A 47,922-nucleotide genomic window follows, 5' to 3' on the forward strand; every position below is an offset into this window, starting at 1 on the left:
ATCGCATCGACCTCGCAGATCCTGATCTGACCCTGAATGAGACCTGGACCCTATATCCAGAGGGCAAGCCCCAGCACATGAACGTGTCTCTGCATGGGGTCACTTTGCCAGATGGGCGTATCGCAATGATGTGCGAAGCGGTCACCGATGCGCAGCGCACACCAACCACAATCCGCAGTGCCGAGGCGCTGCTGCACACGCCTGTTGCGATCTCTCTGTATAGAGACAGCGGAGAGGTGTTGTATCAGAATCCCGCAGCGCGGGAAATTTACGACTCCAAACAGCCGTTTTTTGCTCGTTTCACAGACAACGACCTCGCGACCGAACTCCAGAATTCTCTGTCAGTTGGGCAGGATTCCCGAAACGTTGCGCGTGTGAAAACCGAACGCGGGGAACGTTGGCATGAAATCATCGTTCAGAAGCGCATCGATGCGGTGGACGGTGGTGTTGTGCTGCTGGTCAGCGAAACCGACGTGTCGGTGATGAAAAAGGCAGAGGAGCGGGCCGAAGCGGCAGACCGCGCCAAAACCGAATTTCTGGCGGTGATGAGCCATGAAATCAGAACGCCTTTGAACGGAATTATTGGCACCGGAGATTTGCTCGCGGATACCGCGCTCGACCCGGAGCAAAACGCATTTGTGTCGACGATCAACAGCTGTGGGGAGTCGCTTCTGGCAATCATCAACGATATCTTGGATCTGTCCAAACTGCGGGCAGGGCAGATGACTGTGCACCCACATCCCTTTGCCTTGTCTGAGGTGTTTGAAAACGCAGGGGCATTGATGGCCGCGCGCGCCGCAGAGAAAGACCTGGATCTGACCGTGCGTGTGGACCCGTCTGCCCCCAAGACCATTGTGGGGGACGCCGGGCGGATCAATCAGGTGGTGCTCAACCTTGTCAGCAATGCGATAAAATTCACCGATGCGGGCTCTGTGCATGTTGACGTCAGCGTCGACACGAACCCAAAGCTGACCACACCGCGTTTGCAGTGCCGTGTTCAGGACACCGGCTGTGGCATCGCAGAAAAACATCTGGATCGTGTGTTTGATGAATTCGCGCAGGTCGACGACGCTTATAACCGTGGTCATGGTGGCACCGGGCTCGGTCTTGCGATCTGCGCAACGCTGATCGATCTTATGGGCGGCGATATCTCTGTAGACAGCGCATTGGGCACTGGGTCGACCTTCTCCTTCGACATCCCAATAGAGTTCAGCGATCAGGGTGATCTGACGCATCCTGCTGTGGACGCGCTTGTGGGACGCTCGGTGTTGGTTATTGATCCAAATGACATACGCCGCGCCATTTTGACGGAACTCTTGGAGAGTTGGGGCATGGCGTGTCATGTCGCGCCTGCCAACAAATGCCAAAACGATGCGCCGCAAAAGCAGTTTGATTTTGTAATCGCTGATGAGGCGCGCCTTGCCGAAGACTGTGTGCTTGAAGCATTGGGGCGGGCAAACAATGCGCTGGCGCTGGTTTCGGTACTGTTCAGTCAGCACAGTACTGGTCTCAACAACTGCGAAACCGTGACACGCCTTATGAAGCCGTTGCGGCCAACGCAACTGCAACAAGCTCTGCTTCAGGATCTGAACGGTGACACGATTGAACAACCGCAAGCGCCTGCGTCAGCCACCGCAGTCGCACCTCAGGCACAAACCGCAGAAGGCAGCGACGACACGGTGGATGTGCTGATCTGCGATGACAACATGACCAATCAGCGCCTGCTGCAAGCGATCGTAAAAAAGCACCACTATCGATATGCGATGGCCAGCAACGGTCTTGAGGCCATCGAGGCATATAAGCGCTTTAAACCAAAGGTTATTTTGATGGATATCTCCATGCCGGTCATGGATGGTGTTGAGGCGGCGCAACAAATCCGAACCTTGGAAGAGGGGCAGCCGCATAGATCCAAGATCATCGCGGTGACAGCGCACGTGAGTCTGGATGAAAGAGACCGCTTTCTCGCCAGCGGAATGGATGACTACTTGGCCAAACCCTATCGCCTGAAAGAGGTGGCAGGCCGTATCGCGATGTGTTTAAGCGACGCAGATCGCAGTCCGACCTGACGATTACGCACGCAGCTTTTCAGTTTAGGTCGTCAAGCAGGCGGCCATATTTTTGCGTCTGTTCCAGCACATCCTGCAGCGTGCGATAGCCCAATGCGCTCAACATGGGCAGCATTTTGCACAGCACTTGCGCAGTCGCGCGCGCATCGCCCAGCGCGGTGTGGCGCAAATGTTCCGGGATCACAACACCCAAGCGCGCGCAAAGCGCGTCCAGCGAATGCACTTCGGTGGGTCCATAAAGGATCGCAGACAGCAGCACCGTATCAACAATCGGCTGCTGCCAAGTCAGCCCCATCTCATTGCCATGCCGACGCACGAACGCCATATCAAACGGCGCATTATGGGCGACGATCACCGCGTCACGCACAAAATGATGAAACTCCGACACCACCTCTTTGGGGGGCGGGGCGCCTGCGACCATGGCGTCGGTGATGTGATGCACACGGGTAGATGTCGCGGGGATCGGGCGATCGGGGTTGATCAGCCGGTCAATCTGCTCGCCTTTGATAATCTGGTTGCGGCGCACCCGCACGGCCCCCAATTGCACCAACTCGTCTTTATGCGGCAAAAGCCCGGTGGTCTCGCAGTCAAAGACCACAAAAGAAATCTGCTCCAGCGGCAACTCAGAGAGATCGCTGGTGGGTTGTTCGCTCAACAGCTCAAAATCAAACGTCAGCGGGCGCGCCTCATCTGGTGCGATCTGCGCCTGAGCCTCATCAATCAGGATCATGTAGCTTTTGGCATCTGCAAGCGGTTTCAGGCGGGCGTCAAAGCTCACGCGGCCATCCGGGGACGCGGCGACAAACGAAACGTCCATGCCGGTTTTGACAAGCTTCTGATGCGCGGCGCGCAGTTTGGTCTCATCCAGATAATCAAAAATTAGAGCATTCAGGCGGGGCGGCGCGATCTGCGCCAGCGTGCCAGCCGCCTGCCCATCATAGAGCACAATGCGGTGCTCCGGTCCGACCAGCAGAATGGCAACGGGGATCTCTGTGAGCAAAGCGGTGAGCTGCGCACGTTCTGCGCTGAGCATCTGCGTCTCAGAGGCCACCAACTGCGCGGCGTCTGTTGTGGTGCTTTCCAGCTTGACGCTGAGCGCCTCTGCGGCAGGTGCAAGATCCCCCAGATAGCGGGCACTGTGCGTGTCAACCTCACTGGCCGCCCCTGCATGGGCGCGTGCGCGCAACGTGGTGGCGATGGCCTGAATAGGCTTGGCAACGTTTTCATCAAACAGCAGCCATATCCCCGCCACAAGCCCCAGAAATCCAAAGCCAGCAATCAGACCTGCGGTGATAAATCCACTTGCAAGCCCATCAGATTGCGCACTGCGAAAGCCGACCAGCAACGCGGCTGCAATGACGACAACACCGCCCACCGCAAGCAGGGCAAAGAACAGCAAGACACGCAGTCTCAGAGAAAGCCGTGCAAACATCAGGAACTCTCACACATTGCCTCAATCAGCGGATCGTCCTGCGCCGCTGTCACCCATTCTGCGCCATCCACGCTGCCATCACTGGCAAAAGACACCGCATCAATCAATGCAGCCCGGCGATTGCCTGCGCAATCCGTGGCCACATTCAGCCGGTTGAGCGGGGACCAGCGCCCATAGAAATAAACCTGCCCAAGCCGCAGATGGGGCTGCGCCGCGTTGGTCTGAATGGAGGCGGTATCAAGCGCCACAAAACGCTCTGTGATTGGCGCCGCATAGGTCCACGGGCGCCACAGCGCCGAGGTTTCAACGGCTTCCACCACCTCAAGCCCCTCTGGCAGGGTTGCTTTGGTGCGGCTGAACCAGCTGTATTCAGAGCTGATGCTCACTGCAATCATCGTTGCACCGGCCGCCACAGGTGTCAGCCATTTTGGCAGGCGCCCGCCGGTTGCGCGAATGATCACCATCATGATCCCAGCGCCCGCGACACCGGCAAATATCACGGCGAGTAGTTCAAGAAACATCGCTGGCCTCCTAAGCCTAGGTGCTGGCGCTGCGCCCATGGCTGAGCGCGCCTTGCAAAGATTTTATCACGACAAAAGCATCGCGCAGATGACTTCTGTCAAAGTCTGACAGGGAAGAGGGTGCGAGGAAATTATCCGGCGCAACGCCTGCATGGATTTGGCGCAGCTGATGGCTCAGCCGCTGCTCGGCAATCAGGTCATAGGCGCTCAAAAGATCCGCAATGCCCGAGGCAGAAAACCCAGCGTTTCCATCGCTGGCTGCCTGAAGCCGCGCGCGGGTGTTCACCGCTGTGATGCGCCCCTGCAAGGCCGCAATACGCGCCAGATCCACCACTGGCACGACGCCGTTGTGTTTCATATCAAGCTGATGTTTGTGCTCGCCCGACTTGATGGTCACGAGGCCCCGCAACAGCCCCAGCGGCGGGTGATGCTTCAGGGCATTTGCGGCCATATGCGCGACAAAGATAGAGTTCTGCGCTGCGGCCTTAAGTGTCTCGGCCTGCAACGCCTCAAAGCCCTGCCATGTCCCGGCGATGGGCCGCAGGTCAAACATCACGCTGGCCAGCATCTGCGCCTCAGGATTGGGCGTGTGGATCCAGCCCTGAAAATAGCTGCGCCATACGCTGATCGGCTGCCGCCAGCGATCCGCCGTGGCCATCATGTCCCCCGGACAATAGACATAGCCACAGGTGTTCAGCCCATCACAGACAAAACGCGCCAGCGCGGCAAAGTAGCCATCGCGCATCTCATCGGTCACGCTGTCATCCAGCATCAGGCAATTGTCTTGATCGCTCACCCCGGTCTGCTCCTGCCGCCCTTGTGAGCCACAGGCCAGCCACAGATAGGGCACAGGCGCGGGCCCTAGTTTTTCTTCTGCCAGTGTCAGCAGGCGGCGCGTGGCAATGTCGGCCACATCGGTGATCAGACGGGTGACAATATCATGGCGATGGCCAGACCCCACCAGCTGCGCCAGCAGTTTGGGGATGCGCGCCGTGACCAGTGCAATCTCCTCAGCGGAGGCCGCGCGGGTGATCTCGCGCACCATTTCCACGCTGGTGACCGCCTGAAACCGGGTCAGATCGGTCTGGGTCACGATCCCGACCAGCTTGCCGTTTTCCACCACCGGGATGTGGCCAAAGCCATACTCCGTCATCATATGCAGCACGTCAGAGCCTATTGCATTTGGCGGCAGGCTGCGCGGCGCGGCGGTCATGATCTCTTGCAATGCGGTGTCGGGGCTCAGGTCTTTGGACAGCACCCGATTGACCAGATCGCCGGTGGTCAGGATGCCCGCCAACGTGCCACCTTCCATCACACAGATCGAGGAAATCCCGGCCTCTGCCATGGTGCGCGCCGCTGTACGCACGGTGTCGCTTGCTGTCAGAGTGATCGGTGCGCGCGCCATAATGGTGGCAATATCGGTGTTGGCCAGATCATTGTCCGCCGCCGGGCGCCTTTCTGCGCGCGCACGATCAAAGAACCGCCGCACAGCGTCATGGGCTGCAATCAGGCTCTGCAGTTGGGCTTTTGGCAACAGCAGCAGGATGCCGTGTTCTTCGCATTGCGCCGTTGTGGCCGCCTTGCCATCGCGCAACAGGCCACGCTCACCAAAGGAGTTGCGCAGGCCCAGATGCGAGACAACCGCACCAAATTCATCAAAAATTTCAACCTGACCCGAATACACCAGATAGAGCGCTTCCAGCGTTTCCCCAAAGGTATAGATCACGTCCCCCGCTGACATGCTGTGCTCTGTCAGGGTTTCGCTCAATGCAGCGAGCGTCTCTGTGGGCAGGCTGTCATACGGATGGACAGACCTCAGGAAGCGCGCAATTTGTTCAACTGTGAGTGGCATGGGCAGACACTGGTCCGACAGCGAGAGATTGGCAAGCCGCCAAATGCGTGTTCGGGTCTTTTTGAAATGGTCGGTTTGCAAACGTCCCGCCCGGGGCCTGCCGGGCGGGACGGGAGGAGGGCGACGGCGGATTTAAGGGGAGTGGCCGCCGTCGCCTTTGGTCAGGACTTAGTGATCCTGAGCGGCACCTGCACCGCGTGGCACACGCACACTTTCAACCAATGCCTTGATTTCGGCAGGGGTCTCTTTGGTCATGTTTGCCACCACATAGGCCACCGCAAAGTTCACAGCCGCGCCGATTGCGCCAAAGCTTGTGGACTTCACGGTACCCAGCAGAGGATCTGCATCGGTGAAGGAGTTGGTGCCCGGAATGAACAGCCAGCCCTTGTGCAGGAAGATGTAGATCAGGGTCACGGTCAGACCTGCGAGCATCCCTGCCACTGCACCGGTGTTGTTGATCTTGGTGGAGAAGATCCCCATCATCAACGCCGGGAAGATCGAGGCCGCCGCCAGACCGAAGGCCAGAGCCACGGTTTGCGCTGCAAAGCCCGGAGGGTTGAGACCCAGCCATGTCGCCACTGCAATGGCCACAGCCATGGCAATACGCGCCGACAGAAGCTCGCCCTTTTCAGAGATGTTCGGGTTGATCGCGCCTTTGATCAGGTCGTGAGACACGGCCGAAGAGATCGCCAGCAGCAGACCCGCAGCTGTGGACAGCGCAGCCGCCAGACCACCCGCAGCAACCAGACCAATCACCCAGGATGGCAGGTTGGCAATCTCAGGGTTCGCCAGCACGAGAATGTCACGGTTAAACTTGGTCAGCTCGTTGCCTTCCCAGCCTTTTTCCGCAGCCATCGCCTGAAGATCAGCGTTCTTGTCGTTGTAGTACTGGATCTTGCCGTCGCCGTTTTTGTCTTCCCAATCCAGCAGACCGGTTTTCTGCCAGGTGGCCATCCAGTCATACTCTGGCTCGTTCTCGATCTGTTGAACGGTCACAGCTTCGCCAGAGATGCCGCCATTTGGCCACATCAGCTCGGAAATGTTCAGGCGTGCCATGGCACCAACTGCAGGGGCAGTCAGATACAGCAGCGCGATGAACACCAGCGTCCAGCCCGCAGACCAGCGCGCATCAGACACACGTGGCACGGTGAAAAAGCGCATGATCACGTGGGGCAGACCCGCAGTACCGATCATCAGGCTCAGGGTGAACAGCACCATGTTGAACGTATCGGCGTGGTGCGCTGTGTATTCCGCAAAGCCAAGCTCGGTGACAATCGCATCCAGTTTCGCCAGCAGAGGCTCACCAGAGGCTGCGTGCTCACCAAACAGACCCAGCGCCGGGATCGGCGTGCCGGTCAGCTGCAGCGAGATGAAGATCGCAGGAATGGTGTAGGCAGTGATCAGAACGCAATACTGCGCCACCTGCGTGTAAGTCACACCTTTCATGCCGCCAAACACGGCATAGGCAAACACCACACAGGCACCGATCAGCAGACCAGCGGTGTTGGAGACTTCCAGGAAGCGACCAAAGGCCACGCCCACACCGGTCATCTGACCAATCACATAAGTAGTGGAGGCCACAATCAGACAGACAACCGCAACAATACGCGCGGTCTGGCTGTAAAAGCGGTCGCCGATGAATTCCGATACGGTGAATTTGCCGAACTTACGCAGATATGGCGCAAGCAGCAGCGCCAGCAGCACGTAGCCACCGGTCCAACCCATCAGGAAGGAGGAGTTGTCATAGCCGGTAAAGGCGATGAGGCCCGCCATGGAGATAAACGAGGCCGCAGACATCCAGTCCGCCGCTGTCGCCATACCATTGGTGACCGGGTGAACGCCGCGCCCAGCGGCGTAAAATTCTGATGTGGACCCAGCGCGGGCCCAGATCGCGATGCCGATGTAAAGCGCGAAAGAGGCGCCCACAAACAGCAAGTTGATTGCAAATTGGCTCATTGTCCCTCTGGTCCCTTATTCTTCGTCAACGCCGTGTTCGGCGTCGAGTTTGTTCATCTTCCAGGCGTAGAAAAAAATCAGCGCCAGAAAGACCAGGATGGACCCTTGTTGGGCAAACCAGAAGCCCAAGTCAGTGCCGCCAACGGAAATGCCCGCCAGCGCCGGACGCAGCAGAATGCCGAACCCGAAAGAGACCAGCGCCCAGATAACCAGGCTGATCAGGATGATGCGCACATTGGCAGACCAATATGCAGCGTTTGATGAGTTTTCAGACATTAAATGCCTCCTCCCTCTTGTTTTGGTTGTCCTCCGTGCACCCCTGCCAGATGGCCGGGGTGCGGTTCCCTTTACGCGGGCGTTTGTGAAACGATCGCGTTTAGCTCTGTTGCGATGGCGTCAATCTCACCCATCGCATCCACAGACTTCAGCGCGCCTTTGGATTTGTAGTATTCAATCAATGGCGCGGTCTGGGCGTGATAAGCCGCCAGTCTCTGCGTTAGTGTTTCGGCATTGTCATCTGCGCGCACAGGCTGGCCCGCAGCGCGGGCCTGTTCTGCGCGATTGAGAATGCGTTCCACCAGAATTTTGTCATCCACCTGCAGCTCAATCGCCGCACTCAGCGTGACGCCGGTTTCCTTAAGCAGCGCGGCCAGCGCATCGGCTTGCGCCAATGTGCGGGGGAAGCCGTCAAAGATGAACCCTTTGGCCTCGGTGTTGGAGAGCTTCTCCTTGATCAGGCCGATCACAATGTCATCGGTGACCAGCTCGCCACGCTCCATAACCTCGGCAACCCGTTTGCCCAGTTCAGAGCCGCTCGCCTTGGCCTGACGCAGCATGTCGCCGGTGGAGAGCTGCACCAACCCGTGGTTCTTCACAAGCAGCTCCGCCTGTGTGCCTTTGCCAGCGCCGGGTGGGCCAAGCAGAATAACGTTGACCATGCGGGTGAGGGTTTCGGTCTGTGTTGTCATCTCCGATCACCCCTTGTTCATGCGGTTTTCGATGAGGTCGTCGACCACGCCGGGGTCTGCCAGCGTGGAGGTGTCCCCCAGCGCGCCGTAGTCGTTTTCGGCGATCTTGCGCAGGATGCGGCGCATGATTTTGCCCGAACGCGTCTTCGGCAGGCCCGGCGCCCATTGGATCAGATCAGGCGAAGCAATCGGGCCGATTTCCGTGCGCACCCAGTTGCGGAGTTCCTTGCGCAGTTCTTCAGAAGGCTCGCGGTCGTTCATCAGGGTGACGTAGCAGTAGATGCCCTGGCCCTTGATGTCATGTGGGTAGCCGACGACAGCGGCCTCAGCCACGGCGGCATGCGCCACCAGCGCGCTTTCGACTTCGGCGGTGCCCATGCGGTGGCCCGAGACGTTGATCACATCATCGACACGGCCAGTGATCCAATAGTCCCCATCCGCGTCGCGGCGGCAGCCGTCACCGGCAAAGTAATAGCCTTTGTAATCGGCGAAATAGGTTTTCTCAAAGCGTTCGTGATCGCCCCAGACCGTGCGCATCTGTGAGGGCCAGCTGTCGGCAATCGCCAGCACGCCTTCGACACCATTGCCCTCGATTTCCTCACCAGATTGCGGGTCAAGCACCACCGGCTTCACACCAAAGAATGGCTTCATCGCCGCCCCCGGTTTGGTGGCATGGGCGCCGGGCAGGGGAGTCATCATATGGCCGCCGGTCTCGGTCTGCCACCAGGTGTCGACAATCGGGCAATTGCCTTTGCCAACCACGTCATTGTACCAGGTCCAGGCCTCCGGGTTGATCGGCTCACCCACGGTGCCAAGGATGCGCAGGGAGGAGAGATCACATTTCTCCACATACTCATTGCCTTGTCCCATCAGCGCGCGCAGCGCGGTGGGCGCGGTGTAGAACTGGTTCACACGGTGCTTTTCGCAGACCTGCCAGAAGCGGGAGGCATCCGGGTAGGTTGGCACGCCCTCAAACATCAGCGTGGTCGCGCCATTGGCGAGCGGGCCATAAACGATATAGCTGTGGCCGGTGACCCAGCCCACATCCGCCGTACACCAGAAGATGTCGCCATCTTTGTAGTCAAAGGTGTATTCATGGGTCATAGCGGCATAAACGATGTAGCCGCCGGTGCTGTGCACCACGCCTTTGGGCTGGCCGGTGGAGCCGGATGTGTAAAGAATGAACAGCGGATCTTCGGCGCTCATCTCCGCAGGTTTGCAATAGTCGCCCACCTCCAGCGCCATTTCGTTGTAGTCGTAATCGCGCCCGTCAATCCATGTGGTCTGCTCGCCGGTGCGCTTCACCACCAGACATTTCACCGTGTCTTTGGTGTGCAGAAGCGCCGCATCGGTGTTGGATTTGAGCGCGGTCTTGCGCCCGCCACGCGGGGCGTAATCGGCGGTGATCACCACTTTGGCGTCACAGCCGTTGATGCGCGCCGCCAGCGCGTCGGGGCTGAAACCTGCAAAAACAATCGAGTGGATCGCGCCGATGCGGGCACAGGCCAACATGGCATAGGCGGCCTCGGGGATCATCGGCAGATAGATCACCACACGGTCGCCTTTGCGCACGCCCATGCTTTCCAGCACATTGGCCATGCGGCAGACGCGGCGGTGCAGATCGGCATAGGTGATCGACTGGGCCGGCTCTTTGGGATCATCCGGCTCAAAGATGATCGCGGCCTGATTGCCGCGGGTTTCCAGATGACGGTCAATACAGTTGGCGGCGACGTTGAGCGTGCCGTCCTCAAACCATTTGATGTCGATGTTGCCCGGCGCGAAAGAGGTGTTTTTCACCTTGCTATACGGCTTGATCCAGTCAATCCGCTGCCCATGCTCCCGCCAGAACCCCTCAGGGTCAGACATCGACGCCGCATACATCGCGTCATATTTCTCGGCGGTGATCGTGGCGTTCTCTGCAAGGTTCATAGGGACCGCAAAGACGGAATTAGAGTCAGTATCCAGTGACATGGAAGCTCCTCCCGAAAGCTATCGTATTTTCATCTCCTCTCTCAGAAACCTGTTCTGAGACCCGTACCTAAAAATACGGACAAATGAAAATTTGAAAACAAGGCTCTGCAATCATTGTAAAATATTGTAAATTATTTTCCCGAAGTGGGGGCATATTTGTAAAATAATTGGCATAACGGTCGCGGATTGCGCGCGCTTGGTTTTGCAAAAGTGGTGGAATTTCTGTGATGTAGCTCGCGTTTAGCGCTAACCGTTTGGCAGCACCTGACACCCTCTGCAGGGTGGCAAAACAAATGCCTACATGCGCGGCAGCCTGCGCAGATCAGCCAATCCCGTGGCTCAGGGCGCGGGCGCAGGCCAAAACAGCCGCGCGCGCTTTGGCCAAAGCGGGCCCTTCCAATCGATCGATGGGCCCTGAAACCGCAAGGGCGCCATAGAACTGCCCTGCCGCATCGATAATCGGCGCCGCGACCGAAGAAATCTGCATGTTGCGCTCCCCGCGAGAGACACAACTGCCGTCAGCGTCCAGACGTTTTTGCGCCGTCTTGTCGGCAAGGGTAAATGCGGCCAGAACATGCGCTGCGGCCCCATGTTGCATCGTCAGCCGTGCGCCTTCGTCCAGATGATGGCGCACCGGTTCCGGGGAATTTTCACGGTAAAGGCACAGCCGCTCATCCTGATCGAGCACGTAGAAAGAGGCCGTCTCCCCCGTGTCGCGCACAAGTTTGCGCAAGGCTGGGCGAATGGTTTCCCCCAACTCAAAGTTGCGCCGATAGAGAGCCCCCAAACGCCACAATGCCGGCCCCAGCCGAAAGCGGCGATCTGGCTCGCGTTTGAGATAACCAAAGCGTTCAAGGGAGGTGGCAAGGCGGCTGACATTGCTTTTGTGCAACCCTGTCTCATGGGCGATCTCGGTCAGCGTCAGGGCGCGCCGATCCTGACTGAACGCCTCCAGGATCGATAAGGCTTTTTCGACTGATTCAACGCGTGTTTGTGTCATGTGTTCCACTCTGCGCAACAAATGGGCCGCTGTGTTGCACATAATATTATGATCTGGCTAGGCAGCAAGCATCACCCGATCCGCAAAGCAGGAATGTGCCCATGATGCCGTCTGACACCAGCCCAATCCAGCCGCTCTCTGGTTTGCGGGTTCTGGACCTCACAAATGTGCTGGCGGGGCCGTTTTGCTGTCATCAACTGGCCCATATGGGCGCGGAGGTCATCAAAGTTGAGGCCGCAGGGCGGGGGGATCTGGCACGCCAGTTGGGCGCAGATCCATCCCTGAACGCCGCGCAAATGGGCGTGTCATTTCTGGCGCAGAACGCGGGCAAGAAATCCGTGACGGTCAATCTGAAACATCCCGAAGGCAGGGCCGCTTTGCTGAAGCTTGTGCAATCGGCTGACATTTTGGTGGAGAACTTTCGCCCCGGGGTCATGGATCGACTGGGGGTCGGCTATCAGGTGTTGAAACAGGCAAAGTCGACCCTGATTTACTGCGCCATTTCCGGGTTTGGCCAAGACGGCCCCTGGAGGCATCGCCCGGCATATGACCAGATCATACAGGGCGTGTCAGGTGTGATGTCGATCACAGGCGACACAGACAGCGCCCCGCTGCGTGCTGGCTTTCCCATCGCGGACACGGTTGGCGGGCTCACGGCGGCCTTTGCCATCGCGGCAGCCTGCAACGCGCGTCCGCGCGGCACCTTCATCGATGTGTCTATGCTGGAATCGGTGCTCGCCACCATGGGTTGGGTGGTGTCCAATTATCTGATCGCAGGTGTCACCCCCGCCGCCCACGGCAATGAAAACGTGACCTCCGCCCCTTCAGGCGCGTTTCAGGCACAGGATGGTCTGATCAATATTGCGGCCAACAAAGAGGAACAGTGGGTTTTGTTGACCGATCATCTGGGGCTGTCTGCGCTGCGCACCCGTGCAGATTTTGCAACGCGCGAGGATCGCAAGCAGAACCGTTTGGCCCTGAAGGCGGAGCTCGAGCGGGTGCTTGTCACGCGCCCGGCATCCGATTGGGCGGACGCGCTCAATGACATTGGTGTGCCTGCCGGCGCGGTGCTCTCGGTGCCGGACGTCCTGCACCAGCCCCAGATCGCGGCGCGCGGGTTTTTGCATCACTTTCCTGATGTGCCGGGGGTCGGGCGTGACATTCAAGTTGCAACAACCGGGATCAAACTGGACGGCCATGCGCCCACCGTCACCACGCCGCCCCCGCGTCTGGGGGCCGACAATGAGGCGATCTGGGCAGAGCTGGGGCTCGATCCGGCCAAACTGAAAGAGGAAGGTGCAATATGAGCGAGCGGGACACATCGGTTGCGGACTGGTGGCAAACCGACATCATCGACATGGCCCCCGGAGAGATCCGCCTGCGCGGATACCCGATTGAGGATCTGATCGGGGCGGTAGGGTTTTCTGATATGATCTGGCTGATGACCCGTGGCAGCTTGCCCACCGCAGCACAGGCCCGCCTGTTGGAAAGCGCTCTGGTCGCCGCAGTGGATCACGGCCCTCAAGCCCCCTCGATCGCCACCGCGCGTATGGCCGTGACCTGCGGGTTGGGATTGAATGGGGCGCTGGCCTCTGCTGTGAACCTGCTCGACGATGTGCATGGCGGTGCTGGCGAGCAGGCGGTCACCCTGTTTCACTGGATTGACGAGGCCGTTTCTTCGGGACAGCCGCTCGCGCAGGCCACCGAACAGATGATGCTGCGCTGGCAATCAGAGCATGGAAAATTCATTCCGGGGTTTGGGCATCGCTTTCACAAGCCCACCGACCCCCGCGCGCCGCGATTGCTGGCCTTGGTCGAAGAGGCGCGATCCGCAGGCACTGTTGCGGGAAATTTCGCACAAATTGCGCGCGCGCTTCAAACGGCGCTGAACACCCAAAAGGGCCATGTGGTGCCCATGAACATAGATGGCGCGACGGCGGTGATTTATGCCGAGCTTGGTTTTGCCCCAGCCTTGGCACGTGGTCTATTCTGCCTGTCACGCTCTGTTGGCGTGGTTGCGCACGCGTGGGAGCAAATGAGCCAAGGCGGGCGCAACAAAGGCCCGACACCGCCTGTCCACCGCTGGACCTATACAGGCCGCGACCCCATCGGCAGGCCGGCGCGCGCAGTTGCCACGCCTCAGAACAGCGAGAGAGATGCACACCATCGGGGGGCGCCACGATCGTGAAACGCGGCGCCTTAGCGGCAGTTTGGGGGGCTATGTTTCCCGTTTGGAGGAGGCATAGCGGCTTGAGGCGGTATAATAGTCCTCAAACCCAATGCGTGCGCGCAGCTCGTCAAACGCCATCAGCTCGGATCGCTGGTCTGTGCGCATCTGCTGCAAACAGCCCAGCATCGCCTGCATCGCCACCGCCATCAGCGAAAGAGGGTAGGCGGCGATGGAATAGCCGATGTCGTGCAAGACAGCATTGGGCAGATCCGGGGTTTCACCGCCCTCCACGATGTTGGCCATCTGCGGCAGAGGCACAGCGGCGCAAATCTCGCGCATCTCCGCCTCCGTCTTTGGCGCCTCCACAAACAGGATATCAGCGCCCAGCTTGGCAAATTCTTCGGCCCGGGCGAGCGCCTCGCGCAACCCGTGTTCGTGGCGCGAATCGGTGCGCGCGAGGATCAGGATATCGCCCCCTTCGGCACGCAACTCCTCACGGGCATCCACTGCCGCACGGATGCGGTCAAACGCTTCTGCACGGTCCACAACCGCCTTGCCCGGCGTGTGCCCGCAGCGTTTGGGCGCCAGTTGATCCTCAATCATCACCGCCGCACAGCCTGCGCGGCCAAAACCACGCACCGTGCGTTTGACATTCATCGCATTGCCATACCCGGTGTCGCCATCACCGATCAGCGGAATAGACACCGCATCGGAAATATTGCGCGCCTGATCGAGCACTTCGCCATAGCTCATAAGACCCAGATCGGGTGCACCAATCCGGGCGGCAGATGTGGCAAACCCGGACATGAAGGTCAGGTCATACCCTTCCTGAGCGATCAGTTTCGCCGACAGCGCATCAAAGCAGCAGGGCATGATGTGGCATGTGTCCTGCGCCAGCAGCGCACGCAGTTTTGCGGCTTGAGTCATGTCGAAATCACCATTTGAAAGGAATATAAAGCGCCAGATCCGGCACCAGATAGAGGATCGCCACACTCAGAAGCATAAGCGCCAGAAACGGCCAGACCCCGCGCGCAACTTCGCCCAGAGACACCTTCGCGACGGCCTGTATGACATAAAGGTTCAGCCCCACCGGTGGCGTGATCAGCGCACATTCCACCATGATCACCATGAAGATGCCAAACCAGATTGGATCAAACCCGAGCCCCATCGCCGCCGGCAACAGGACCGGCGTCATGATCAGGATCATCGACAGCGCTTCAAACACCAACCCCATGACGAGCAGCACCACACAGACCAGCAGGATGAATACCAAAGGTCCGTCGATATTGGCAGCGATGAAGGCAGATATGTCCTGAGGAATGCGGTAGAGCGCGATGGCTTTGCCAAACACTTTCGCCCCGGCCACGATCAGCAAAATCGCGGTGGTGGTGATTGCGCTTTCACGCACAGCTTCCCAGAAGGTGGCCCATGTCAGCGTGCGCAGCCAGAACACCGTGATCAGCAAGGCGGCGGCAAAGCCCACTGCGGCGGCTTCGGTTGGGGTGAAGGCACCCGAATAGAGCCCCAGCACAATCAACAGCGCCAGCGCAAATGACGGAAGCGCCCGGATTGAAGTCTCTATGCGCTGCGCCATGTCGGCTTTTTCGGCAGGCATGTAACTTGGCGAGAGGCGCGCATAGGCCATGGCAAAGATCACAAACAAACCCACCAGCAGCAACCCCGGCCCAATGCCTGCAAGGAAAAGCGCGATCACGGATTCTTCGGCGACAAAGCCAAAGACAATCATCGGGATCGACGGCGGGATCAGAATGCCAAGTGTACCACCTGCCGCCAACAACCCATAGACAAAGCGTTTGTCATAGCCCCGGCTCACCATTTCGGGGATCGCGACAGTGCCAATGGTGGCGGCTGTGGCCACGGAGGAGCCGGAAATTGCCGCAAACAACCCGCAGCTGAGGATCGTCGCCACCGCCAGCCCGCCGGGCCAGTGCCCAACCCATGCTTGCACCGCCGCAAACAGATCGCGCCCGACGCCCCCTTTGAGCAGCACATTGGACATCAGCAAAAACAATGGCACCGCCAGCAGGATGAACCCATCCAATGTCGAGAGCACCGCCTGCGGGGCCATCAAGGGCGAAAAGCCCCCAATCATCAGCATGCCCAGCCCAAGCCCACCAAGGGCGAAGGCCACAGGCACGCCAATCAAAAGCAGCGCAAAAAGACAGGCCAGAATAAGAAGGATGGTCATTCGTGGCTGGCCCCCAATGAGGAAAGCTGTGTGCGGGGCAGGGACATGAGCTCCACAATCGCCTGCGCGGTCAGCAGGCCAAAACCCACGGGCACCGACAGTTCCGCCACCCAGCTTGGCAGGTTCAAAAGGGAGCCAGTCGTGCGCCCGCGCACCCAGCTGTCATGGAAAATATCCCAGCTCCAATAGGCAACGATGGCGGAGAAAACGATCAGCACCAAAAGCGACAGTGCCACGCACAACCGTTGAACATGTGCGGGCAGCAATGCTGTGACCGCATTCACTGTGATGTGACGCCGCAGGCTCAACACCCAGCCAAGCGACAGAAGGCAGCCCCAGATCAGGCAAAGTTGGCTTAACTCTGCCGCCCAAATAGTTGGTTTTATGAAAAAATACCGCGCTATAACTTCATAGGTCAGCATTGCGCCCGTCGCGGCCATCAGGCACGCCCCAAACACGCCTGCACAGCGCGACAGTGTTGTGATAATCTGCATGTTCTTTGAAAGCGGGCAGGGCAAAAAGCCGCCGCCGCCCGCGCCCTTCTTCAGTCGCTGCCAGCAGCGTCAAGCACCGTTTTGCCAGCATCCCCCGCTGCAGCGAGATAGGCGTCATAGACCGGCTGCGCTACCGATTTCCACTGCGCCAACTCATCCTCTGTGAGTTCGACAATGGTCATGCCGTTGTCTTTGGCGGCGGCATAGGCTTCCGCTTCAATGGCGGACATCTCGTCGCGTACGCTGTCCTGCGCCACAACGGCGGCCTCGGTGATCTGGCCACGGATCTCCTCTGACAGGCCGTTCCACCAGTCGTTGTTCACCACCACCACAAACTCGATGTCCGCATGGTTGGTCACGGTGATTGTGTCCATCACTTCCCAGAGCTTGCGCGATTTCACGCCGGATACACCGGTCATGCCCACATCGACCGTGCCGCGCTGATAAGCCAGATACTGTTCAGAGCCGGAAATCAGCGTCGGCGCCCCACCAGAGGCGGTTACAAAATCCCCCAGCGTCTTGCCAAATACGCGGACCTTCTTGCCTTCCATATCAGCTGGCGTGCGGATGCCGCCGCCATTGGACAGCATGATCGCCCCACCATAGGCCTGCCAATAGAGCACCTGACCACCGGTTTTCTCAATCTCAGCTTCAATGGTTTCCCGCACAGTAGAGCCTTCCGCCACCGCTGCGCGAACCTTGTCTTCGCTGTTGAGCAGGAACGGCATGTAGAACACATCCACCACCGGCGCGTCCCCGACATAGCGCGTCAGCGAGGCAACCCCTGCCTCAATGGCGCCAGAGCCCACCGCCGCAGGCACCTCTTTGTCTTTGTAAAGCGTGGCACTGTCATAGATTTCCACATCAATCGCGCCATTGGTGCGGGCTTCGACTTCTTTTTCAAACAGAACGAGGTTCTGGCCCAAATGGCTTTTCAGCGGCAGCTGCAGCGAAATCCGCATCTTTTCCTGAGCCGCACCAACAGACGCAGACAAGGCGAGCCCGGCGGCTGCCCCCATAATGATCTTAAACATAATTTTCCTCCCAGTAAGGGCAGGGTCCTCCACCTGCCGCTTGAACTGGATGCAATCAGAGATAGAGCGTGGGCGCAAGCCCCCAAGGGTGCCTCCACGTCAGATCATCACCGGTGCCATCGCTCAAAAAAGGCCCGACACCCCGAAAATTCCGAATTTTTCGTTAACCAAGGGTGCTTTTCGATCTCCACAACTGATTTAATTTAAATTATCAACGTATTTGCAGCATTGTTTCGCTGTGGGAACGATTTCACGGACGACCTTTTCTCATGAAAAACTTGATCCTTAACGGAACCTTTGATTCCGGGGCGGCCCATTGGTCAGGCCGGGACATCGAGGCAAACCACACCGAAAATGCGTATCTGCACAATGGATCAAAGAACCGTGTTGCGGAAATTGATGGGCATCGTGGCCGTATCACCGTTATGAAACAAAGCTTTGAGGTGGATCGCCCGGTTGAGGCCCGCCTCACGCTTGATGCGGCGCTGCGCAATGCCGCCCTGCCAGATCGCGGTATTGATGGCTTCAAAATAGAGGTGCGGGATGATCAGGGGCAAGTGATCGCCGCGCTAACCGTGCTGCCAACATCAAACAGCTGGACCGAAGTCGCCCTGGATGTGCCGTTTCCTTCGGCAGGGACCTACACCCTGAGCTTCACAGAAATTGGCGACAACGACAGCCTCGGCGCGATCGTTGATAACATCAAGATGATGGTGTGTTTTGCCAATGGCACCCTTATCGAAACCTCAGAAGGCCCCAAACGGATCGAAACGCTTGTCGCCGGCGATTTGATCGTCACAGAACGTGGTCTGAAACCACTGCGCTGGGTGTTTGAGCGCGCGCTCAGCGCGGCGGATCTGCGCAAAGAGCCGAAACTGCGCCCCGTGGAAATCGCAGCCGGAGCCCTTGGCGGTGGCTTGCCAACCCAGCCGCTCAGAGTGTCCCGCCAGCATCGCATGGTGGCGCAGTCCAAACTGACCAAACGCATGTTTGGCACCTCAGAAATCCTGTTGCCCGCCATTCGCTTGACCACATTGCCGGGCATATCTGTCTGCGAAGAGGACACGGCGCTCTCCTACTTCCACTTATTGTTTGACGATCATGAAATCGTGCGCGCCAACGGGGCACCAAGCGAGAGTTTTCTTGTCACAGCCCGCTCCTTTGACGCATTGTCAGAGGCAGCCCAAGACGAGTTGCGGCTTCTGTTCCCTGACATGATTGAGACACGCGCGCAGTCCGAGGCGCCAGCGCGACCTGTCCCGGAACCGAAACGGCAAAAGCGGTTTATGGCACGCCTGACAGCCAATGGTCGCAAACTCCTCGAAGCGGCCTGATTTTATCCACCCGAAACGATAGCGTGCCCACCAGATGCCGGGCTTGCAGCTTTGAGCCTTCGCGCCCTCTGCACACGACGGACGTTTCACCTCTAAGATGATTCTTTTAGACGCGGAACTTCACCCTCAAAATCCCTTAGTCTCAGCAGTTTGACGTGAACGTCAAAAAAATTCACATGCGGCCAAAAAAAACATTACTATAAATCATACCTTTGCATCGTTTCCGCAAATCATTGCCCAAAACGTGGGCAAAATTTAAGTAACCCATTAAGTAAATCGACCTAGTGCGTGCCGCGTCTTAAAAGCAACCACAGGTTTCCCAAATGAAACGTTTCTTCAACAAGTTTTCGACGCGGATCGTCACGCTTGCGATGTTAGCGCTCGCACTGTCCGTTGTCCTAACAGTGTTGTTGCAAGTTCAAACGCGTAAAACGGTCGAAGAGCTCCGAAACGAAGAGCTTCACGCCATCACCGAAGTCGCCGTCAGCCTACTTGACGATCTCGACGCCGCTGTTAAATCCGGCAAATATGAGCCAGAACGCGCCCGTGCCTATGCCCGGGATCGTCTGCAATCCATGTCTTATGGGAAAGACGGTTACGTCTATGCCTTTGACACCAATCTGGTTATACAGGCACACCCCGCAAATCCGGAATGGGTGGGCACCAACAAAGGCGACTTGGCTGATATCTATGGCGTTAAAATTCTTCAGGAAATGAAGAATGTAGCGCTCAGAGATGGGCATGGCCTGACCACCTATCACTTCAACAAACCCGGCAGCGACGCACCGCAGGTCAAAGTGGGATATGCCTATCTTTTTGAGCCTTGGGGCTGGGTCATTGGCACCGGAGCCTATCAGGCGGATCTCGAAGAACGCCTGGCATTTATCCGCATGGAGGCGATCCTCATTTTGGGGGTGATCCTGCTGGTTATGGGCTGTGCGGCCCTCGTCATAACGCGCAGCCTGACCAAACCAATGGGCCAGCTTGGCACCCGCATGCTCAGCCTGTCTGAGGGCGACACCCAAAGTGACATCCCATTGGTCGCGGTGGAAAACGAATTGGGCGATATGGCCCGCACTCTGGATGTGTTTCGCAGCGCCCTGGAACGCCAGCGCGAACTGGAAGCTGAGCAGCGCATCAATGCGCAAAATCAGGCGGCGGTTGTTCACACCCTCACACAGCATCTCGCAGAGCTGTCGGCGGGCGATCTGACCGGTCAGATCACAACCACTTTCCCGGCGGACTATGGTCAACTTCGGAGTGACTACAACACCTCGCTCAACACGTTGGACACCACCGTATCCGAGGTGGCCGACAATGCGCATTCTATTGGCGCAAGCGCACTGGAGATCGATCAAAGCGTGCGTGATCTGTCCAAACGGACAGAGAGCCAGGCCGCCACATTGGAGGAAACCGCAGCCAGCCTGAACGAACTGACAGAATCCGTGCGCAGTGCTGCGCTCAGTGCGCGCAATGTGGAAACCACCATGCATCAGGCGCAGGAAGAAGCTCAGGCCAGCGGCGCAGTGGTTGAAAGCGCGGTGGAAACCATGCATGAGATTGAACGCAGCGCCAGCCATATCTCCCAAGTCACGAAACTGATTGACGATATTGCGTTCCAAACCAACCTGCTCGCCCTCAACGCGGGTGTGGAGGCCGCCCGTGCAGGCGATTCCGGGCGTGGCTTTGCGGTCGTGGCCTCGGAAGTGCGGGCGCTGGCGCAACGTTCCTCTGACGCGGCGATGGAGATCAAGGACTTGATCGGAGACTCATCCAAGCATGTAGAGCGTGGGGTACAGCTTGTCGGTGAAGCAGGGGGCGCGCTGCGCACCATTGTCGATCAGGTGAGCCATATTTCAGCGCTGGTTGCCAATATTGCGCACGGGGCGGAACAGCAGGCCGATGGTCTTGGCGAAATCAATGAAGGGGTTGCCCATCTCGATGAAGTAACACAGAAAAACGCAGCCATGGTCGAAGAGGCGTCAGCCGCCGTGCATATCCTGAGCGATGATGCGCAAAGTCTGACAACGCTGATTGATCGGTTTCAGACTTCCGGCGGCGCGGCGTCCACTTTCTCACAATACGGTCGGCGTCTGCCTGCCAGCGCCTAAAAATCACAGGGCGTCCAGTCTTGGGCGCTCTGGTCATCACGGGGAGCGAAAAGCCGCCCCGCGTGGCATCGCGACCAACTCCTGCAACTGCGCTGACATTCCAAATCGCAACATCAGAACTTTGAACGCGCTCTGAGCCTAAAGGCGCAAATCGACGAGTCGGCCTTCGCGCAGCTCATAGGTGTCTGGCGCCAGTGCCTCTCGAAAGGCGGGTGTGTGGCTGACCAGCAAGATCGCTTGTGGCAGCCCTTTCAAGATTTCCAACAGCCGCGCTTCGTTTTTGGTGTCGAGCGCATTGGTCGGCTCATCAAGCAGCAGGGCCTCAGGCTCCATCGCCAGAACGGTTGCCAAAGTCACCAAACGTTTCTCACCGCCAGAAAGCTTGTGGGTGATGCGATCCCGCAGATGCATCAGATCCAGATCGCTCAGCACACGATCCACTATCGCGAGCGCCTCAGCCTTGCTGCGCCCAAGATTGAGCGGCCCAAAGGCGATGTCTTCGGCAACGGTTGGGCAAAACAGCTGATCATCTGGGTCTTGAAACACCAGACCAATTCGGCGACGCACCTCGTGAAAATCGGCCTCCGATTGCCGCTCTTGGCCAAAAATCATGATCCGCCCGTCATCGGGTTTCTGCAAGCCAAGCGCAATGCGAAAGAGCGTCGATTTACCCGCCCCATTCGCGCCGGTGATCGAAATCCGCTCGCCCGGCTCCAGCCGCAGCGACGCCCCATCCAAAACCGGTGCATGACCGGGGTAGGCAAACCGTATGTCTTCCAGATGCAAGATGGTCATAGATGGTCCAGATACAGCAGCGCCACGCACAGCGCAGATAGGGTTGCGGCAAACACATAGTCACGCCGATGCAGAGAATACTCCTGTAGCAAAAAAAGCCGCCCAGAGAACCCCCGGCATTTCATGGCGCCCAGAATGCGCTCAGACCGTTCAATCGCCCGCACCAGCATCATTCCGACCAGATAGCCAAAACTGCGGTAGGTGTGCCAGTTCGTGCCGGGCCGAAACCCGCGGATCTTCATCGCGCCGCGCAGGCGCAGGTATTCTTCGCGCAGCACCTCGATGTAGCGGATGGTGAACATCAACAGATGCACCAGCACCTCCGGGCAGCGCAGCCGATGCAGCGCGTGACCAAGGCTCACCGGCTCCATGGTGCCCACCAGCACCATCAGCGCAAGGATCACCGCATTGGCCGTCAGCGCGATTTCAATCGCTTTCCACAGCCCCTGCCAGCTGGCCGGGAAGCCAAACACCGTGAACATCGCATCCCCAGGCATGGAAAACGGCATCAGCACCAGCATAAAAATGATGAACCCATCCATCATCACCATGCGTTTGAGCGTGCGCCGCTTGGGCAGGCGTGAGGCCACGAGCAAGCCAAGAGACACCGCAAAGGCCCCGATCAGCGCCGGAATGCTGTGTAAGGCGACGGTCGCAATCGCAAAAACACAGACCATCACAATGCGCATGCGCGGATCCAGCTCTCCGACCGGCCCATACAGCCGCCCGTCGCCTGCCTCCGCCAGCGTCTTGGCCTGTGGTTCCAGCGCGTGTGCCATCAGGCGGCCAGCTTTTTGCGGGCGGCCACGTAAAAGCCGATGCCAAACAGGCCGACAATATAGCCGATGCCGCCCAGAATGGTCTGTAAATCATTGTGCTCGCGATAGGCGGCGATTTCGCGCCGCAGGGGGCGCACCTCAGCGCGCACCGCCTCCGCGATCACCGCGCGCTCTTCAGCGCTGAGCGAGGCCAGCATGACTGCGCCCTCACCAACAGCCGGTACAGGCACGGCGGTTTCCACGACCTCTGCCGCAACGCCCATGATCTCTGCCACCTCTTTGGCGGGCATGGTCACTTCGGCGATGTGGCCCGCGCCCATATCCGCATAAAATGTATGCGCCACAGCGCTGGTGGGGGTGAAGAGGAAAAACCCGTCTTCATCGGTCACGGTGCGGCCCAGCTCGGCACCGTCTGGCCCGGTGACAACCACCTCTTGCGCCACCGCCATATCCCCGTTGGAAAATCCCAGCTCACCTTCAATGGCGTCGCCGGACGCAAACACACCTGCAATCACCTTATGCGCCGCAGCGGGCAGGGGCGCCAGCACAGTGCCAAGCGTCAACGCACAGATCAGGATCAACTGTTTCATGCGGTCCGGTCCTTCAAAAAGAGTTCGGGCTTCACCCGACGTGCCAGCAATACGGCAAACCCGGTCAGCAGCGCCTCAATGCATATCACCGGGATATGGGCAAAAAACACCAGTTTTGCCGCTGGTATGAATTCATCGCCTGACAACGCCAGTGATACGGCGACCAAAGCGGTGGTTGTGGCAATTGCAAACGCGCCACCAACAGCCCCCCAAATCGCGCCTTGCACGGGTGCGCCACGGCCAATCAAGCCGCCAAACAGCATCCACGCCAGAACCGCAGGCAGGGCAATATTCACGGTGTTGATGCCCAGCACCGTCAACCCGCCAAAACCAAAGAACACCGCCTGCAACAACAGCCCGACAAACAGGGCCGGGAAGGCGGCCCAGCCGAGCAAAAGCCCGGCCAGACCATTCAGTATCAAATGCACAGAGGACGGGCCAATCGGCACATGGATCAGCGAAGCGACAAAAAAGCTCGCCGAAAGCACCCCAGCTGTGGGGATGCGATCCAGATCCAGGGATTTCAATCCCATAGCGATGCCACCCACGGCAGCCACCGCGCCGCCGATCACCACAGGGTTGGAAAGGGCTCCGTCAACAATGTGCATAAAAGGCTTACTCCAGATCCCAGGCGCGGATCCAGATCACCGCGTCTTGGCTCAGCTCTTTGCCTTCATGTTCTGTCGCAGGGCCGGATCCCAGCGCAGCAAAACCCCAGTAGCCCGCTTTTGGCACACCAAAGGAGAAATAGCCGTTGTCATCAGAGATCGCGACAATCGCGCCACCTGGAAGAGGGGACACGGTGGCCGCTTTCGCGCCGGTGCCTTCCATCTCTGGCTCTGCTGCCATGTACTCGATTTCAATCTCTGCACCGGCCACAGGCTGGCCTTCGCTCAGAACACGACCGGTGAAGGTGGAGCCCGCAACAATGTTGTAAGGCTTGTTCAGCGGCAGAATTTCTGTCGCCAGACCCTGCGGCTGATCCCAATCAGTCGGCAGCTCGTTGCGGTTCAGATAGGTCTTGGTGATCTGCTGAATGTAGATGTCTTCGGACTCTTCATAATAAGGCGCAGGCACGGTCACGACCACATAGTCGCCAGAGCGCTTCACAGGCACAGTGCCGTTGAACGCCTTCGCGCTGTTGTCTGGGCCGTCAAAGGTGGTCTCTTCCAGAGTGCCCATCAGATCGGTTTTTTCACCGTTGTGAATCACAAAGAACTCTTCCGGCTTCTCCAGGGTCATCACATGACCGGCCTCATGGGGGTGCCAGAAGATCAGCTTCACAGGCACATCGCCCGGACGCTCAATCATTGTGTCTTCTGTATATTCCAAAAGAAAATGTGCCTGCGCCATCGCTGGGATGGTCAGGGCGGCTGTGGCCGCCAGCAGCAGTTTTTTCATAAATTTGGTCCCTATCACGTCGCGCCTACCCCGGCGCATTTCTTTGTATGACTTCAGGGCGCGCAGAACCGGTTGCGAAACACACAAGCGGACCCAGCGCGCACCCCGTCGCCGATGACGGCCGCCTCATACAAGGCGACCAGTCCGGCAGGTCTCCTGACTCGCGGGTCCAAACACGAACTGGCCTTCCCGGTTGCCCAGTGGCGCAATCAGCCGTGCTCGCCGCTTACAGTTGCGGGGGCAGTTGCAGACTTGGCCCAAAATACAGGCCGCACTGCATTCCCTTTTGCTTCCGGGGTATCCCGGAACCGAACATGCGGCGTTCTTGCCAGATACAATGAGATCCGGTCAATGCCAGATTGCGACGAACCTGCACACAATTACGAAAGATCGCACCCCTTTGACTGCTCCACCGTTTGATTGGTCACAAGCAAAATGGCCCGAATTGTCACAGCGAAGTGCAGTGCTGCGTCAATCATGGCTCTTGATACGGCACCGCCCATTCTTTCAATGTAGAGCCAGCGTTCCCCACAGTGGGGCGCCGCGGGATCTGATTTATGCCAGGGACGTTTCCAGATGCCACACCGTTGGGCAGATGCTTCAGAGGCCAATGAACCGGTGCTCACATTGTGGCCGCACCGCTCACTGCCACATCGTGGCTTTGCAGCCATTGTGCTGTTTGCGTTCACTGCAGGCACCATACCGCTCTACGGCTTGATTGGCACAGTCTTGTTCTGGGGCATTTTGCCCTTCATTCTGCTGATGGTTTGGGGCCTATGGTATGGCCTGCGCAAGTCCTACAAGGACGGCAATGTGTTTGAGGCGTTGTCCTTAGCCGCAGACACGCTTCATCTTTCACACAAACCCGCCAGCGGCACGGCCTCAGAATGGTCTTGCAATATTTATTGGGCGCGCACGCAGATGCACGTTCATGGCGGGCCGGTGCCGCACTACGTCACGCTCTCCGGCAATGGGCGCACCGTCGAGATTGGCAGCTTTCTGACAGAGGATGAGCGCAAAACGCTTTATGTCGAACTGAGCGATTTTCTCGCAGATCGCGCTGCGACGCAGTATTAAGGCAGAATCACATGCAGGATTTGGCGTTGCTGCGTGCGTTGCGTTTACTGTGCAGCTTTTTGCGGGGGTGCGAAATTGCACCTCCGCAATACAGTCGTGATACCGACGCAATACCGACACTGTTTTTTCAGGCTTTAAACTTGCGTTGAAACGTTAACGCACCTGCAAAAAGCTGTCGCGAGGATCGTCGAGGGGCAGGGGATGGCCTAGGCCATCCCGCCTTTGATCAAACCCTGCGCGATCTGTGCATAAGCCTGCGCCATATCGCTGCTTCCGGCGGCAATTGGCGTTCCGCCATCTCCGGCAAGGCGCGTGTCCAGATCAATCGGCAGGGCACCGAGCAGCGGAACGCCCAGCTTGTCTGCCTCTGCGGCCACGCCCCCATGCCCAAAGATATGGGACTCATGCCCACAGTTCGGACAGTGGAAAAGACTCATGTTTTCAATGAGTCCCAAGACAGGTGTCTTCAGCTGATCAAACATGCCAAGCGCCTTGCGTGCATCTAGCAGGGCCACATCTTGCGGTGTGCTCACCACAATCGCGCCGGTCAGCTCTGTTTTCTGACACAGGGTCAGCTGCACATCACCTGTACCGGGCGGCAGGTCCACAATCAAAACATCAAGTTCGCCCCATTGAACCTGTGTCAGCATTTGTTGCAACGCCCCCATAAGCATCGGCCCACGCCAGACAACCGGTTTGTCTTCCTCCAGCATAAAGCCGAGCGACATGATCGTAACACCATGAGATTGCAGCGGAATAATGGTTTTCCCATCCGGGCTTGCCGGGCGTTTGTTGACCCCCATCATGCGCGGTTGGCTGGGGCCATATATATCTGCATCCAGCAAACCCACCTTGCGTCCTTGCTTGGCCAGCGCGACAGCAAGGTTGGAGGATACAGTTGATTTCCCCACACCGCCTTTGCCAGATCCCACTGCTAAAATGCGCTGGACACCGGCCACTTTCATTGGCCCAGCCTGTGGTTTGGGATGGCCGCCAATCTTCAGACTGGGTGCGGCTTTCTTGGGGGCAGGGGCATTGTCATGGGCTGTCAATGCAACCTGTACATTTGCCACACCTGGCAACTGCGCAACGGACGCTTCCGCCGCCTTGCGCAACGGCTCCATCAGCCGTGCTATATCTGCATTGGGCGCCTCAAGAACAAAGCGCACCGTATCGCCATCAATTGTCAACGCGCGCAAGAAATCCCGCGAAATCAAATCGCCCCCATCAGGTAAGGCGATCTTGGACAACACCCCCTGCACATCTTCTTTGGTGACGGGCATGCTCAACTCCTATGCTGCAAGTGCAAAATGCGGACACTCTTCCGTGTCTCACCTAAGGATTCCTTAACATTTCTTCAAGGTTTACGGCATCTTGCCCAATTATTGTGCACCGTGCCGTTACGTAACGTACGATATTCCATAGATGCATAACTGGTTTGCGAAGGAAGCCATTGTGCGTCCGCAGCATGATCCCATATACCCCTCATCAAGCGAACGATAACACTCACACCAGCGAGTAACGATTATGGCATACGTAGCAAACAGCGCCGCAGTGGCAGCACCGAAGGCATCCGGCCTTTCTGGCATTTTTGCCTCCCTGGCAGAGCGCTTTCGTCAGTACCGCGTGTACCGCACAACATACAACGAGCTGAGCGCTCTTTCCAATCGCGAACTGAGCGATCTTGGCATGAGCCGCTCCATGATCCGCCGCCTGGCCATCGAAGCCAGCCGCGAAGCATAAGTTTCTTGGGAAGCCACTCCTCCCTCAGGCTTTCCAATTCTGCGACGATGCCTCTCCTCCTCCCTGGTATCGTCGCGGCGAACAACGGGCCCCTATGGCCCAAAGAGCTCAAGGCTCTCCTCTCCTCCTCCCTGGAGAGACTTGAATAAAGCGACGGCGCCTCTCCTCCTCCCTGGCGTCGTCGCAAAAAAATTTGGGCTGAACAAAAAGCCCAACGAAATCAAGGGCTCTCTCTCCTCCTCCCTGAGAGTTCTTGAGACTAGAGCGACGGCACCTCTCCTCCTCCCTGGTGTCGTCGCATCAGAATTCCGGGCTCCGAAAGCCCAACGAAATCAAGGGCTCTCTCTCCTCCTCCCTGAGAGCTCTTGTGACTAGAGCGGCAGCACCTCTCCTCCTCCCTGGTGCTGCCGCTGCAATAATTCGAGCCTCTGGCTCACCGATATCAAGGCGCTCTCTCCTCCTCCCTGAGCGTTTTGTGTGAAGCGCGGCGACATCTCTCCTCCTCCCTGATGTCGCCGCTGTCTTCTCCCTTCAAGGCACTGTCGCAAACCCAAACCGCTCCATAGGGCGGGCGTTTGCCGTTGTTTTGGAGGTGAGCCTAAAGGGGCCGAATTTTCGAAAAATGTTGTTTAGAGTGCATCAGGCATGAATTTCCTGAGACGTCTTCTCTGTGATTGCAGGCGCAGGCTTGCGAAAGCCTCGGCTTACTATGATTCAGGCCCGATGACAGGGGGCACGTGTAAGCACGATAATCCTATAATGAGTGTTATGTTATATATATTGAGGCGTGGAAACTGATATCAGATCCCAAGCTTACTGAAAGAATTGCTGAGGATGGTTTGGGTCCTCAAATATCTTTTACCAGTCTTAGTGCGTCATAAATGGCGGCATGTATGTTTCGGGCAGAAACGGCGTCGCCGATGCGAAACAACTGGAAATGCCCATCCGGATTACGCAACGCCTTTTGCGGCGCACCACCAATCAATGCATCATAGTCGACAGCGCCGAGATTCGTGCTGAATGGTTTTAAGTCAAAATAAAGATCGTCCATGGGCAATGTGCCATAGTTCACCACAACCTGGTCGTATTCTTTTGTATCGACATGGTCGCTGTAGTCAGTGCCGATCAACGCATTCAGTCGAATGCCAGCTTGTTCTACACCAAGCAGCCGTCGCGTGACTGTGAATGTGACGTCCTTGTCCTGTAGCGCGCGCATATATGGCACGAGGTTCATCGCCATGACTTCTGGAGCGAAAGTTCTGTCCGGCGTCATGATTTCTACTTTGCTGCCAGCTGCTGCTGCCAGCTCTGCGGCCTGCAAAGCTGCGTGATCGCCGCTTTCATCGTAAATCAAAACGGATTTGGCGGGCTTTATGTCTCCGGAAATCAGATCCCATGCGGTAATGATATGCTTTGCTTCAGTCCCAGTTTCAAAGAGTTCAGTATTTGGCAATCCGCCCGTCGACACAATGACAACGTCTGGATTAAGTTCAATGATATCATTGATTTCTGCCCATGTGTTGAACCTAAAAACCACGTCTTGTGCCGCGCATTGGGCCATGCGCCAGTCTATGATTGCCATCATCTCTCGCCGGCGCGGGGTCTGGGCGATGAGACGTATTTGACCGCCTGGGTCAGGCTGCAATTCAAACACAATGACTTCATGGCCACGCATGGCGGCGACACGTGCCGCCTCAAGTCCGGCTGGCCCCGCGCCAATGACAACAACGCGGCGTTTTTGTTTGGCAACAGCGATTTCATGCGGCATCGTAAGTTCCCGCCCGGTTGCCGCGTTATGAATGCAAAGCGCCTCACCTGCTTGATAGATGCGGTCCAGACAATAGGTGGCGCCCACACAGGGCCGGATATCGTGCTCGCGTCCCTCAGAAATCTTGCGGACGATATGTGGGTCGGCCATGTGGGCGCGCGTCATGCCAACCATATCCAGAAGTCCCGCCTGAACGGCGTGGCGCGCGGTCGCTACATCGGGAATCTTTGCGGCATGAAAGGTAGGCATGCCTGTCGCGGCTTTCACACGGCCTGCAAAATCAAGATGCGGGGCATTTGCCATCCCCTGAACCGGGATAATGTCGGTCATTGCAGGATCAGTATGGATGCGCCCTCGTATGACATTGAGGAAGTCCAGTTTGTTGGTCGCGGCCAATCGCCTGGAAATCTCTATCCCCTCCTCTTCGGTGATGCCGCCTTTCTGCGCCTCATCGGCGGTGTAGCGGAACCCGACTATGAAGTCCTCCCCAACACGCTTGCGGATCGCATCCAGCACATCCATCGGGAAGCGCAGGCGATTTTCCAGTGTATCAGCGCCGTAGGGCCCGCTCAGGTCGTTGGTGAGTGGCGACCAGAACTGGTCTAACAGATGGCCATAGACCTGCAATTCAATACCATCCATGCCCCCAGCTTGCATGCGTTCTGCTGCATCTGCGAAATCACCAATGATGCGTTCAATGTCCCAATCTTCGATCAGCTTAGGGAACGCCCGATGCGCCGGTTCACGATGTTTGGAAGACGACACAGACGGCAACCAATCTCCCTTATTCCAAGCGGTTCTGCGCCCCAAATGGGTCAGTTGAATCATAACGGCACAGCCATGTTCGTGGCAGCTATCAGTGAGGTCCCGTATCCAGGGAACCACCTCGTCTTTGTATGCCAAGATATTGTTGAAAACGGGCGGGCTGTCCTTTGACACTGCCGCGGATCCTGCGGTCATCGCCAAAGCGACCCCAGCTTTTGCACGCTCTTCATGGTAGGCGCGGTATCGCTCTTTTGGCATTCCGTCGACGGGATATGCCGGTTCGTGGCTGGTTGTCATGATCCGGTTTTTCAACGTCAAATGTTTGAGTTGATAAGGTTGAAGAAGAGGATCTTTGGACATTGTGGTTCCCGTCGTCTGGCAGAAGGCTATCTTGACACTTGTGTCGAGTTTACCCTCAACGGTTCTTGACACATCTGTCAAGAAGGATATTGGTAGGGAATGTCAAAATCAGCTCCCCCGAAGCAACGCGGCTCACGAGACTTATGGCTTGCAGGCGCAAATGAACTCCTTGTCACCCGGGGCATCGACGGTGTGAACATCATGGCGCTTTCCCGTCATCTAAATTTATCGCGGACGGGGTTTTATTGGTTCTTCAAAGATCTTGAGGAGCTTCACATCGCAATGGCTGAACATTGGGAAGTCACGAACACTTCGAGCATAATCGAGCGCTGTGAAATGCCCGCCGACAACCTTTGCGAAGCAATGTTCAATCTGATTGATTGCTGGCTGGACTCGGCACTTTTTGACGCTGATTTAGACATGGCTATACGCGACTGGGCACGTAAAAGTAAGGCGATCAAGCAACGATTAGATGCGGTGGACCACAACCGAATTGAAGCCGTTACTGCGGTTTTTCTACGCCACGGCTACACCCCGGAGCAGGCTCAGGTTCGCGGCGCGACAGTTATATGCACGCAGACTGGTTACTTCTCAATGGATATACAAGAAGACCCCGACGAACGTCTGAGGCGCGTGCAATACTATGTTGAACTCTTTGCAGGGGAAGCGCCTTCGCAAGAAGACATCGCAGCCTTTCATGACCGGCACAGAGACAAGTGATGTTGCGTCTGTTGCGTCCTAAGTATGCCGAAAGTGCTTAAGAATAACTGATACGTTTAGGGTGGCAGTCAAAAATGAAAATTGGATACCTAGGTTTTGGAACCATCGCTCTGGCTTGTGCGCAAGGTCTGGTGGAAGACGGCCATGACATCATCGTAAGCGAGCGCAGCAAAACGAATGCGACGCGCATGTCCGAACGCCATGGAAACGTACGTGTCGCAAGCAATCAAGCGCTCTTGGACACATGTGATGTTGTTTTCCTAGGCACCACAGCCGAGGTTGCTGACGCTCTGCTCGAAGATCTGGCGTTTCGCGAAAATCAGACGGTCCTCTCTTTCATGGTGGGTATGCCTGCCGAGAAAATTGCCAAACTCGTGGCGCCAGCGACGTTTGAAGCGATCGTAATCCCGTTTCCGTCTATCGCTCAAGGGGGGTCACCTCTTCTGACTTATCCAAAGTCCCCCACAACCGAAACGCTCTATGGTCGTGCCAACACCATTATCCCTATGAAATCAGAAGCAGATTTCAATGAGTTTCTGGCGGCGCAAGCGCTTCTTTCAGTGGTTGCAAAGCTCATGGCTGTCAGCGTTGATTGGCTTAGTGAGAAAACGGAAGACCCAGTTGCTGCAGAGCAGTTCCTTAGACTTTTGATCGGTGGCTCTATCATGGCAGAGCCCATAACGACTCCAAATGTCATGTCAAATTTGGTGTCGTCTCTCAACACGCCAGGAGGCTTGAACCAACAATTGCGCGAATTCATGGCTGACACAGGGACCTATGACGAACTGATCGATGGGCTCAACGTGCTTTCAGCGCGCCTCAACCGCTCTTGATCCGGCCCCAGTCGCCGTGCGCCAGACCACCTCTTCTCAAACATAGATCCCAACTGCTTGGGGCTGATCTGACTGGAGCAAATACGGCTCCCTTGACTGTATCTGCTTTCGTCTTCGAGGCGTGCTTTGGTTTCGCGTAGGTGCGATTTGGAACCATCATGCGATTTTGGTCGGTCACGTCGGCGCCCTCATCGAGCTGGTCTTTGGTTTACAAACTCTTACCAATACGCATGGGTGTTACAAAGACACGCAGAGAGCATCTAATTGAGCCGCGGTAGCGATGTCAGCAACTCTCGCCATTCCCTTGGAGCGGACCAGGGATCGGCGGCCATGGCGGCAAAACACTTTTGATCCATATCGTAGAGCTCCAGTTGCCAATGCAATGCAGAAGCCGTCACCCAGACTTCTTTCACGGCATTAAAATCCATGGAGAACATTGACCTGCCACATCCCACAATCCAGAAGTTGCCGAGCGTCGCAATCGTTTCAATAGATCCCGTCTGCGCCTGCAGAACGCCACCAGACGGTACCATCCTGACAAACGCGCGTTTGCGATCTTTGAGGTATGTCAGCAGGCTCGGTAACACGGCTGGCAAGACTCGCCAGGCCCTATTGGCTCCGAGATAAGGCAGGTTTTGCCTTCTAACCCTGCCTTGCATGCGCATTATTTCATTCAGATGCATACCGGCATCGTTGCGATCCCAATGCTGACGCGCTTGGCGAACAGCATTCAAAGGGATTACATTGGCTGCCGTATCTTCTGGCTCTGCCCCCGCTGGGGGGCAAGAAGAGGTGGGATCCAAAGAGAGCGCAACGCGCTCATCATATTCTTTCACAAACTGCACGCGATGATGAATGGTGCCCGTCACACCTGCAGCCACAAGGCTACCGGGCAAACGAGCAACCGAACTCAGAGCGCTCCGGCTCAACGATAGCGGTGCTCCGGGATCCAGGCGTAAGGACACCCTACGTGAACTGATACGAAACGGCATAGCGGTCGTTTGGAGCGGCGCATATCCGCCCCGCCCCGAGATCAAAGCACTCTCATTGCGCGTTGTAATCAAAGCGTCATCGAACTGAGTGCCCAATAACGCGAGTGTTTCCATATCGAGGCCGAGTGCTGTGACCCCAACAAGGCTACGCAACTCAGCCAAGCTTGCGGGGGCCTCCCGCGACAGCTTTCGAAAACAACGGTCAGCAGTACAGCACTCAGACATCTTTGGCTCAGTCCTCGACCATCACCTTAGTAAACGTCTCGCACATAGCGTTTTTCGCGTTTGAGCGTATTTACATAGTCAGTTGCGCCTTCCTGTGAGAGGCCACCGTGATCGGCAATCACCTGGTGCAGGGCTTGATCCACGTCTTTCGCCATCCTGGTTGCATCGCCGCAAACATAGAAATGCCCGCCTTCCTGCAACATGCCAAACAGTGCCTTGCCATTTTCAAGCATGCGATTTTGAACGTAAATTTTCTCGGCCTGATCACGAGAAAACGCAAGATCAAGTCGCGTCAACAAACCCGAAGCGCTCATGGCGCTGATCTCGTCTTCATAAATGAAGTCACTTTCGCGATGCTGATCGCCAAAAAACAGCCAGTTTGCGCCTTGTGCGCCAAGCTCGCGGCGCTCTTCCAAGAATGCACGGAACGGCGCAATACCAGTCCCTGGTCCGACCATAATCATGGGCACATCATTGTCCTGCGGCACGCGGAAGCTTTTGTTTGGCGACATAAAAATACCGGCGGTTGCACCTTTTGGCACCTGATCGGCAAGGAATGTAGAGCAAACACCATTGTGCACGCGGTGATTGTAGTTCCAACGCACTGCAGCAACCGTTAAGTGGACCTCACCAGCATGAGCCTTTGGACTTGAAGAAATTGAATAAGCCCGGTGCTGCAGCGGCTTGAGCCAACTGACAAACTCTTCGACATCCAGTGCCAGATTTGGATTTAAGTTAAGCAGGTCAAGGCTGTCCTTGCCCCAAAGAAATGCCTCCAATGCTTCTTTGTCACCATTGCCAACAACATGGCTAAATTCATCATGATTTGCCAACGGTTCCAGCGCGCGAATGAGATCACGTGAAGGTGTCATGATCTCCAGACCAGTTGACAATAGTGCACCAAGTGCTTGATCTCGACCGGCCACGTCGGTGTCTTCTGCAACACCCAAGCGCTTTAGAATGCCACTCACCAAATCCGGCGCATTCACCGGCATCACTCCCAAGGCATCCCCTGCCTCGTAAGTCATTCCGCTTTCTCCCAGATCAAACGCGATGTGGCGAATTTCCTTGGCTGACTGCGCACCCGAGAGAATTTGGTTGTCCGCCACTTTGGCCAGAAAGGGAGATTTGCGTGAGTAAGCTGATTTTTCAGTTTTGGATGTAGCGGTCTGCGTTTCAGGCGCCGCCGTCGTACTCTGGGCAGCATCATCTACATCAGGGATCGTCGCAGCCAACCATTCAGCAGCGGCATCTTCGAAATCGATGTCGCAATCGACACGAACTGCCAGACGTTTCGCCCCAAGTTGCTCAAGTCGCGTGTCAATCAGCTTGCCCGCCTGACAGAAAAACTCGTAGCTCGTGTCCCCCAAAGCCAGAACGCCGTAATTCAGGTTCGCCAAACGCGGCGCCGTTTCTGCCGAGAGTGCGTCCCAGAAGAGTTCGGCATTATCTGGCATTTCACCTTCGCCATAGGTTGAAATGACCACAATCACGTTTTCCATTGCCGCCAGTTGATCCATCTCAACAGCGTCAAGTTCCGTCACACGCGGCGCAAAACCCTTGCTTTTGGCCAATTCTGCTGCGTCATTGGCAACCTCTTCGGCGTTGCCTGTTTGCGTGCCAAACAAGATGTCCAGAGGCTTGGCCTTCACCTGTTCAGGCGCAGTCGCAGCGCTCGTCGTTCCTCCGATAGACAGACGCGAGTGCAACCCCGCCAAAAATCCACCAAGCCAAGTGCGTTGCTCGCCAGAAAACGGCGCATCATCTGGAATATAGGGGGCGTTCATATCTTTACTCCGCTGCCGTCCGGGCCACCATCTCTGGCAGCGCATTTTGGGCGAACAGTTCATCAAAGCTTGGAATTGTACCAAGCGCGTTCCGGTTTTTGGTGTCCTGATGCAGGATCCAGCTGTAGGTCCCGGGGCTGTCCATGCTCAGGATGTTGCGCATAGACAAAGCCCGTTTGAAGTCGCTCAGTCGTTTGTGCGCTACCAGCGTCGCCAAACCGAGGTCGTCGTAATCATTCACAGCTTTCTTGGCGTGTTTGGACAGGTCGAGCATCAGGCTAAAGTCCTCAGTCAGCACCAAATTGCGTGCGGTTTTATCCAACGCCAGTCGATCCGCTGTTTTTCCTATGCGTTTGGCGGCGAGGGTCTGCGCCATTTCCAGCACGGAATAACTGTTGATGAGACGGAACATTTCTTCCGTATCCATTTCGCCGTAGTCCGGAGTCACCCCTTTGTGGACCGGACGGCCGGACTTCCATGCTTTCTTGAGCGCAGAAATCTGATGTTCGGCCAAGGCTGTCGAGAGCTCTTCCACCAGATCCTTGCGGCTCTTGGATTTGAGTATCTCGTCGGCGTCCTGATACTGCAGCAGCGCCTTTGGCATGACCCAGGCCATGTGCTTTTGCGCGTCTTCCCAATTGGATAGCAAGTCCCGCGCCTTGGCAGAGCCTGTGGCCTCGTGGTGCCAGTTCAGCAACTGATACACCGCATCCCGATGAACGGTAGCCTCTTCAGACCCGTCGACCAATGTCCCCATGAAGACAGAGTCATGGCTGATCATATCAGCCAGCCGACCTTCTGGGTCATATTGATAAGCGAAACCTCCAGACATACCGTTGCCATAGCCCTTTGAAAAGTCGCCGAGATTCAAGATCGCACCGTTGGTCATATATTCGGCGCAGAAATCACCAACGCCCTCGACAACAGCAGTTGCACCAGAATTGCGCACGGCAAAACGGTCACCCGCTTGCCCCTCGATGAAAGTCCGTCCGCCGGTTGCGCCAAACAGGGCAAAGTTGCCGATCAGTACGTTTTCCTTTGCTGAGCCGCCGCCGGGGGAGCGGACTATGATCTCACCGCCACAAGCCCCTTTGCCAACACCGTCGTTACATGTTCCCGTGTGTTCCAACATCATGCCGTCGTTGCAGAAGGCTCCGAAACTTTGCCCGGCTGAGCCGCTTGTCACCACACGAACGGCGCGCGGGTCTAAAAAGCGACGCCCGCGCAGATCTTGGTGGGCCGCGACCGGCAGCGCCTCAAGCTCGTGGTTCAGCAGACGCTCGATATCAATCGCCAGCTGGCCACCCACGGATTTATTGCGGTTGTTGAGCGGCGCATTGGGCCGCAGTTCGATCTGGCTTTCCCCACCAGCGATCAACCGCGTGCGCATCTGTTCCAGAAGGATGTCATCCACCGCAAAATCGCGCTCCAGATACACCGGATCTTCAACCGGGTTTTCCGGCACATGGGTGAGCATTTCGCGCAAATTAAGCTGACCTACCGCAGAAGGGTGATCTAGCAAATGCAACAGATCACTGCGCCCCCGCGCCTCTGCAAGGCTTTGGAGCCCAAGTTCAGCAAGAATTTCACGGGTTTCATGCGCGATATTCAGAAGGTATTGCGCCAGCGCACGTGGGTCGCCATCGAACACTTCTGGATTGGTGGTCAGCCCTGCCGGGCATTTCACGTTGCAATTTTTGGCCATCACGCATTTCAGCATCATCAACGCTGTCGTGCCAAACTCAAAGCTGTCACCGCCCATGAGCGCCGCCTTAACCACGTCAGACCCGGTTTGCATGGCGCCGGAGCACCGCAGCTTCACCTTTTGGCGAATACCATTGGCACAGAGCGCCTGATGCACTTCCGCGATGCCAATTTCCGCTGCGCGCCCCGTATATTTGAGCGAAGTGACCGACGCTGCACCGGTGCCCCCGGTGCTGCCAGCAACGTTGATGACATCCGCACCCGCTTTGGCAACACCCACCGCAATGGTGCCGATGCCCTCAGAAGACACGAGTTTTACAATCACTTTCACGCGCGCCGCTTTTGCATCGTGAATGAGCTGCCCCAGATCCTCGATTGAGTAGGTATCGTGGTGGGGCGGTGGGGAAATCAGTTCTACACCAGGTGTACCGCCGCGTGCTGCTGCGATTTCGACGGTGACTTTGGGTGCGGGCAGCTGACCACCCTCCCCCGGCTTGGCGCCTTGACCAATCTTGATTTCAATTTCTTCAAGATTTGGCTCAGCGAGATAGCCTGCCCAAACGCCAAAACGACCAGATGCGAACTGTTTGATTTTGGAAGCCCGGATGGTCCCGTAGCGGCTGATATGCTCTCCGCCCTCACCGGAGTTCGACATGCCGCCAACCATATTTGTGCCATGGGCCACCGCCTCATGGGCGGTCGCAACAAGCGCCCCATGGGACATTGCGCCGGACGCCAGACGTGGTGTGATCGCAGATGCGGGTTCCACGGCATCCAGTGGCAATTTATCTGGTGCTGGTCGGATGCGAGACACATAGTCAAGCGCCCAGTCTTTCACCGTCACCACAAGCGCGCCGCCAGTGACCGTGTGATCCAGAACATCCTCGCCAAAGCGGGCAACCAAAGTTTGACGCAGAGCGTCAAGGCGTCCGATATCGTTTGCTTTGGGGCCAGTGAGCCGCAGTTGGTATTGCCCCTCACCAATCTGTTCAACGTGCAGGCCTCGGATCACGAAATCTCTGTTGCCGGCTCGGTTAAAGAGCATCATTTCCTTTTTTATATCAGCGACTTTATCAAGGAAGGTGATGTCAGCCGGGAAGGCCAATACGTCGCGCAGCGCTGCGGGGCGTTTATGGCGCTCTTCGCTCATCTGACGGCTGAAATCACGATATCCGGGAGTGATCTTGAAGCTGTCGATCTGCGCCTTACTCAACTTGTCAAAGCTCGTATTGACATAGCCAGCATCCGAGATGCCAAAGGCATCATCCATCTGGCGCAGGGTCAGCAAGCGGAACGGATCGTTTTCTCCCTCTCCTTCGGCAAAGCTGATCGGCTCTTCGGTAAGATCCACAAAACCGCGCACTGCGTTGGTACCATAGCTGTGTCCTGCACCCTCAGACCGCTCTTTAAACAAGCCAAGCATTGGTACATCATCGGCGCTCTTCACCGTCAGTGCGCGGTCATGCCAATCAGCCACGGACTGCGCGATGGTTTCAAACCTGACCCCGCCCACCGGCGTTTTCATGTTGGGCAGGTACTTCTTGAAAACACGATCATTCGTGTCAAGGAAGTTGGGTTCAAAGAACTCGCCACCCGAATAGCTTTCCACTGTGCATAGGCCAACTTTGCCCATGGTTTTCATCAGCGCTTTTTCTGCAGCTTTCTTGAATTTACCGTAAGCCTCGGTACATCCATCGCCTTCGCCAAACAGTTCTTCAGCGCGCATTCGCACACCTAGCGGGTAAACCGCCGCCGCGCCAAACCCAAGCGCGCAGGCAATATGATGTGATGACGCGATTTGACCGCTTTCCACCACGAGAGACACTTTGAAGCGCAGCCCCTCTTCGATCAGACGCTGGTTGATGGCCGAGATCGCCAGCGTCATCGGCATTGCGGCTTTCTCGCGGCTGATATGTCGATCCGTTACAATCGCAATACCGCCTTTGTCTCGTGCAAAGGCCACGACCTCTTCGGAGACCGTATCAATGGCCTTTTCAAGCGCTGTTTCATTGGCCGTTTGATCGCCGAAAACTGGCGTATAAAGCATATCAAACCGAGCCCAGGGCGTTTCTTCCTGCGCTTTGATTTTGAGCATATCCGCCATGCGCAAAACCGGCGAGTTGATCACAATCTGACGTGAACGCGAATGCCCGAGATGTGGTTTCTCCCCAAGCGCCACACGCAAAGTCATGCCATCCGCTTCGCGGATCGAATCCAGCGGCGGGTTTGTGACCTGCGCAAAACGCTGACTGAAGTATTTTGCGACACCGCCTTCATTGTCTGACAAGGCATTGATCGCGTTGCCGTATCCCATAGCCGAAACTTTCTCGACCCCGGTTTGCAGCATCGGGTCCATCAGGAATTTGAAGCTTTCCTGATTGAGCGTATAGGCCACGTATCGTGCGGAACGTTCCAGATCGCCTTCATAGCGGCGCGCCGCAACTTTTGGATCCACATCTGCCTCAGGAAGACTGTCAATCGTAATCCGTGCCGCTTCTAGAAGAGCCGTGTAGTCTTTCTGCGCCGCGAGCTTCTCCAACGCGTCGACAGTCTCATAGATACGACCTTCAGCGTGATTGTAGTAAATCATGCCGCCTGCTTCGACGCGCCCACGCCGGATCACCTCTTCAGGCGGCAGATAAAACTGCCCCGCCTCAGACATAACTGCGAGGTAATCATCGGTTTCGACACTCCTGAGGGGCCGTAGGCCCAATCGATCAAGTCTTGCGCCAATGATATTGCCATCACCGAAAACCAACGCCGCGGGCCCATCATTCTTCTCTTCAAAGAGCGAAAAATACTCCAGCATGGACCGCACATCATTTGACAGGCGGGTGTCGTTCTCCCAAGCCGGAGGCATCATCGCAACAACAGCGGTCACAAGATCCAGCTGTTCATCATAAACACGCGCATTCAGCGTCTGATCCAAGCGGCAGCTGTCTGATTGGCCCTTCGGGCGCACGATCGCCTTTGAACGCGCCAGAGCCACTGCCGCCTCGCTCAACCGGTTTTTCTTGTCCGTGTTCAGCTCGCCGTTGTGCGCCATCAAACGGAAAGGCTGTGCCATAGAGGGGTGCGGATCTGTGTTGGTGGAAAACCGCGTGTGGAAATACATTGTATGAACCGCATGGTCCGGGTCAGACAAGTCCTTGAAATACGGAATGATCTCCCAGGAATTCAGGCGGCCTTTTAAAACTTGCGTCCGCGCAGAAAGCGACAGCGGATAAAGACCATCAAGCGCGGGTGTGGTGTATGCGACGGCCTCAATCGCCAAGAGGGCGCGATGAATGGCTTGGTCAAGGTCGGCTGCACTGATCGCATTACGAGGCTCAAAAACCCACTGCCGGATAGGCAATTGCCATTTCACCGCCCGCGCACCAATTGCTGTGTTGTCCACGGCAACTTCGCGCGTTTGCAAGATCTCAAAACCTTCGTTCTCAAGGCAAGCAATTACCAACTGTGCGGCCACTTCGTGCTGGCTCGCATCTGAAGGTAGAAAGAAGTTGCCTACACCAAACGCCCCTGCCTTCAGCGGTTTGCCAACGAGCTTACTGAAGTAGTCCAGCGACAGATCAACCGAGATCCCCGCCCCATCGCCAACCCCTTCCGAAGACATACCGCCACGATGCGGCACAGCGCATAGCGCCTCGTGTCCTTTTTCCAACAAGGCACGTGTTTGTTTGCTGTCCTTACGTGTCAGGAAGCCAACGCCGCATGCGCTATGTTCAAGTGTGGGGTCATATAGGCCGGTGTTTTGGATCATGTTGTCAGATGGCTCGCAGTTTGGCAGTCGGACAGTCCCCTTAAAAAAGGAGAAAAACCGTTCGGATGATATGGGGAGAGCCTGGCGGACAGATGTTTCACGCAGTGCGAGATCTGTTTGCTGGATGACGCCTTCTATCGCGAAGTTGCGCAACTTTCAATCGCGACGTTGCTGTAAACTTTTCATTTCTCTTAATTCAGCATTTGCCGAGCTCAATTCAGCTAATACCGAGGATCACTGGTGCATAGATTGCCAGACACTTTGCAAAGGTTGTCGTCCTCTTGCCCGGTGCACGCATCTCCGGCAGACTGTGCTTAGCGAGCGTACTTTGGGAGGAGTATCTCATGCCGTTAGACCAGATCGAAGAACGCCCAGAAGGCGGTAAAATCGCCCCTCCCAATCGCCAACCCAAGATCAACAAAGTGACAGTAGGTGATATCCACCTATCACTGGCCGCTGGGATGCGCGATTATTACGCGCGTCCCGTGATGAGTGCCTTCTTCGGTTTGTTCTACGCTGCTTTTGGCGTTTTATTTGTTTGGTGCTTATTTGGGCTCGGCAAAGCGTGGATGATTGTCCCTGCGGCGGTGGGTTTCCCGCTAGTGGCACCCTTTGCTGCTGCTGGACTATATGAGATGTCCCGACGCATTCACCAAGGGTCGTCTTTTGGCTGGCGCGATATTTTTTCGGTCATTGTGCGGCAACGAAAAAGAGAGATGGGTTGGATGGCATTTGTCACCCTCTTCATCTTTTGGGTATGGGTTTACCAAATCAGGTTGTGGCTTGCGATTTTGCTACAAGGCTCCTCCTTCTCTAATCTAGAGGGGTTCCTTGGTATCGTCTTTTTCACCCCGCAGGGATGGATGTTCCTCGCGATTGGTACGCTTGTAGGCGCTGCTCTTACGGCGGTCCTTTTTTCTGTGACTGTTGTTGCGATGCCGATGCTGTTGGATCGCGAGATCGACTTTGTAACTGCGATGATCACATCAGTCCGCTCAGTCGCAGCAAGCCCATTGGTTATGCTTTCATGGGCAGCCATAAGTTCGGCGGTCTTAATTGCATCACTGTTGCCTGCGTTTCTGGGACTTTTCGTGACTTTGCCGGTCCTCGGACATACAACTTGGCACCTTTACTTGCGAGCGGTGGCAGCACCCGATCCATAAATTTCAAACGCGAACGCCAAAAACGCTAACCAGTTCCGCACGTTGAAAACGCCAGAGAGCTGCGCAATGCTCGCCATCAACAATCTAAAGCAACGAATGCTGAGCCTCCAATGAACCACCCTGCCCCTACACTCTTTTCAACGGTTTCGCAGGATTTCATTCAGGACTGGCTCGTCGCGCTCGAGACGTTGTGTTCGGCGTCTCATCTGCAATCGCTTTTGGAGCGCTCTGATCTGCCACCATTTGATGCAAATTCTCAGAGGCGTGTTACTTTGGATCAGATTGTGCGCCTTTATCAACTCGCTGCTGTAGAAACAGAAGACGAAATGATGGGCTTGTGGTCTCGTCCAATTCGGCCGCGGGCATTGCAACACCTTCTTACTTCTGTGCGTGAAGCGACATCACTCTCTTCTGCGCTTTATCGGTTTTCAACATTCTGGAATCTACTGCTGGATGATTACCAATTCTCCCTGAGCGAACGTGAAGAAACGTTGGTGCTTCAACTTGAGCCGCAGGACAGCCAACCGCCGCAACGATTTGGGCATATGCTGATATTGAAATTGGCACATGGCCTGCTGTCTTGGCTGGCGCGTCATGAGGTTGCTGTGCACGCCGTGACCTTCGCTTTTGAACTGCCAAATTTTGAAGAGGACTATGCTGTCATCTTCCCGGCTCCAGTTTGTTTTGGGTGCACAAACACAAGTATTGCCTTTGACAAAACAGTTTTGGGGCCAGTGCACTTGCGCAGTGCGCCAGACCTTGGTGTGTTTTTAGAAAATGCCCCGCGAGATTGGATCTTCACGCGCTCAAGCGCACACACGCAAGCCCTGCGCGTACGTAGCTTTCTTGTAGCCACCGAGTGGAGTGAAGCAAATCTAGCCAATGCCGCGCACGCCTTGCATATGACCCCCCGCACCTTGATGCGACGGCTCGACACTGATGGCACGTCTTTCCAACTGATCAAAGATGCACTGCGTCGAGACATTGCGATACGTGATCTCCAGGCGGGTGACAAAACCATAGACGCTATCGCTCATGACTTGGGTTTTTCATCTGGTGCCAATTTCCACAAGGCGTTCCAAAGGTGGACGGGCAACACACCAAACTCCTATCGAAGGACTGCGATCCCAGCTGTCTAATTTGTCACTTTTGGAAAGAATGATGTCTGATCCTGAGATGGTTCTTGGCGAACTTAAATTCTAACATACTGCGAAAGAACGCTCATTAGAGAGATTGCATTGGATTATGCGCCAAGTGACTTGGCGTAATCAAACATTATTGCTCAAACAAGGACCTCAGCATGTCAGACAAACTCGCCCACATCCTCGCTGCCGCGCAGAACCACGCAACTCAAGTAATTTCGCCAAATGTCGACGCTTGGAACGCAACAGGCGCCTGGCCTCGCGACGCATCTGATCTTGCAGGGAAAACTGGCCTCACCGGCCTTTACGCACCAGAGGAATGGGGCGGACAGGGCCTCTCTCTCGCGGAGGGAATTCAGGTCTACGAACAGTTGGGCGTGGGCGATGGGGCCTACGCCTTTGCGCTCTCAATGCACAACATCTGCACCTATGCTGGCTGTGGTTACGGCACAGACACATTCAAAAAAAACTGGGCCAAAGACCTAACCTCGGGGCGCAAACTCGCCAATTTCGCCTTAACTGAGCCTCAGTCTGGTTCAGATGCCGTTACCATGTACACCCGCGCGAACGTCAATGGGGATGGGACTTGGACCATCAATGGCGCCAAAGCTTGGGTGAGTTTGGCAACCGAAGCAGATATCTATTTTACCGTCGTCAAAACAAGTGATGCAACCGGCCACAAAGACATGGCGATGATCGCCATCCCCGCCGACGCGCCCGGTGTCAGCTTTGGCCCGCGCTACGACACAGCCTCCTACAATTTTCTCCCACTGGCTGAAATGTACTTCGACAATGTTGTGGTGAGCGAAGACAATATCATTCTGCCAATCGGTCAGGGATTTCAGGGGTCTCTCATGGCCATCGACATTGCGCGGGTATCAATTGCCTCAGGTTGCTGCGGGTTGATGCAAGCCGCTCTGGATACCGCGCTTTCCTATGCCAAAAATCGCAAAATGTTTGGTGGCAAGAACCTCGATCTTGATGGGATCCAGTGGATGCTAGGCGAAGTTGCCACCGATCTAGAAGCGTCCAAGCTGCTTTATCGTAAAGCCGCCGAGGCTCTGGGAACGCCTGAGGGTCCTTTGATGGCGGCGCACGCCAAGCGCTTTGTTCCTGACGCGGCTGTCAAAGCCGCTAATACCTGCACCCAAGTGCTAGGCGGCATGGGTCTTTTGCAGCCTTATGGGCTGGATCGCTTGTCGCGCCTTGCGCAAATGCTGCGTATTGTTGACGGGACAACCGAGATCAGTCGTGTTGTGATTGGGCGCGCACTTCAGAAGCGCGCAGCAGGTTTGCCTGATTTGCCCGTTCCCAAAGGCTTCGGTGAAGCCGATGAGGGCACTTCCGCTGTGGCGGCTCAATAGACCGGGCGCCTACCCAACACTTACCCAGATGCTCCGCGCTCACATCAGCCAACTACAGAGCTGGCTGGTGTGAGCGTAAGCAATGAATTCAAATTGACATCAAGGCTCAGAGCACTCCGATCTCAGCCAATGCTCGGTTCAACTCATCCGGCAAGATATCGTCATTTACGCGGCTCACAGGTAAATCTGCGGGCGCATCCTCAGGCTTCAGGTACCGCCACCCTTGAAAGGGGCGCTTGAGTGCGGCTTGAGTAAGATAAATCTCTGGATCGAGCACGATTGCACAGCGACGAACACCATCTGCCCCGGTCACTTCGTCTAGCCTTACTATGCGCTGCCGACACTGAATGCTGCCTTTGATCACCCAATAGATTGAACCGCCGTTCAAAATCTCAGACTCGCGCTTTGGCCACATACGCGTGATATGCCGTGGCAGCCCATCTGGGAAACTCGCGGCATATGTGTGCTGCCATGCGACAAGCGTTTCTGGGCTTTCCGAACCCACAGAGAGTTTTACAAGATGGACAACTTTATCCACAGCTTTCCCACAGTTTTATGCACCGACACCACATTATATAGTGTGTGATCGTGCCTTCAATATCAAAATAAAGCATTGCCGGTATAAGCTTTGCTCCATTTAGCGTTGTCACCCAGCGCCACTTTGCTATAGAGTGTCCCCCCTAACCATCATTGCAGAACCGCCGAGGACGCCAGGATGAGCCGTTTCGCCGCCCCTATTGCCGAGCAAATCTGGGATATGAAATATCGCTTCAAAGAGGCGGATGGCACACCGATTGATTTGTCGGTGGAGGACAGCTGGCGGCGGATCGCGCGTGACCTTGCGCGCGTGGAAAAAGACCCGACTAAGTGGGAAGGCAAGTTTTACGCCGCGTTGGAAGATTTCAAATATCTCCCCGCCGGTCGCATCACCGCAGGTGCGGGCACCGCGCGTCAGGTGACATTGTTCAACTGCTTTGTGATGGGCACGGTTCCGGACAGCATGTCCGGCATCTTTGACATGCTCAAAGAGGCGGCGCTGACCATGCAGCAGGGCGGCGGTATTGGCTATGATTTCTCCACCATTCGTCCGCGCGGTGCGGATGTAAAAGGCGTGGCTGCGGATGCCTCTGGCCCGCTATCGTTCATGGATGTTTGGGATGCGATGTGCCGCACCATCATGAGCGCGGGCAGCCGCCGTGGCGCGATGATGGCGACCATGCGCTGTGACCATCCTGATATTGAACATTTCATCACAGCGAAGTCCGATCCGGCGCGTCTGCGGATGTTCAACATGTCCGTGCTGGTGACCGATGCGTTCATGGAAGCGGTGAAGGCGGATGGCCCTTGGGAGCTGGTTTTCAAAGACCGCGTGTATCACACGGTTCAGGCGCGTGATCTGTGGAACAAGATCATGCAGAGCACCTATGATTATGCCGAGCCGGGCGTGATCTTCATCGACCGCATCAACCAGCGCAACAACCTGAGCTATGTGGAAGAGATCGCGGCGACCAACCCGTGCGGGGAGCAACCGCTGCCGCCTTATGGGGCGTGCCTGCTGGGTTCGATCAACCTCGCGCGCTTGGTGACCGATCCGTTTGAGACGGCGGCCGAACTGAATGAAGCGGCGCTGACTGAGCTGGTGGCAACCGCTGTGCGGATGATGGACAATGTGGTGGATGCCTCCAAGTTTCCGCTGGAGCAGCAGGCACAGGAAGCCCAAGCCAAGCGCCGCATCGGACTTGGCGTGACCGGTCTGGCAGATGCGCTGTTGATGCTGGGTCTGAAATACGGCACTGAAGAAGCCGCAACTCAGACCGAAGCCTGGATGAAAGCGATTGCGCGCGCGTCCTATCTGGCGTCGGTGGATTTGGCCAAGGAAAAGGGCGCGTTCCCGCTCTTTGACAAAGAGAAATACCTCGCCGGCGGCATGGTGCAGGATCTGGACGAGGACGTGAAAGCGGCGATTGCAGAGCATGGCATCCGCAATGCACTTTTGACTTCGATCGCTCCGACCGGCACCATCAGCCTTTATGCAGGCAACGTAAGTTCGGGCATCGAGCCGGTGTTCGCCTATGCCTACACCCGCAAGGTCTTGCAGAAGGACGGCTCCCGCACAGAGGAAGAAGTCGTTGATTATGCTGTGCAATTGTGGCGCGACAAGTTTGGCGACAAGGAGCTGCCGGACTACTTCGTGAACGCGCAAACTCTGGAGCCAGCGGCGCATGTGCGCATGCAGGCGGCGGCGCAGAAGTGGATCGACAGCTCGATCTCAAAGACCATCAACTGCCCCGAAGACATCAGCTTTGACGCCTTCAAAGACGTATACATGCAGGCCTGGGATACGGGCTGCAAGGGCTGCACCACGTACCGCCCGAACGACGTGACCGGCTCGGTTCTGACCGTTTCTGAAAGCGACGAAAAGGCACCGGGTGAACAGCCCGCCGATCAAGTCGCTGACAGCGGTGAGGTGATCTACATGAGCGAGCCGCTAGAGCGTCCACAGAGCCTCGAAGGGGCGACCTATAAGCTCAAGTGGCCCGACAGCGAGCATGCAATTTACCTGACCGTAAATGATGTGATCATCAACGGCCGCCGCCGCCCGTTTGAAGTGTTCATCAACTCCAAGAACATGGAGCATTACGCCTGGACTTTGGCACTCACTCGGATGATTTCGGCGGTGTTCCGTCGCGGTGGAGACGTGTCCTTTGTGGTGGAAGAGCTCAAAGCTGTGTTTGACCCGCGCGGCGGCGCCTGGATGGAAGGCAAATACATCCCCTCGATTCTCGCAGCCATCGGCGGGGTGCTAGAGCGCCACATGATCACGATCGGCTTCATAGACGGGGAAGGCATGGGGCTGAAGTCTGACCCAAAGGCTGAGGCCGTAAGTGTCGGCAACACCCCACGCGGCAAAGCCTGCCCTTCTTGCGGGGACTTTTCTCTGCAAATGATCGAGGGATGTATGACATGCACCAGCTGCGGCTACAGCAAGTGCGGGTGATCTGAACGCCTGCTAGTCTAGTTGTGGTGTGAAATGACCCATAGTTTGCCCATTTCGTTCTAACTTGGGTCCACTATCTACACATAGGTTGTACATTGAGCGGCTTCACAACGATGCTTTCAGGGTGAAGCCGTCGCTATTTTGAGTATGGGGTTTGAGCAAATTTTGGACGCGAAAATCATGTTTCGGTCACGCCCAAAGTCGTGAAAATCCTTTATGGATTGCATGATTGGTAAATGGAATCAGATCGTTACATCCGTTCACCCGGTGGCACTGCCTTAATGACGGCTTCGAAAAAGTGTTCCGCAAGAACATCAAGCGCCCGCGCTATGATCACCAATTCTGGCACATCAATACGCCGCTGCCCCGACTCGATCCGTGCGACGAACGATTGATGGCACCTTAACCGCTCTGCCAAGGCTGCTTGTGAGAGATTTTGGGATTTACGGGCAGAAATGAGCGCTTCAATGAGTGCCAAATGTCCGTTGGTGTGGAGTGTTTTGGTCAATTGAGTGTCCGTAAGATGCTTCGGACACTTCCAGTAATCTCATTTTCAGATTATCTAAAATTCAGATTACACATATAAGGTGGGTAGTGGTGCCAGATATACATATAACCCCTGCGGATCTGTTTTGCGCTTTGGGTGTTTCGCAAAGCTCTCTGGATTCAGCCGCCATCGACGACATACAGGGTGGGTATTGAGATGACAGGCGTGAAAGCAGGCGACACCTCAAACGCCAAGGAAGCTATCCTGTCGAAGTGTGCGCCAGTTCTAGCAATAAAGTCGGCAGTCTCGCGACCCACCTCCTATTCTCGAACATTGAAGCTACAGGAG

Annotated in this window: 38 protein-coding genes and 1 riboswitch (1 of these 39 only partly in view); of the genes, 14 read left to right on the top strand and 24 right to left on the bottom strand. The window is 56.5% G+C overall.

What is annotated here, in order from left to right; genetic code table 11:
- A protein-coding gene (locus tag PJL69_RS17340; protein ID WP_271310789.1) for a hybrid sensor histidine kinase/response regulator crosses the window boundary here: on the top strand, positions 1-2,066 show its 3' portion. It extends 244 nt beyond the left edge of the window; 2,066 of the gene's 2,310 nt are visible here — the last part of the coding sequence; its start codon lies beyond the left edge, outside the window; the stop codon is at positions 2,064-2,066.
- Positions 2,067-2,085: 19 nt separating this feature from the next.
- Here PJL69_RS17340 and PJL69_RS17345 read toward each other — a convergent pair whose 3' ends face one another.
- The 8 genes from PJL69_RS17345 to PJL69_RS17380 all read right to left on the bottom strand — a co-directional run bounded on the left by PJL69_RS17345 (position 2,086) and on the right by PJL69_RS17380 (position 11,766).
- Entirely contained in the window at positions 2,086-3,498 is a 1,413-nt protein-coding gene (locus PJL69_RS17345; protein WP_271310790.1) for a 3'-5' exonuclease, read from the bottom strand.
- Entirely contained in the window at positions 3,498-4,019 is a 522-nt protein-coding gene (locus tag PJL69_RS17350; protein ID WP_271310791.1) for a hypothetical protein, read from the bottom strand. Before PJL69_RS17350 ends, PJL69_RS17345 begins: the two co-directional genes overlap by 1 nt.
- A gap of 16 nt (positions 4,020-4,035) precedes the next feature.
- On the bottom strand, positions 4,036-5,871 hold the full coding sequence (locus PJL69_RS17355) for a DUF294 nucleotidyltransferase-like domain-containing protein (RefSeq protein WP_271310792.1): 1,836 nt from the start codon (positions 5,869-5,871) through the stop codon (positions 4,036-4,038).
- Between the two features lie 168 nt (positions 5,872-6,039).
- The gene (locus PJL69_RS17360) at positions 6,040-7,827 is read right to left on the bottom strand and encodes a sodium:solute symporter family protein (RefSeq protein ID WP_271310793.1); all 1,788 of its coding nucleotides are present in this window, start codon (positions 7,825-7,827) and stop codon (positions 6,040-6,042) included.
- A gap of 15 nt (positions 7,828-7,842) precedes the next feature.
- Positions 7,843-8,103: a DUF4212 domain-containing protein gene (locus PJL69_RS17365; protein WP_209089881.1), complete on the bottom strand. Its 261-nt coding sequence runs from the start codon at positions 8,101-8,103 to the stop codon at positions 7,843-7,845.
- A gap of 71 nt (positions 8,104-8,174) precedes the next feature.
- Positions 8,175-8,795 (bottom strand): adenylate kinase, encoded by a 621-nt coding sequence (locus tag PJL69_RS17370; protein WP_271310794.1) that lies wholly within the window; start codon positions 8,793-8,795, stop codon positions 8,175-8,177.
- Between the two features lie 6 nt (positions 8,796-8,801).
- Positions 8,802-10,766: an acetate--CoA ligase gene (gene acs / locus PJL69_RS17375; RefSeq protein WP_209099469.1), complete on the bottom strand. Its 1,965-nt coding sequence runs from the start codon at positions 10,764-10,766 to the stop codon at positions 8,802-8,804.
- A gap of 322 nt (positions 10,767-11,088) precedes the next feature.
- Positions 11,089-11,766 carry an IclR family transcriptional regulator gene (locus tag PJL69_RS17380; protein ID WP_271310795.1) on the bottom strand — a complete coding sequence of 226 codons (678 nt, stop codon included), beginning with the start codon at positions 11,764-11,766 and terminating at the stop codon, positions 11,089-11,091.
- Between the two features lie 101 nt (positions 11,767-11,867).
- Between PJL69_RS17380 and PJL69_RS17385 the strand changes: the two genes are divergently transcribed.
- Positions 11,868-13,073: a CaiB/BaiF CoA transferase family protein gene (locus PJL69_RS17385; protein WP_271310796.1), complete on the top strand. Its 1,206-nt coding sequence runs from the start codon at positions 11,868-11,870 to the stop codon at positions 13,071-13,073.
- Positions 13,070-13,954, top strand: a complete 885-nt coding sequence (locus PJL69_RS17390) for a citryl-CoA lyase (protein WP_271310797.1) — start codon at positions 13,070-13,072, stop codon at positions 13,952-13,954. The genes PJL69_RS17385 and PJL69_RS17390 overlap by 4 nt, the downstream gene beginning before the upstream one ends.
- Before the next feature lie 30 nt (positions 13,955-13,984).
- Here the strand turns inward: PJL69_RS17390 and PJL69_RS17395 are convergent, their stop codons facing one another.
- From PJL69_RS17395 to PJL69_RS17410, 4 genes are read right to left on the bottom strand one after another with little or no spacing between them, the layout of a single operon-like run.
- Positions 13,985-14,863 carry an isocitrate lyase/PEP mutase family protein gene (locus PJL69_RS17395; protein WP_271310798.1) on the bottom strand — a complete coding sequence of 293 codons (879 nt, stop codon included), beginning with the start codon at positions 14,861-14,863 and terminating at the stop codon, positions 13,985-13,987.
- A 7-nt stretch (positions 14,864-14,870) separates the two neighbouring features.
- Positions 14,871-16,145 carry a TRAP transporter large permease gene (locus PJL69_RS17400; RefSeq protein ID WP_271310799.1) on the bottom strand — a complete coding sequence of 425 codons (1,275 nt, stop codon included), beginning with the start codon at positions 16,143-16,145 and terminating at the stop codon, positions 14,871-14,873.
- On the bottom strand, positions 16,142-16,639 hold the full coding sequence (locus tag PJL69_RS17405; protein WP_271310800.1) for a TRAP transporter small permease: 498 nt from the start codon (positions 16,637-16,639) through the stop codon (positions 16,142-16,144). Before PJL69_RS17405 ends, PJL69_RS17400 begins: the two co-directional genes overlap by 4 nt.
- Before the next feature lie 50 nt (positions 16,640-16,689).
- On the bottom strand, positions 16,690-17,673 hold the full coding sequence (locus PJL69_RS17410; RefSeq protein ID WP_271310801.1) for a TRAP transporter substrate-binding protein: 984 nt from the start codon (positions 17,671-17,673) through the stop codon (positions 16,690-16,692).
- A gap of 269 nt (positions 17,674-17,942) precedes the next feature.
- Between PJL69_RS17410 and PJL69_RS17415 the strand changes: the two genes are divergently transcribed.
- Together PJL69_RS17415 and PJL69_RS17420 are read left to right on the top strand one after the other, a co-directional pair.
- On the top strand, positions 17,943-19,007 hold the full coding sequence (locus PJL69_RS17415) for a Hint domain-containing protein (RefSeq protein ID WP_271310802.1): 1,065 nt from the start codon (positions 17,943-17,945) through the stop codon (positions 19,005-19,007).
- A gap of 323 nt (positions 19,008-19,330) precedes the next feature.
- Positions 19,331-21,118 (top strand): methyl-accepting chemotaxis protein, encoded by a 1,788-nt coding sequence (locus PJL69_RS17420; RefSeq protein WP_271310803.1) that lies wholly within the window; start codon positions 19,331-19,333, stop codon positions 21,116-21,118.
- A 138-nt stretch (positions 21,119-21,256) separates the two neighbouring features.
- On the opposite strand, the gene PJL69_RS17425 is transcribed toward PJL69_RS17420, so the two are convergent.
- From PJL69_RS17425 to PJL69_RS17445, 5 genes are read right to left on the bottom strand one after another with little or no spacing between them, the layout of a single operon-like run.
- The gene (locus tag PJL69_RS17425) at positions 21,257-21,913 is read right to left on the bottom strand and encodes an energy-coupling factor ABC transporter ATP-binding protein (RefSeq protein ID WP_271310804.1); all 657 of its coding nucleotides are present in this window, start codon (positions 21,911-21,913) and stop codon (positions 21,257-21,259) included.
- Complete coding sequence (gene cbiQ, locus PJL69_RS17430; protein WP_271310805.1) at positions 21,910-22,692, bottom strand: cobalt ECF transporter T component CbiQ; 783 nt, start codon at positions 22,690-22,692, stop codon at positions 21,910-21,912. The genes PJL69_RS17425 and cbiQ overlap by 4 nt, the downstream gene beginning before the upstream one ends.
- Positions 22,692-23,282, bottom strand: a complete 591-nt coding sequence (locus PJL69_RS17435; RefSeq protein WP_271310806.1) for a cobalt ABC transporter permease — start codon at positions 23,280-23,282, stop codon at positions 22,692-22,694. The genes cbiQ and PJL69_RS17435 overlap by 1 nt, the downstream gene beginning before the upstream one ends.
- Positions 23,279-23,890 (bottom strand): cobalt transporter CbiM, encoded by a 612-nt coding sequence (gene cbiM, locus PJL69_RS17440; RefSeq protein ID WP_271310807.1) that lies wholly within the window; start codon positions 23,888-23,890, stop codon positions 23,279-23,281. Before cbiM ends, PJL69_RS17435 begins: the two co-directional genes overlap by 4 nt.
- A 7-nt stretch (positions 23,891-23,897) precedes the next feature.
- On the bottom strand, positions 23,898-24,683 hold the full coding sequence (locus tag PJL69_RS17445) for a DUF4198 domain-containing protein (protein WP_271310808.1): 786 nt from the start codon (positions 24,681-24,683) through the stop codon (positions 23,898-23,900).
- 129 nt (positions 24,684-24,812) lie between these two features.
- Positions 24,813-25,011, bottom strand: a riboswitch (cobalamin riboswitch).
- A 248-nt stretch (positions 25,012-25,259) separates the two neighbouring features.
- On the opposite strand from PJL69_RS17445, the gene PJL69_RS17450 reads away from it, so the two are divergent.
- The gene (locus tag PJL69_RS17450; protein WP_271310809.1) at positions 25,260-25,760 is read left to right on the top strand and encodes a DUF2244 domain-containing protein; all 501 of its coding nucleotides are present in this window, start codon (positions 25,260-25,262) and stop codon (positions 25,758-25,760) included.
- 206 nt (positions 25,761-25,966) lie between these two features.
- Here PJL69_RS17450 and PJL69_RS17455 read toward each other — a convergent pair whose 3' ends face one another.
- Positions 25,967-27,043: an Mrp/NBP35 family ATP-binding protein gene (locus PJL69_RS17455; RefSeq protein ID WP_271310810.1), complete on the bottom strand. Its 1,077-nt coding sequence runs from the start codon at positions 27,041-27,043 to the stop codon at positions 25,967-25,969.
- A 244-nt stretch (positions 27,044-27,287) separates the two neighbouring features.
- Here PJL69_RS17455 and PJL69_RS17460 point away from each other — a divergent pair, with 244 nt between their 5' ends.
- Positions 27,288-27,503, top strand: a complete 216-nt coding sequence (locus PJL69_RS17460; protein WP_209099502.1) for a DUF1127 domain-containing protein — start codon at positions 27,288-27,290, stop codon at positions 27,501-27,503.
- Positions 27,504-28,350: 847 nt separating this feature from the next.
- Here the strand turns inward: PJL69_RS17460 and PJL69_RS17465 are convergent.
- Entirely contained in the window at positions 28,351-30,396 is a 2,046-nt protein-coding gene (locus PJL69_RS17465; protein WP_271310811.1) for an NADH:flavin oxidoreductase, read from the bottom strand.
- A gap of 99 nt (positions 30,397-30,495) precedes the next feature.
- Between PJL69_RS17465 and PJL69_RS17470 the strand changes: the two genes are divergently transcribed.
- The 3 genes from PJL69_RS17470 (at position 30,496) to PJL69_RS20410 (ending at position 32,217) form a co-directional block, all read left to right on the top strand.
- On the top strand, positions 30,496-31,116 hold the full coding sequence (locus PJL69_RS17470) for a TetR/AcrR family transcriptional regulator (RefSeq protein ID WP_271310812.1): 621 nt from the start codon (positions 30,496-30,498) through the stop codon (positions 31,114-31,116).
- A gap of 74 nt (positions 31,117-31,190) precedes the next feature.
- Positions 31,191-31,949, top strand: coding sequence for an NAD(P)-binding domain-containing protein (locus tag PJL69_RS17475; RefSeq protein WP_271310813.1), 759 nt, complete (start codon positions 31,191-31,193; stop codon positions 31,947-31,949).
- A gap of 100 nt (positions 31,950-32,049) precedes the next feature.
- Entirely contained in the window at positions 32,050-32,217 is a 168-nt protein-coding gene (locus tag PJL69_RS20410) for a DUF6552 family protein (RefSeq protein WP_441347506.1), read from the top strand.
- Here the strand turns inward: PJL69_RS20410 and PJL69_RS17480 are convergent.
- The 3 genes from PJL69_RS17480 to PJL69_RS17490 form a co-directional block, all read right to left on the bottom strand.
- Positions 32,210-33,055 carry a hypothetical protein gene (locus PJL69_RS17480; RefSeq protein ID WP_271310814.1) on the bottom strand — a complete coding sequence of 282 codons (846 nt, stop codon included), beginning with the start codon at positions 33,053-33,055 and terminating at the stop codon, positions 32,210-32,212. The genes PJL69_RS20410 and PJL69_RS17480 overlap by 8 nt on opposite strands.
- Before the next feature lie 137 nt (positions 33,056-33,192).
- Positions 33,193-34,953 (bottom strand): sulfite reductase subunit alpha, encoded by a 1,761-nt coding sequence (locus PJL69_RS17485; RefSeq protein ID WP_271310815.1) that lies wholly within the window; start codon positions 34,951-34,953, stop codon positions 33,193-33,195.
- A 4-nt stretch (positions 34,954-34,957) separates the two neighbouring features.
- Complete coding sequence (locus tag PJL69_RS17490) at positions 34,958-40,420, bottom strand: glutamate synthase-related protein (protein ID WP_271310816.1); 5,463 nt, start codon at positions 40,418-40,420, stop codon at positions 34,958-34,960.
- Positions 40,421-40,764: 344 nt separating this feature from the next.
- Here PJL69_RS17490 and PJL69_RS17495 point away from each other — a divergent pair, with 344 nt between their 5' ends.
- The 3 genes from PJL69_RS17495 to PJL69_RS17505 all read left to right on the top strand — a co-directional run bounded on the left by PJL69_RS17495 (position 40,765) and on the right by PJL69_RS17505 (position 44,089).
- Entirely contained in the window at positions 40,765-41,583 is an 819-nt protein-coding gene (locus tag PJL69_RS17495) for a DUF2189 domain-containing protein (protein ID WP_271310817.1), read from the top strand.
- Positions 41,584-41,693: 110 nt separating this feature from the next.
- Entirely contained in the window at positions 41,694-42,722 is a 1,029-nt protein-coding gene (locus PJL69_RS17500; protein WP_271310818.1) for an AraC family transcriptional regulator, read from the top strand.
- 161 nt (positions 42,723-42,883) lie between these two features.
- Positions 42,884-44,089, top strand: coding sequence for an acyl-CoA dehydrogenase family protein (locus PJL69_RS17505; RefSeq protein WP_271310819.1), 1,206 nt, complete (start codon positions 42,884-42,886; stop codon positions 44,087-44,089).
- 106 nt (positions 44,090-44,195) lie between these two features.
- Here the strand turns inward: PJL69_RS17505 and PJL69_RS17510 are convergent, their stop codons facing one another.
- Entirely contained in the window at positions 44,196-44,627 is a 432-nt protein-coding gene (locus tag PJL69_RS17510; RefSeq protein WP_271310820.1) for a DUF1489 family protein, read from the bottom strand.
- A 177-nt stretch (positions 44,628-44,804) separates the two neighbouring features.
- Here PJL69_RS17510 and PJL69_RS17515 point away from each other — a divergent pair, with 177 nt between their 5' ends.
- Positions 44,805-47,087 (top strand): adenosylcobalamin-dependent ribonucleoside-diphosphate reductase, encoded by a 2,283-nt coding sequence (locus tag PJL69_RS17515; protein WP_271310821.1) that lies wholly within the window; start codon positions 44,805-44,807, stop codon positions 47,085-47,087.
- Between the two features lie 250 nt (positions 47,088-47,337).
- On the opposite strand, the gene PJL69_RS17520 is transcribed toward PJL69_RS17515, so the two are convergent.
- Positions 47,338-47,595 carry a helix-turn-helix domain-containing protein gene (locus tag PJL69_RS17520; RefSeq protein WP_271310822.1) on the bottom strand — a complete coding sequence of 86 codons (258 nt, stop codon included), beginning with the start codon at positions 47,593-47,595 and terminating at the stop codon, positions 47,338-47,340.
- Between the last annotated feature and the right edge of the window lie 327 nt (positions 47,596-47,922).

Origin of the sequence: Shimia sp. MMG029 (genome assembly GCF_027947445.1) — a bacterium.
In the GTDB taxonomy this organism is placed as follows: domain Bacteria; phylum Pseudomonadota; class Alphaproteobacteria; order Rhodobacterales; family Rhodobacteraceae; genus Shimia.

Excerpts from the sequence above, each read along its gene's own strand:
- PJL69_RS17455 (WP_271310810.1), bottom strand. The coding sequence starts at position 27,043 with ATGCCCGTCACCAAAGAAGATGTGCAGGGGGTGTTGTCCAAGATCGCC.
- PJL69_RS17480 (WP_271310814.1), bottom strand. The coding sequence starts at position 33,055 with ATGGAAACACTCGCGTTATTGGGCACTCAGTTCGATGACGCTTTGATT.
- PJL69_RS17405 (WP_271310800.1), bottom strand. The coding sequence starts at position 16,639 with ATGCAGATTATCACAACACTGTCGCGCTGTGCAGGCGTGTTTGGGGCG.
- acs (WP_209099469.1), bottom strand. The coding sequence starts at position 10,766 with ATGTCACTGGATACTGACTCTAATTCCGTCTTTGCGGTCCCTATGAAC.
- PJL69_RS17485 (WP_271310815.1), bottom strand. The coding sequence starts at position 34,953 with ATGAACGCCCCCTATATTCCAGATGATGCGCCGTTTTCTGGCGAGCAA.
- PJL69_RS17420 (WP_271310803.1), top strand. The coding sequence starts at position 19,331 with ATGAAACGTTTCTTCAACAAGTTTTCGACGCGGATCGTCACGCTTGCG.
- PJL69_RS17505 (WP_271310819.1), top strand. The coding sequence starts at position 42,884 with ATGTCAGACAAACTCGCCCACATCCTCGCTGCCGCGCAGAACCACGCA.
- PJL69_RS17465 (WP_271310811.1), bottom strand. The coding sequence starts at position 30,396 with ATGTCCAAAGATCCTCTTCTTCAACCTTATCAACTCAAACATTTGACG.
- PJL69_RS17350 (WP_271310791.1), bottom strand. The coding sequence starts at position 4,019 with ATGTTTCTTGAACTACTCGCCGTGATATTTGCCGGTGTCGCGGGCGCT.
- PJL69_RS17445 (WP_271310808.1), bottom strand. The coding sequence starts at position 24,683 with ATGAAAAAACTGCTGCTGGCGGCCACAGCCGCCCTGACCATCCCAGCG.
- PJL69_RS17475 (WP_271310813.1), top strand. The coding sequence starts at position 31,191 with ATGAAAATTGGATACCTAGGTTTTGGAACCATCGCTCTGGCTTGTGCG.
- PJL69_RS17365 (WP_209089881.1), bottom strand. The coding sequence starts at position 8,103 with ATGTCTGAAAACTCATCAAACGCTGCATATTGGTCTGCCAATGTGCGC.
- PJL69_RS17355 (WP_271310792.1), bottom strand. The coding sequence starts at position 5,871 with ATGCCACTCACAGTTGAACAAATTGCGCGCTTCCTGAGGTCTGTCCAT.
- PJL69_RS17380 (WP_271310795.1), bottom strand. The coding sequence starts at position 11,766 with ATGACACAAACACGCGTTGAATCAGTCGAAAAAGCCTTATCGATCCTG.
- cbiQ (WP_271310805.1), bottom strand. The coding sequence starts at position 22,692 with ATGGCACACGCGCTGGAACCACAGGCCAAGACGCTGGCGGAGGCAGGC.
- PJL69_RS17415 (WP_271310802.1), top strand. The coding sequence starts at position 17,943 with ATGAAAAACTTGATCCTTAACGGAACCTTTGATTCCGGGGCGGCCCAT.
- PJL69_RS17500 (WP_271310818.1), top strand. The coding sequence starts at position 41,694 with ATGAACCACCCTGCCCCTACACTCTTTTCAACGGTTTCGCAGGATTTC.
- PJL69_RS17345 (WP_271310790.1), bottom strand. The coding sequence starts at position 3,498 with ATGTTTGCACGGCTTTCTCTGAGACTGCGTGTCTTGCTGTTCTTTGCC.
- PJL69_RS17450 (WP_271310809.1), top strand. The coding sequence starts at position 25,260 with ATGCCACACCGTTGGGCAGATGCTTCAGAGGCCAATGAACCGGTGCTC.
- PJL69_RS17425 (WP_271310804.1), bottom strand. The coding sequence starts at position 21,913 with ATGACCATCTTGCATCTGGAAGACATACGGTTTGCCTACCCCGGTCAT.
- PJL69_RS17370 (WP_271310794.1), bottom strand. The coding sequence starts at position 8,795 with ATGACAACACAGACCGAAACCCTCACCCGCATGGTCAACGTTATTCTG.
- PJL69_RS17435 (WP_271310806.1), bottom strand. The coding sequence starts at position 23,282 with ATGAAACAGTTGATCCTGATCTGTGCGTTGACGCTTGGCACTGTGCTG.
- PJL69_RS17490 (WP_271310816.1), bottom strand. The coding sequence starts at position 40,420 with ATGATCCAAAACACCGGCCTATATGACCCCACACTTGAACATAGCGCA.
- PJL69_RS17360 (WP_271310793.1), bottom strand. The coding sequence starts at position 7,827 with ATGAGCCAATTTGCAATCAACTTGCTGTTTGTGGGCGCCTCTTTCGCG.
- PJL69_RS17385 (WP_271310796.1), top strand. The coding sequence starts at position 11,868 with ATGATGCCGTCTGACACCAGCCCAATCCAGCCGCTCTCTGGTTTGCGG.
- PJL69_RS17395 (WP_271310798.1), bottom strand. The coding sequence starts at position 14,863 with ATGACTCAAGCCGCAAAACTGCGTGCGCTGCTGGCGCAGGACACATGC.
- cbiM (WP_271310807.1), bottom strand. The coding sequence starts at position 23,890 with ATGCACATTGTTGACGGAGCCCTTTCCAACCCTGTGGTGATCGGCGGC.
- PJL69_RS17515 (WP_271310821.1), top strand. The coding sequence starts at position 44,805 with ATGAGCCGTTTCGCCGCCCCTATTGCCGAGCAAATCTGGGATATGAAA.
- PJL69_RS17470 (WP_271310812.1), top strand. The coding sequence starts at position 30,496 with ATGTCAAAATCAGCTCCCCCGAAGCAACGCGGCTCACGAGACTTATGG.
- PJL69_RS17410 (WP_271310801.1), bottom strand. The coding sequence starts at position 17,673 with ATGTTTAAGATCATTATGGGGGCAGCCGCCGGGCTCGCCTTGTCTGCG.
- PJL69_RS17460 (WP_209099502.1), top strand. The coding sequence starts at position 27,288 with ATGGCATACGTAGCAAACAGCGCCGCAGTGGCAGCACCGAAGGCATCC.
- PJL69_RS17390 (WP_271310797.1), top strand. The coding sequence starts at position 13,070 with ATGAGCGAGCGGGACACATCGGTTGCGGACTGGTGGCAAACCGACATC.
- PJL69_RS17400 (WP_271310799.1), bottom strand. The coding sequence starts at position 16,145 with ATGACCATCCTTCTTATTCTGGCCTGTCTTTTTGCGCTGCTTTTGATT.
- PJL69_RS17495 (WP_271310817.1), top strand. The coding sequence starts at position 40,765 with ATGCCGTTAGACCAGATCGAAGAACGCCCAGAAGGCGGTAAAATCGCC.